This window comes from Algoriphagus aquimarinus (genome assembly GCF_900112005.1).
In the GTDB taxonomy this organism is placed as follows: domain Bacteria; phylum Bacteroidota; class Bacteroidia; order Cytophagales; family Cyclobacteriaceae; genus Algoriphagus; species Algoriphagus aquimarinus.
The window spans coordinates 57,672-103,923 of record NZ_FOKK01000018.1 but is presented as its reverse complement, the minus strand read 5'-3'; the positions used below and the strand labels follow the sequence as shown (position 1 = coordinate 103,923).

At 40.5% G+C, this 46,252-nt stretch carries 37 protein-coding genes and 1 pseudogene (1 of these 38 running past the window's edge); 20 read left to right on the top strand and 18 right to left on the bottom strand.

Going from position 1 to position 46,252, the window contains the following annotated elements:
* Both BM291_RS18455 and tnpA read left to right on the top strand, forming a co-directional pair.
* Positions 1 to 501 (top strand): annotated as a pseudogene (locus BM291_RS18455) (IS256 family transposase, variant Zn-binding type); the annotation flags it as partial.
* An 864-nt stretch (positions 502 to 1,365) separates the two neighbouring features.
* Positions 1,366 to 1,812 (top strand): IS200/IS605 family transposase, encoded by a 447-nt coding sequence (tnpA, locus tag BM291_RS18450; protein WP_092900195.1) that lies wholly within the window; start codon positions 1,366 to 1,368, stop codon positions 1,810 to 1,812.
* Between the two features lie 562 nt (positions 1,813 to 2,374).
* Here the strand turns inward: tnpA and BM291_RS18445 are convergent.
* The 5 genes from BM291_RS18445 to BM291_RS18425 form a co-directional block, all read right to left on the bottom strand.
* A complete protein-coding gene (locus BM291_RS18445; protein ID WP_092900193.1) occupies positions 2,375 to 3,553 on the bottom strand; it encodes a serine hydrolase domain-containing protein in 1,179 nt (392 codons plus the stop codon).
* A 529-nt stretch (positions 3,554 to 4,082) separates the two neighbouring features.
* Positions 4,083 to 5,228 (bottom strand): PDDEXK nuclease domain-containing protein, encoded by a 1,146-nt coding sequence (locus tag BM291_RS18440; protein ID WP_092900191.1) that lies wholly within the window; start codon positions 5,226 to 5,228, stop codon positions 4,083 to 4,085.
* A gap of 208 nt (positions 5,229 to 5,436) precedes the next feature.
* Positions 5,437 to 5,841: a hypothetical protein gene (locus tag BM291_RS18435; protein WP_139229139.1), complete on the bottom strand. Its 405-nt coding sequence runs from the start codon at positions 5,839 to 5,841 to the stop codon at positions 5,437 to 5,439.
* A 109-nt stretch (positions 5,842 to 5,950) separates the two neighbouring features.
* Complete coding sequence (gene porU2 / locus BM291_RS18430) at positions 5,951 to 10,972, bottom strand: putative type IX secretion system sortase PorU2 (RefSeq protein WP_092900187.1); 5,022 nt, start codon at positions 10,970 to 10,972, stop codon at positions 5,951 to 5,953.
* Positions 10,969 to 12,090, bottom strand: a complete 1,122-nt coding sequence (locus BM291_RS18425; protein ID WP_455423278.1) for a putative type IX sorting system protein PorV2 — start codon at positions 12,088 to 12,090, stop codon at positions 10,969 to 10,971. Before BM291_RS18425 ends, porU2 begins: the two co-directional genes overlap by 4 nt.
* A 535-nt stretch (positions 12,091 to 12,625) precedes the next feature.
* Between BM291_RS18425 and BM291_RS18420 the strand changes: the two genes are divergently transcribed.
* The 9 genes from BM291_RS18420 (at position 12,626) to BM291_RS18380 (ending at position 22,260) form a co-directional block, all read left to right on the top strand.
* The gene (locus BM291_RS18420; RefSeq protein WP_092900185.1) at positions 12,626 to 12,955 is read left to right on the top strand and encodes a PadR family transcriptional regulator; all 330 of its coding nucleotides are present in this window, start codon (positions 12,626 to 12,628) and stop codon (positions 12,953 to 12,955) included.
* Positions 12,956 to 13,078: 123 nt separating this feature from the next.
* Positions 13,079 to 15,073: a PspC domain-containing protein gene (locus BM291_RS18415; RefSeq protein ID WP_092900183.1), complete on the top strand. Its 1,995-nt coding sequence runs from the start codon at positions 13,079 to 13,081 to the stop codon at positions 15,071 to 15,073.
* Between the two features lie 62 nt (positions 15,074 to 15,135).
* Positions 15,136 to 16,536 carry an MBL fold metallo-hydrolase RNA specificity domain-containing protein gene (locus tag BM291_RS18410; RefSeq protein WP_092900181.1) on the top strand — a complete coding sequence of 467 codons (1,401 nt, stop codon included), beginning with the start codon at positions 15,136 to 15,138 and terminating at the stop codon, positions 16,534 to 16,536.
* 46 nt (positions 16,537 to 16,582) lie between these two features.
* On the top strand, positions 16,583 to 17,050 hold the full coding sequence (locus BM291_RS18405; protein ID WP_092900179.1) for a hypothetical protein: 468 nt from the start codon (positions 16,583 to 16,585) through the stop codon (positions 17,048 to 17,050).
* A gap of 912 nt (positions 17,051 to 17,962) precedes the next feature.
* On the top strand, positions 17,963 to 18,532 hold the full coding sequence (locus BM291_RS18400) for an RNA polymerase sigma factor (protein ID WP_092900177.1): 570 nt from the start codon (positions 17,963 to 17,965) through the stop codon (positions 18,530 to 18,532).
* The gene (locus tag BM291_RS18395) at positions 18,525 to 19,325 is read left to right on the top strand and encodes a hypothetical protein (protein WP_092900175.1); all 801 of its coding nucleotides are present in this window, start codon (positions 18,525 to 18,527) and stop codon (positions 19,323 to 19,325) included. The genes BM291_RS18400 and BM291_RS18395 overlap by 8 nt, the downstream gene beginning before the upstream one ends.
* 21 nt (positions 19,326 to 19,346) lie before the next feature.
* On the top strand, positions 19,347 to 20,378 hold the full coding sequence (locus BM291_RS18390) for an outer membrane beta-barrel protein (RefSeq protein WP_092900173.1): 1,032 nt from the start codon (positions 19,347 to 19,349) through the stop codon (positions 20,376 to 20,378).
* A 140-nt stretch (positions 20,379 to 20,518) separates the two neighbouring features.
* Positions 20,519 to 21,319: a hypothetical protein gene (locus tag BM291_RS18385; protein ID WP_092900171.1), complete on the top strand. Its 801-nt coding sequence runs from the start codon at positions 20,519 to 20,521 to the stop codon at positions 21,317 to 21,319.
* Positions 21,320 to 21,330: 11 nt separating this feature from the next.
* Positions 21,331 to 22,260, top strand: a complete 930-nt coding sequence (locus tag BM291_RS18380; protein ID WP_092900169.1) for a DUF4097 family beta strand repeat-containing protein — start codon at positions 21,331 to 21,333, stop codon at positions 22,258 to 22,260.
* Between the two features lie 130 nt (positions 22,261 to 22,390).
* Here BM291_RS18380 and BM291_RS18375 read toward each other — a convergent pair whose 3' ends face one another.
* Entirely contained in the window at positions 22,391 to 23,080 is a 690-nt protein-coding gene (locus tag BM291_RS18375) for a DUF5995 family protein (protein ID WP_092900167.1), read from the bottom strand.
* Between the two features lie 402 nt (positions 23,081 to 23,482).
* Between BM291_RS18375 and BM291_RS18370 the strand changes: the two genes are divergently transcribed.
* Positions 23,483 to 23,821 carry a hypothetical protein gene (locus BM291_RS18370; RefSeq protein WP_092900165.1) on the top strand — a complete coding sequence of 113 codons (339 nt, stop codon included), beginning with the start codon at positions 23,483 to 23,485 and terminating at the stop codon, positions 23,819 to 23,821.
* 8 nt (positions 23,822 to 23,829) lie between these two features.
* On the opposite strand, the gene BM291_RS18365 is transcribed toward BM291_RS18370, so the two are convergent.
* Positions 23,830 to 25,011: a hypothetical protein gene (locus BM291_RS18365; RefSeq protein WP_092900162.1), complete on the bottom strand. Its 1,182-nt coding sequence runs from the start codon at positions 25,009 to 25,011 to the stop codon at positions 23,830 to 23,832.
* A 199-nt stretch (positions 25,012 to 25,210) separates the two neighbouring features.
* Between BM291_RS18365 and BM291_RS18360 the strand changes: the two genes are divergently transcribed.
* Positions 25,211 to 25,438 (top strand): hypothetical protein, encoded by a 228-nt coding sequence (locus BM291_RS18360; protein ID WP_139229138.1) that lies wholly within the window; start codon positions 25,211 to 25,213, stop codon positions 25,436 to 25,438.
* Positions 25,439 to 25,492: 54 nt separating this feature from the next.
* Here BM291_RS18360 and BM291_RS21970 read toward each other — a convergent pair whose 3' ends face one another.
* The 9 genes from BM291_RS21970 to BM291_RS22080 form a co-directional block, all read right to left on the bottom strand.
* Positions 25,493 to 25,810 carry a hypothetical protein gene (locus tag BM291_RS21970; protein WP_139229137.1) on the bottom strand — a complete coding sequence of 106 codons (318 nt, stop codon included), beginning with the start codon at positions 25,808 to 25,810 and terminating at the stop codon, positions 25,493 to 25,495.
* Between the two features lie 63 nt (positions 25,811 to 25,873).
* Complete coding sequence (locus BM291_RS18350; RefSeq protein ID WP_092900156.1) at positions 25,874 to 27,070, bottom strand: coiled-coil domain-containing protein; 1,197 nt, start codon at positions 27,068 to 27,070, stop codon at positions 25,874 to 25,876.
* A gap of 263 nt (positions 27,071 to 27,333) precedes the next feature.
* Positions 27,334 to 28,923, bottom strand: a complete 1,590-nt coding sequence (locus BM291_RS18345; RefSeq protein ID WP_092900154.1) for a hypothetical protein — start codon at positions 28,921 to 28,923, stop codon at positions 27,334 to 27,336.
* 430 nt (positions 28,924 to 29,353) lie between these two features.
* Positions 29,354 to 30,838 carry a pyridoxal phosphate-dependent decarboxylase family protein gene (locus tag BM291_RS18340; RefSeq protein ID WP_092900152.1) on the bottom strand — a complete coding sequence of 495 codons (1,485 nt, stop codon included), beginning with the start codon at positions 30,836 to 30,838 and terminating at the stop codon, positions 29,354 to 29,356.
* Positions 30,839 to 30,892: 54 nt separating this feature from the next.
* On the bottom strand, positions 30,893 to 31,384 hold the full coding sequence (locus tag BM291_RS18335) for a YybH family protein (RefSeq protein ID WP_092900150.1): 492 nt from the start codon (positions 31,382 to 31,384) through the stop codon (positions 30,893 to 30,895).
* 165 nt (positions 31,385 to 31,549) lie between these two features.
* On the bottom strand, positions 31,550 to 32,338 hold the full coding sequence (locus tag BM291_RS18330) for a tetratricopeptide repeat protein (protein WP_092900203.1): 789 nt from the start codon (positions 32,336 to 32,338) through the stop codon (positions 31,550 to 31,552).
* A 181-nt stretch (positions 32,339 to 32,519) separates the two neighbouring features.
* On the bottom strand, positions 32,520 to 32,810 hold the full coding sequence (locus BM291_RS18325) for a hypothetical protein (RefSeq protein WP_092900148.1): 291 nt from the start codon (positions 32,808 to 32,810) through the stop codon (positions 32,520 to 32,522).
* 1 nt (position 32,811) lies between these two features.
* Entirely contained in the window at positions 32,812 to 33,318 is a 507-nt protein-coding gene (locus BM291_RS18320; RefSeq protein WP_175499744.1) for an RNA polymerase sigma factor, read from the bottom strand.
* 184 nt (positions 33,319 to 33,502) lie between these two features.
* Positions 33,503 to 34,147, bottom strand: coding sequence for an alpha/beta hydrolase (locus tag BM291_RS22080; protein ID WP_092900146.1), 645 nt, complete (start codon positions 34,145 to 34,147; stop codon positions 33,503 to 33,505).
* A 371-nt stretch (positions 34,148 to 34,518) separates the two neighbouring features.
* Here BM291_RS22080 and BM291_RS18310 point away from each other — a divergent pair, with 371 nt between their 5' ends.
* The 6 genes from BM291_RS18310 (at position 34,519) to BM291_RS18280 (ending at position 42,896) form a co-directional block, all read left to right on the top strand.
* The gene (locus BM291_RS18310) at positions 34,519 to 34,968 is read left to right on the top strand and encodes a KTSC domain-containing protein (protein WP_092900144.1); all 450 of its coding nucleotides are present in this window, start codon (positions 34,519 to 34,521) and stop codon (positions 34,966 to 34,968) included.
* Positions 34,969 to 35,611: 643 nt separating this feature from the next.
* The gene (gene rapA, locus BM291_RS18305) at positions 35,612 to 38,440 is read left to right on the top strand and encodes an RNA polymerase-associated protein RapA (RefSeq protein WP_092900142.1); all 2,829 of its coding nucleotides are present in this window, start codon (positions 35,612 to 35,614) and stop codon (positions 38,438 to 38,440) included.
* Positions 38,441 to 38,819: 379 nt separating this feature from the next.
* Positions 38,820 to 40,022, top strand: coding sequence for a sensor histidine kinase (locus BM291_RS18300; protein ID WP_175499743.1), 1,203 nt, complete (start codon positions 38,820 to 38,822; stop codon positions 40,020 to 40,022).
* Positions 40,023 to 40,159: 137 nt separating this feature from the next.
* A complete protein-coding gene (locus BM291_RS18295; RefSeq protein ID WP_092900138.1) occupies positions 40,160 to 40,618 on the top strand; it encodes a COG2426 family protein in 459 nt (152 codons plus the stop codon).
* 474 nt (positions 40,619 to 41,092) lie between these two features.
* The gene (locus tag BM291_RS18285) at positions 41,093 to 41,830 is read left to right on the top strand and encodes a phytanoyl-CoA dioxygenase family protein (protein ID WP_092900134.1); all 738 of its coding nucleotides are present in this window, start codon (positions 41,093 to 41,095) and stop codon (positions 41,828 to 41,830) included.
* Positions 41,831 to 41,876: 46 nt separating this feature from the next.
* A complete protein-coding gene (locus BM291_RS18280; RefSeq protein WP_092900132.1) occupies positions 41,877 to 42,896 on the top strand; it encodes a zinc-binding alcohol dehydrogenase family protein in 1,020 nt (339 codons plus the stop codon).
* Positions 42,897 to 42,996: 100 nt separating this feature from the next.
* Here BM291_RS18280 and BM291_RS18275 read toward each other — a convergent pair whose 3' ends face one another.
* Positions 42,997 to 44,064 carry a sensor histidine kinase gene (locus tag BM291_RS18275; RefSeq protein ID WP_175499742.1) on the bottom strand — a complete coding sequence of 356 codons (1,068 nt, stop codon included), beginning with the start codon at positions 44,062 to 44,064 and terminating at the stop codon, positions 42,997 to 42,999.
* Positions 44,065 to 44,623: 559 nt separating this feature from the next.
* Positions 44,624 to 45,571 (bottom strand): bifunctional Delta(1)-pyrroline-2-carboxylate/Delta(1)-piperideine-2-carboxylate reductase, encoded by a 948-nt coding sequence (gene lhpI, locus BM291_RS18270; protein WP_092900129.1) that lies wholly within the window; start codon positions 45,569 to 45,571, stop codon positions 44,624 to 44,626.
* Positions 45,572 to 45,930: 359 nt separating this feature from the next.
* Here lhpI and BM291_RS18265 point away from each other — a divergent pair, with 359 nt between their 5' ends.
* Positions 45,931 to 46,252 carry the start of a DUF2490 domain-containing protein gene (locus BM291_RS18265; protein WP_175499741.1) on the top strand. It continues 401 nt past the right edge of the window, so only the first 322 of its 723 coding nucleotides appear in the window; its start codon is at positions 45,931 to 45,933; its stop codon lies off the right edge, out of view.

Here is a 46,252-nt window from a genome sequence, read left to right as displayed (position 1 = left end):
GTTGTCTGTCCCAACATTACCCTGCAGCGATGCGTAATCCATGTCCAACGAATGTGTCGAATATGGCTCTCCAGTAAACCTAAGAGCCTTGCTGGCCAAGAATTGAGAAGAATTGTATCCAAACTCCATCTAATCAAAACCAAGGAGGAATTGAGCTATTGGTTACTAGGATTGGCTACCTGGGATAAAACATACCATGAGTACACCCATCAAAAAACAGTAAACCCTCTCACTGGAAAATATTGGTATACCCACAAATTATTGAGGAGATCTTTTTCTGTCCTTAGGACTGCTTTACCTCATCTGTTTGAATACCTGGACAATCCACGAATCCCAAAATCAACCAACGGCCTAGAGTCTTTTTTTGGTCATCTAAAGAATAATCTGGTCATCCACAGAGGCCTTTCTACAACCAACAGAAAAAACTTCCTAAAGTGGTACTTGTACTTCAAAAACGAAAAGCGGAAGAAGGTTTTCCTAGCCATAAAACAAGAAGAATGAAGCACTAAAAAAGGTCTCCCAATCTAGGAGACCCTTCATTCCACTTGGCAGTTTCTATTGCTGTTAAGTTGCTCCTCAGCAGAGCTTAAGTCCTCTTCAAAACGGCAAGGAATTATATGAAATATTTAAACCAAAAACACCAACTATTTTTGGCCACATTACCAGTCTGTGGGGAGAAGTCGCCTCAACGCCAAGACTACACTCAGCAGGGGGTAGATTCACTTTTGGTTCTCTTTATTCCCCTTCTGGGTGTAGAGCGTTAAATTTGACTAGGTGTAGTTTGTAACTACACCTTTTTATTTTTCTGGATTTTTAATTCTACTTGGTCAAAACAGTTCGACGGCTTCACCGTCGATGAATCTTCCTTCTGATTCTTCAATCCCCGCATTTCATACGGGGCTATTCATGGTTTGACCACTTCATGGTCGATATATGAAATAGATAATGCCAACATTGATCTATGATTCAATCGAATTATCCCAACGGGGTCGAACCAATTCTTTTGTTTTTCTTGATTTGTTATTCACCTTTTCCTAAAGAGTTCGACGGCTTCACCGTCGATGAATCTTCTTTTTGATTCTTCTATCCCCGCATTTCATACGTGGCGATTCATGGTTTGACCACTTCGTGGTCGATATATGAAATAAATAATGCCAACATTGATCAATGATTCAATCGAATGATCCCAACGGGATCGAACCATGAATAACCATGGGTGGAACCCGTGGAAAATGACAATCATTTTGACATCCCCACGACCCCAACGGGGTCAAACCTTTTAAAATTGGTACCTTCCAAATCCCCATCATTTTTTATTATTTTCATCTAACCGATATTGGCCATCATTTTTATTAATACCATTTTATGAGCACTCACACGCAGCTTATCTACCACATTGTTTATGGCACCTACAAAAGACAGCCAACCATGCTTCTTAAAAACAAACGCCGCCTGTACGCCTACATGAATGGCTTCCTTAAAAACAAAAACTGCCATCTCTATCGCATCAATGGCATGGAAGATCATCTTCATATTTTGACGCACATTCACCCGACAATTGCCCTAGCCAATCTGATCAAGGATATCAAATTAGCGAGTATTGATTTCATTAAAGAAGAAGGAATCTTCCCTGATTTTAATGGATGGCAAGATGGGTATGGCTCCTTTACCGTCTCCCATCGAGACAAAGACCAGCTAATTAATTACATCAAAAATCAAGAAGAGCATCATAAAAAGGAGAATTTCTATGATGAGTATAAAAGGCTCATCGAAGAGCATGGGATTGAATTTGATCTTAAATATTTACTGTAAGGTATGTTCGACGGCTTCACCATCGTGTAATTGTCGGCGATTTTTCTTGCCCCAGAAAACAAATGTCAACTCAGTTCATGCAATAAACTAAAGTTTTTGGGTTTGACTGGGTGATCCTCGATAATTATCGGGATGCAACTTCACCCTAACTATCAAGCTCAATTTCAAATTGACAAGGATATGAAGTTGTAGTTAAAAATTACTCTCAGCGCAACGCCTATTCTAAGCTCAGCTGGGGTGGAGATTGTATGATAAAGTTCAACCCCTTCAGGGTTGCCATTTCCAACCATTCATTTCCAACACCCCCGGTTGCACCGGGGGCTATTCATGGTTCGATCCTTTCAGGATCATGAAAATAAACTATGAGGTATCCCATTTAGAATTTTTAAAAGGACCGACCACGAAGTGGTCAAACCATGAGTACCTGCCTGTCCGGTAGGCAGGGCCATGGGTGGAACCCGTGAAAAACGACAATCCTTTTGACTTCCCCACGACCCCAACGGCGGTAATTCGTGATGTTTGAGTCCGTCGGTATAGTCAATGGCTTATTGGTATGCCAGGGTTATTTATGCTTAAGTGCTGGGATTATTCTGTCTTGCAAAGCTCTATAAGTTGACTTTTCTGGCTCATCATTTATATTCCAACCATTAAAGACAATAATTAAATTATGTTCTGGTGCTATCATTAAATACTGACCTCCATATCCGTTGGCGGAATAAATAGTGGTTTTGCCATTATCCGTATATTCAGGAATCCACCATTGATACCCGTATCCCGTAACACTTTGCCATTGAGGTTTTACGTTTTTGAGTAAAGAGCTTGTGGATGTTGTGACCCAACCTTCAGATACAATCTGCTTATCGTTCCAATTCCCTTTGTTCAAAAACAATGAACCAATTTTAGCCAAATCTTCTGCCTTAAGATATAAACCTCCTTCTGTATCAATTTCTCCATCAGGCGTTTCTTTCCAATAGTAATCTGTAATGCCGAGTGGCTCAAATAATTTTTCTTCTGCCCAATGGTCAATTCGTTTGCCCGTAATGGTTCTAATGATTTTACCTAAAAGAACTGTTCCTCCACCATTATACACGAATCTTGTTCCTGGTATGGTATCCATAGGCTTGCTTAAAATATATTCTATCCAGTTGTCGCTTGATTCCAGCATAAAACAGTCATTTGTAGTATCATTATGATCAGTCTCTTCATTCCATTGCAATCCACTTCTCATTGTCAATAAATCTTCAATAGATATGTTTTGCTTTCGTTTATCTAAAAAGTCATTATCATAACCAGTCAACAAAGACATTGCTTTGTTGTCAACATTATAATCTTCATTCAAATCCAACGCAATGCCTAAAAGGATTGAAGTAATACTTTTGGTTACAGATTGAAGGCTGTGCAATTCAGTTTGCTTGTAGTATGGATGCCATTCTATACTATTGAAATTGTATTGATGATTGGTTGTGTCATATTTTTGAACAATGGTTTCATAGTCCTGTTTATATTTATAGTCTGCCAATACCTCGTCATTTTGTATGACCATAAAGCGGTCAATTAATCCATAATCTCCGTTACTTATTTCTGAATTAATAGAATCAATCACAACGGAAAGAGCTATTTGGGGAGTTGCCTTTTGTGTGTCTTTAATAGACTCTTTATTTTTTGAGTCACATCCAATTAACGCAACTATAAACAAAATTGAAAATGATAGCTTTTTAATTCTATTAATTATTGTTTTCATAATTTTTGTTTTAATTGGGTATAACGGTTAGTATATGGCAAGTAGGGCAGTAGAAAGCGATAAACTTTCGGATTTGCACTGGGCCAAGAATTGTATAATTGAATCCTACAATTGAAAACTTCAGAAGCAAAAGTCTCTGCAAAGGTGAGACAATGTTGCCACTGCTTTGCACTCCAGCCCTTTCCATATTCATGAGTAAGCTGTTTAGAGAGTTTTGTAATTACTTCTTCACTATAGAGAATTACAAATTCGAACTGATAGAAAGGTGTAGTTACAAATTACGCCTAGTTACCTCGACGCATCGACTATGGTCAGTGGGGGCAAACTAGCGTTTGCTTTCCGCCACGCACATAGCAAAATCTTTTTGTTTTTCTTTTTTAGTCCAAAGCAAAATTCAAAAGATTTTGCGGACATCATAAAAATACACAATCCTTTCGATTAAGCCCGACGGGGTTTAGTAATCTACACCAGCGACCTCGATGTGTATACTACTCTCAGTAGATGATAGGATCTGATTTTGGTTATCTAATTATGGCTTGTCATCATCTAATACTTTTTTTAGTTGCTCACTATTAGGTAAAATCCCCTGATACCCTGATGGCAGTTCTCTTGAAGTTTTGAAGGTAGCGACTCCCATCGCCTTGTTTAAATCTCGAAAGGCAAACTCTACCACTTTGCTATTTTTAGACTTACACAGCACAATACCAATAGATGGGTTTTCGTGCTCCTGCTTTACATATTCATCTAAAGCAGATAAATAAAGATTCATTTTGCCGGCATACTCAGCTTTAAATTTCCCATGCTTCAGTTCAATAGCTACCAAGCACTGAAGTTTGCGATGGAAAAACAGCAAGTCAATAAAAAACTCTTCATCATCTATTTTGAGGCGATACTGATTACCCATAAATGCAAAATCATGACCTATGGAAAGGATAAACTTTTTGATGTTTTGAACAATTCTATTTTCCAGTACTCGCTCGTCATCCTCTTCTTCAAGTCTGATGAAATCCAGCAGGTACTCTCCCTTAAATGCATCTACGGCATGTTTTTGTAATGCAGGTGGCAATGCATTGTTGAAATTGTTTTGCAAGCCGCCACGATTATGATATAAGCCACTTGCTAGCTGATGTTCTAATATCGAAACAGTCCATTGATGACTGATTGTTTTTTGCATATAAAACAATCGCTCTTTGGCTTCTTTGCACTTATTCAGTAGCAACAGATGCTGTGTAAAGCTGATATTAAAGAAAGCGTTTTTTAGAAAAAGATCCAGACTTTCAAATTCTGCAGTCACTGACTGCAGAAATAGATTGTTGCGTTCCCCTTCTTTTTCTCCCGGCTGTATTGGCGTAGTGACGAAGTAACCAATTGGTTTGTTTTCAACATCTGCAGTCGACAACTGCAGAAATGAATATTCATCGGAAAAGACCCTCATATTCATAAGGTTGCGATAGGAAAAGCCGCGCAGGCCTTTTAGTTCTAGCTGCAGATCGCTTGCCAACTGTAACACTACTTTGCTTCCCCATTTGGAATCTCTTATTTTTTGTGAAAGCCGTGTACCTATTTGAAAGTATAGCAAAATGAGCTCGCGGTTTACAAAAGCTGCTGCCTTATACCTGCTTTGCAGAATTTGTGTTTTAATTTCACCCAAAAATATACTGTAGTCTTTTTCCATGGCGGTTAAGCTTTTTTAAATTGAACCAGAGAATTACAAATTCTAATTGATAAAAAGGTAGGATCGAGCGTTTAAAACAGCTTTAGTAAAGCTGTTTAGCGAGAGGCCAGAATGCAGGGATGGCAAACTACACCTAGTAGCCTCAACGTCTAGACTTCGCACAGCGGGGAGGGTGAACATAATGTTTTCTAAAGTCTTTTGGTATAGTCTAGGTAGGATTAACCATTTTTTCTTTAATTATTCCTACTATAATTAAAGGTAATGTTACTAAAACCCCAATTACCATAATTGGAATAAAATATGGGTAATCTTCATACCTAGTACTTTCGGTAACAAAGGTTAAAAATCCCATGAAGAAAAAAACCGTCAAAACTGTCCATATTATTTTGTATCCCCTTCTTCTAGAAATATAAAAAGCTATAACTGTCAAGGTTCCTGAAAATAGATTGATATAGTTAAGCGATTTAAATTCAGGCGTTACTAAAAGCTTATTGAAAGGGTATAGAAAAGCTCCCTGTCCCATAAGCATAGTTAACTGTATAACTGGTACAAATGAAGTAACCATCAAAATGACTAATGTAATCAAAGGAATTTTAGTGTCTTCTGTTTTCATTTTTTTCATTACTTTCTACTTGCTTAAAGTCAGTCAAGTATATGACATTTTTATACTTTCAATCTCACACCAGATTGCTTCAATCCTCCGTCGTTCGCTATGACGACAATCACCTCAACAAATACATCTTCCCATATCCCTTCTTAAATGCCTTATCTCCTGCAGTCGGCCTATGCTCCATGAATTGCCCGTTTTTGCGAATTAGCACGCGGTAGATATACACGCCATTGGCAAGCTGGTCGCCAAACTCATCTTTGCCGTCCCAAGCGTATTCGGTTAGGTTATTTCCGATTCGGATCGGACCCAATTCGTTCTGTAAAATCTCCCGGACGACTTTTCCTGTTACGGTCATGATCTGAATCTTGATTTCATCAGGCACTTCCATCCCCGTCACCGTAAATACAAAGCGTACACTCGTACTGAATGGATTCGGATAAGGATAAAAATTAGTGATCTGAGATTCATTGATCACCTCAAAAGTAATCTCATAAGGTTCGCTAGAATCCTCATTGACGACGCGAAGGGTGTAAATCCCATCTTCCAACGGCCCAGGAATGAGTGAAACTTTGAAGTCCTCATCTTCTGAAGCTGGTGTCCAAGTCAAGTTTGGATTGGAGAAACTTACCCGCTTGAAGTTACAGGATTCACAGTTTTGCTTGAGGTATAGATCCAGCCCAACCGTATCCTTTTTGTAAAGTAAGGTCTGGTCATTTTTCAGAAGAGCCGTGATCAACACATTTGGCGAGACTATATCCCCATCCATGATGTAGATTCCATCAAAGTTCACGTCTAGCAGTGCAGTAGAATTATCTCCCTCCACGATGAAGTAGGGGCCCATGTCCACCTGATTATTTCGGAAAGTCTGCTCTCGCTGTATTCTAGGATTGGCAAAAATCTCCAAGCGATTCTCACCTGATTTCCCGATGGAATTAAACTCTATCGTAAAGTCAAATGCCTCTCCGGCTTTCAGCGCAGGGAATTTCTTGGAGAAATTCTCCACTTTTTTGCTTGTCAGATTGGTCATTTTCCAATCCACCTGAATAGAATCCAAAAAGTTGTACTTGGAAATATTCTTGAATTGCAGTTCCAAAAGCCCCGTTTCTCCCTCACGAAGATTGACTTGATTTTTGGCAGATTTCAGGATCAAAACTCCCTCAGGCACTCCCGTGTAATTCACCTGCCACTTGTCCAACTGGGCAGGAGCCGTGGACTCAAGATCATTCATGCTGTAGCGCAGTTTCAAATAGGGATAAGTCTCTGTGCTGATAAATGAAAGGTCCATTTCCTTATCATAGGTGTTTCCGATCAGCAGATCCTCCTCGCCATTTTCCTTCACCCCGATGATATCAAAGTAGGTTTTCTCCTCCTCATTGATCCAGTTTCTGGAATTCACATTTTGGAAGAAACGCTCCCACGAGGAAGCTGGGCCCACTCGCGGTGTTAAGACAAGACCCGAGGTCAGGTAACCCGAAAGTTCAGTATCAAATGAAAGCGTCTGCTGAGACGCCGGCACTTCCAGATTCTTATTTCCTACGATCTCAATCGCTTCTCCCGGTGACATGCCTTTTCTTCCATAAAGAATATAGGGATCGCCAGTTTTCAATGCTCTAAGCGTAGCCTCGCTCGCTCCGAATTCCTTCAACTTCTCTATTGCGATATCAGGAAAAGCTTCGAAAGTCACATTTCCCACAGAGAAAATGACCACGTAATCACCTGCTTTTACATTGTTCACATAGTCCACCAGCATGGTTTGGCCTGGAGTAGTAATCCAAGCATTCTGTATGCTTTGAATCATCTGTGGCACTCGTCCGCAAGCACGAGCATCCAAAATATCAAAACCCGGAACAGGAATCGCCAAGTAGGGCATCAAGCTCTTTTGCTCAAAAGCCACCAATCCCAGCGAGCCATTTGGACAGAGTCGGCTGTTAGCATTGTTTACGTTATCGATGATTTGAGGAATCTGATCCAGGTAAAACTGGGTGTTCCTAAAAGACAAGGTATCTACGCCCGCGCCCACGGTAAAGACTTCGATTTTCTCCTGGATATCCAGGTATTTCCATTGCCTGTCCGAATCATTGATCTTCAAATTGCTCAATTGATCTTCATCCAGCTGATAGGTAGTTCGCTGCGTCCATCCTTCCGGTCCGGCAGGAATGTAGGAGAAACTGGAATTAGTCCAGGCATCTGTCTCACCAGGTTTGGCTTCCTGGAATTTTGATCTCCAATAGAACGTAGTGCTATCCGAAAAAGCAGTCAAAGGCAATGGCATCTCTGCCAATCCCCGTGTAGTGATACGAACCTCTTTACGGTAAGCAGAATTGAACGCCGCCGCTGTATCTACTTGGATGATAACCGTTCTATCTACAGTGCTTTTTCCCGGTACTTGCGCGATCAGTTTGGTGCTGCTTTCATTGACAATTCCATAATTGAGCGGATAGAGATTGAGCGTGCCACTCAGCGGAATAAACTTGGTGAAGCTGACCGTATTGTTCACAAAAGTCATCTCCTCTACGTCCTTATTTGAGTTTACCTCTATAGTAAAAGTGTTGTCTCCGGCTGAGTTTCTACCCGTATTCGGGATGTTGAAAAAGAGAGAATCAATTCTGGCGATGTAAGGAATTTTCACAGGGGAAAAAGACTCAGTTGTACCATCAGGAAGTTTTCTAGTTACTTTGAATTCTATGGAGTCGGTATTCACCCTTCCTATATTTCTCAGTACAAAACTCAGTTTCAAGCTATCCGAAAGTACCGAGACTGGAATCTCATCAAAACTTTCTACTGAAACTTCCTCCACATTGATAGCATAGTCAGCCTTGTCCGCTGGGAAAATCCGCACACCCGGATCACCGTAATTGATCATCTGCTCCATGTGGGAATAAGTAAGCGGTGTGGTGCCATACTCATTGACATAGGCCTCTTCCGCTTCTCGCTTCACTTCTCCAAGTGTTCGATATATGAGCGTGCTGTCTGCGAATGCCTTTTTGTAAAATATATCAGAATACCTACGGAGATAAACATCTACACCAATGGAGGAATTGGCAATCACTGAAATAGCACCTTTGTCTGGTGTAATCACCCAATCTTCGCCCTGCGTGTAGCTATTTCCATAAGCACTGCCATAGTCGCAGCCATTGAAAAGCATGATGGGATACTTTCCTTTGTTCTGATAATTCAAGGTAGGGTCGGACGCAAATCCAATCTCAATATCAATCACTGTAGGAGCTCCATGTCCAAAAAACGTGAGCATCGACCTTCCTTCGTTCAGGTCTCCCGTAATATCGATTACCTCTATGGTAGAGTTAGACCTCTTGCGATAGGTCGTTACTTTTCCTCCCAAATAAGGCCCTTCTGCAGTAGTCTTGAAGCCATTGAGGAAGTTGAAATAGCGATCCAACTCAAATTCAGATTCACCGCCAGAGAGGTGAATCAACTCTTTTTGCCATGGCTGGGAAATCCCAACCGCATCTTTTTCTATAGCCTTGCTGAGGTAATCTGCTAATTGCTTGGCATTTCTAGCTGGAATTCTTCCCACAGCTAGGGCAGGAGCAAAGGGCTTGGAAGGATCAAGACCGAGCGTATAAATATTGTCTGAAAACGGAAATCCTCCAGCAGGAATCAAATCCTGGAAGCTAAATGCTGCAGGATTATTTCTGTAGAAATAAGTCACTGCCCCAACACGACCAGTGGAATAAATTGCCAGTGACCTGCCTGCAAGCAGCATGTGGGTTGGTTTGTGAACAGGGTAATAAGCTTTCAAAAACTCATAAATCGCTACCGGAGAATATTCTCCAAAGGCAAACTGATTATAGAGATCCTCCACTTTTACCGTCAGCGTGTCAAATCCCCCACCAGCAGGCGAAGCTCTGTGATCTGCATAGGCTTTCAGTGGATTGTCAAATTGCGTAGTAGCCTGCTCCAGTAAGGTATGTCCCACCAAAATATAGTTGGCAGCTTGAGCTAAGTAGTTTCTGAATTTCACCGTCTCCAGCCTTGAAACTGAAACGATGTTATCCTGATTTTGTAACCAAACTCTACTGGAATCATTAGTCACGGCAGATCGGAAGGCAAGTGTTTGAGCATTGGAAGTAAGCTGTACTTTCTCTGGATTGCTAGGGTCTGAAATCTCCAAAGCAGCATAGGTGCCCGAAAGCTGAGAAAGTTGAATTCGTTGATTTCCAGCAGGTGAAATGAACAGTTTCGAGGTGAAATCCCCAGCGCTTACGTTATTCTGAAAGGTGATTTTAGTGTAGGCTACAGATACATTGTCAGTGGATTCTGATCCTGCTGCTTCGAAAGAAATTACTATGCTACCGTCAGCATTGAAATCAGACATCGCCAGAGTAACCGACTGCTGAGGATAATTGAATCCAGCGAAATTGACAGTAGTCAGTAGCCTCTGATTGGTCGTCGTTGGACCAGCGTATATTTTGGTAGCATGGGCGTTTTCTGATCTGCCCACCAACCCAAACTCCAGTTTAGCCTGTCCAGAATTCGCCATTGCGCCTAACTTATCTAGCGTAATGCGACGGGTAGTGCCCTTGGTGATCACAGCCGACATCCAACCTTGTCCTAGATCAAACTTCGATAATCTAAAGCCCAGCGAGTACCCAACACCCAGTGAATATTGCTCTCCCAGAGCTAGCAACTTTTCAGAAGCATAGCGACTTGCTAGCGGCAAAGCCACTTCAGGCGCAGTTCGGAGATTCATCCGCTTTCCACTCTGTCCATTGCTTATGGTCAGGAAAAAAGCCGTGGTGTCAGAAGAAGTGTTGAAATAAGGATTTGGAAGCTGCTCAAAATCGGAGTAAAGCAATTTGTCGAGCGTTCCGTCATTTCTCATTCCGAAGAAATCTATGTAATCGCCCGTATCAAACCTTCCGTCATTTTCGCCCTCGATGTGAATCGCAACCTCTTTTCCCCGGTGATAAAGCCTGATATTCTTTGGATCAAGCGTACTCAGATTGATGCCTGAGTTGCTTAGCGTAGTTGCTGATATGCGGTGAATCCCATCCGTAGCGGTTGGTATTTTGTAGTAGGTTTGGTCGTAATTGTACCAAACTGCCTGCTGGGCTAGTGATACGTTGGCAAGCATGAGGAGTGCCAGAAAAACGAAGAGTAGTCTGTGTATCATTTGTCTGTCCAGCTTTTAAATTTCCTGAAGTCAGGATCCAATTTTTCCAAACTTACCTTCACACTAAATACATGCGAATAGGGAGTTTCGGATACATTCCCAATGTCTGATAGTGCATAATCGATCTGAAAGCGCTCGCTAATAAATACGCCAATTCCCATACTCGGCTGCATATTCAAACTTTCTTTGCCCTGAAAATCCTTGATGTACTGGAAGTTTCCGATGCCCGCACGAAGGAAGGCTATATTCTGAAAACCTGCCTCCAACCCAAACCTAGGATCGATACTGAGCAGGGGAGTGCTGACGACTGTATTTCTTTGGCCATCAAAAGTCATGTCCAGATCCAGTGTAGTAAGTAAAGTGAACTGCTTTCCGATCGTCCAATTATAAGCAACACTAGATATTGCCCGTGGCAAAGTCAACTCTACTGAATTGACAGGGATTTCATTATCTGTCTGCGCATAGATCTCACGAACCAATTCCGCATTATGTGACCAGGCATTGAACGTGGTCGTGATATCACGAACCATCAAGCCGAGTGTCAATTTATCCTTTACGTAGATTCCGCCTACATCCAGCCCAAAACCCCAAGCTTGAGCAAACTTCCCTACATTTCTATGGATGACCTTGGCATTCATGCCCACTTTGAATTTATCTGAAAGATCTCTCGCATAGCTGAGCAGCAAAGCATAATCAGCCGCATTGAAGAACTGAATGTTGTTATAATTCAATGCTCCATTGGCATCGTAGAGGAATCTGGTGTCTGGAATATCATCCACGCCGAAGCGAATCAGAGAAACGGCCACCTGACTTTGGTCTTTGACAGGCGTAGTGAAGCTTAGGTAATCGTATTGTGCCACGCCAGCGAAATACTCCGAGTGCATCAAGCTGAATTCATATTTGTGCTGTACTCCCATCAGTGCCGCAGGATTCCAGTAAGCCGCCGTGACATCCCGAACTGCTGAGACCTGAGCTCCGCCCATGCCTAGCGCTCGTGCACCTACTCCTATACTTAGAAATTCGTTGGAATACTTGGGCGCCAAATCCTGCGAAAGCAGCTTAGCATGACCTGTCCAAAAGGACAGTAGTATTAGTAAGAAAAAAAAATGAGCCTTGATTCTATATTTCACAATCCAAAATAAACCATTTTATCAATCCTATTTTAATTCAAGCTTGTTTTAATAGTATGAATATACGTAATGATGCTGTTAGAATTAGATCTCTGTATAAGTAGAGCTTCGGAAGATTCGATTCTTTCTACTTGGTAGGAATGCCATATCTCTGGAAATAACTAAATCCTATCTTGCTTAGGCCTTTTGCAGGAAGAGAAATAGGCCTACGTATTTTATGCAAATCAAGCAATTTGCTGTCCGCTTGCGTACATAAATATGTTCACAATTTTGACTTTGTCAAGAAAGAGCAAACGACTGTTTTCTCTAAAATATTTTTTTTCTCATCCTTACGGAAAAGAGCAAACCTCGATTCAAGTTAATTAAGCTACTTTTTTCTCTTACAATCTTATACCTACTACCTGTTTATCGCAAGGAATTAGGTTATACAAGGTAGCTTGGAAAAGATTGGTATCATTTTTCTTTAGATAGGGTAGAAGGGAATAAGAATGTCCCGAACTATTGAAACACAAATCACCTAACAATGAATGTCGCCAACACACAGATTCAAATGCGCAAAGGACTCTTAGAGTTTTGCGTATTACATATCATTTCCAGAGGCGAGGTTTATACTTCAGATCTGATCGAAGAGCTAACCCAGGCTCAGATGATCGTGGTGGAAGGCACGCTGTACCCACTGCTTAATCGCCTGAAGTCTGCCTCATTGGTTGAGTATCGCTGGGTAGAATCTGAATCGGGACCTCCGAGGAAATACTACTCCATCAAGGAAGAAGGAAAAGCCTTTCTGGGCACACTTTCCAACACCTGGGATTCACTAGTCAATTCCACCCTTCTAATCACCTCAAAGAATTGATTATGATATCGAGCATAACACAGGCAATACACGGAGGGATGATTATCCGAAATGCGAGATTCCTCCCGATCCCGATAGCTATCGGGACTATCGGGATGACCACTGAAAGAAAATTATAAACAGATGAAAAAGACGATAAGTATAAACATCAGTGGTATTCTATTCCACATCGAAGAAGACGGTTACGATACGCTCCGCAAATACCTGGATGCGATCAATCGCCATTTTTCTTCCTATAAAGACAATCATGAGATCATATCTGATATTGAAAACAGAATTGCTGAGATTTTTCTAAGCAATCTGAAAAACAATAAGCAGGTAATCACTGCGGAGAACGTAGATAAGCTCATTGAGAAAATGGGTACTATCGCGGATTTTGCTTCTGTAGAGGAGGAGAAAACTGATGCAGAGCAGGACGAGGAAAATGCTGCTAACGATCAGGATTTCTATAAGTATGTTACGCCTCCAGATTCGGAAAGAAAAGGCTATAAGAAATTGGTGAGGTTGGAAAACAAAAAGATCTTGGGTGGGGTGTGCGCTGGAATTGCACATTACTTCTCGATGGATCCGCTTTGGCCTCGATTGATTGCCATTCTTTTACTATTCTCTGGTAATCTGCGGTTCAACTTTGGGTTCTTGGATATTCTGCCTTTTGACAATTTCAGGATGAACCTAAGCTTCGGCATATTCGCCGCCATAGCCTACATCGTTCTCTGGATCATCTTGCCAGTTTCTTATGAACTAGAGGAAGATAAAAACATCAAGAAACTCTTCAGAAACCCTGATGACAAAGTTATCGGTGGTGTGGCCAGCGGATTGGCAGCGTACTTTGGGGTAGAGGTGATTTACACAAGATTAGCCTTGGTGCTATTAATCCTAGCTGGTGGATCTGGTTTCCTTATTTACCTAATCCTATGGATCATTACTCCTGTGGCGAGCTCCATTACTGAGCGTATCCGCATGAAGGGCGGGGAAATCACTTTGGACAACATAGATTCTACGATTAAGGAAAATATCAACCCTGTCCCAAAAATGCCAGAGTCTAAAACAAGACAAATTCTCTTGACTCCATTTAGAGTAATCGGACAAGTAATAGAAGCAATAGGAAGTGCCTTAGGTCCTTTGGGGAGATTCATCTTAAATGTGATCCGAGTGATCTTCGGTTTGTTTGTCTTCTTTATAGGATTGGGGCTGACCATCGCGCCGATATTTAGTTTGGCTGTGTACATGGGCGTATTTACCAATGATGACTATAGAGTATTAATGGATAATTTCCCAGTGGAGCTATTCTCCAATCTTATCCCAATCTGGCTAGTAGTGGGCGCATCTTTCTTGCTGATTATCCCAGGGATTATCATCATTCTTCTCGGATTGAGTGTCTTGATGCAAAAGAACCTGATAGGAGCAAGATTTGGGTTTGTGGCACTTGGCTTATGGTTGCTGTGCGTAGGTATATGTGCCTTCCAGATTCCATTGATTGTAGCTCAGTTCAAGGAAGAAAACTGGCATAAAATAGAGCATACTCTTCCTTTGACCGATGGGATTATGATTCTAAGACTGAATCCAATCGGAGAGGAATCTACTTTCAACAATGTAAACCTGAAAATTGAAGGTACATCTGATAGTATAGTGACACTTCGGGAAGATTTCTTCTCAAGAGGAAAAACTAAGGCTGAAGCAATGAATAATGCCAAAATGATAGGGTACAACTATACCGTTTTGGATTCCATTATCACCTTTGACGAGGGATATGATGTTTCAAACCTGAGTACATTCCGTGATCAGAAGTTGAATCTGTTCCTAGAGATACCTTATGAAAAACCGTTTATCATGGAGCGCTCACTTCTTGAGATTCTGAGAAACACGATCTACAGAAATGGTTTTAGATCCAATGACCTTTCTCAAAATACGATTTGGACGTTTAACCAGCAAGGCTTGGTTTGTCTGACCTGTAAAGAGGAAGTGGAGGCAGACGAAGATGGGGATTCAGAAGGGGTTAATTTCGAAGTGGAAGAGCCGGATACGGGAGAATTCAACAGAGATCAACTCGACAGCATTAGTAGAGCAAAATATAACCAATCGAAAATTCCGGCAGAAAAAGCTGTAGTAATAGACTAAGTATAGAGGCATCCATTTGGGTGCCTCTTTTTTTGTATCTTTTGATCTAAACCCAAAAGAAAATGGATGTAAGCGTAAAATTTTTAGGAGCCGCAGGAACAGTGACCGGTTCTCGATATTTATTAGATCTAGGTGATTTTGAATTCTTAGTCGATTGCGGGCTCTTTCAGGGAAGAAAGGAATTGCGCCGTAGAAACTGGGATAAATTCCCCATGCCTCCTACTGATATGGAAGCGATTGTGCTCACACATGCGCACATGGATCACATAGGTTGCCTGCCCAAGTTGGTTAAAGATGGCTTTTCGGGACCTATCTATTGCACTGCTGTCACAGCCGAACTGGCGAAAATCCTGCTTTTAGATTCTGGTAAACTTCAGGAAGAGGAAGCAGAATATGCTAGAAAAAAAGGTTATTCCAGACACGAGAATCCAGAGCCGCTGTATACCGTGGAAGATGCAGAAGCTGTGTTTCCACTTTTTGTTCCTCAGGAATTTAAAAAGCCATTTTCCATTCATCCATCTGTGGAAGTCACTTATTACTATGCTGGCCATATTCTAGGTGCTGCTATTACCAAGATTGTGATCAAGGGAGATAAGCAAACCAAGAAGCTTGTTTTCTCAGGTGATTTAGGTCGATATCACGATCCTTTGCTTTTTCCACCCACGCTGATCCCCGGAGCTGACGTGGTTTGGATTGAGTCTACTTATGGAGATCGTATTTCCACTCCCGTGAAACCTGAGGAAGAACTTGCGAGAGCTATCAACGATGTGTTCTCGAGGGACGGATTGGTGATTATTCCAGCATTTGCGGTAGGGCGCACCCAGTTGGTGATGTATTATTTGTATCAATTGATGAAGAAGGGGAAGATACCCAATGTGCCGATTTACCTGGATTCACCTATGGCTATTAACGTGTCTAAGTTGTATCAGGAATTTCACCAAGATCACCAGCTGATTGCAGTGTTGGATAACACAGATCAACATCCATTTCAGCATTCCCAGCTTCATTATTATCGTAAGCAGGAGCAGTCTCGTACGCTCAATGATCTCAAAGGCAAGGCAATTATCATCTCTGCCAGCGGCATGGCAACGGGCGGCCGTGTTCTGCATCATTTGTTTCACCACCTGCCAGATGAAAGGAATGGAGTTGTTTTTGTAGGATATCAGGCAGAAGGAACAAGAGGTAGAAGGCTAGTCAACGGTGACACTGAAGTAAGAATTTACGGTCAGGAAGTACCGGTCAAGGCGAAAATATACAGTGTGGAAGGATTGTCTGCTCATGCTGATCAAAACGAATTGATGGAATGGGCTGAGGGGTTTAGTGATAAGCCAAAACTGGCCTTTATCATTCACGGAGAAGAAAAAAGTGCCTCCGTGCTAGCGCAAAAACTTAAAGATGAATTAGGATGGAATACTGTCATTCCAAATTATTTGGAATCATTTATGCTGTTTGAGGGTATTTGAAAGGCTAGCGTAATTACTCTGCCCAAACCCATTAAACCATCTACTTATGTATAAACTACTAAGACTTATTTTCGCCGCTGCATTTACTTCAATCCTATTTCAATGTGCTCCGTACCAACCGGAAGGGCAAGGCGTGGTCGGACAAGTCACTTGGCTCGAAGGGAATCAGATGCCTACAATAGTGGAGGATGGTGCAAAAAATAAGAAGACAACGATGGGTGAGCCTGTGAAAAGAACGGTGAGAGTCTATCCACTGGTGAAAATCTCTGACGTGACACTAGATGCTGGGCTTTTCAAATCTGTAGCTGCCAAACCAATTACTGAAGTGGAAACAGACGAAAACGGACAATATACCGTCAACCTAAGCCCTGGAAGATATTCTATTCTTACGGTGGAAGAAGGCGGTCTTTTCGCCAGTATTTTTGATGGAGATGGAAATATACAGCCTGTCACTGTGAAAGAAGGCGAATGGACTTTGCTGGATATCGTGGTGAATTATAGGGCGGCTTTCTAATTTGAGAAAATCGAGTACTAGTTGTAGGTCTCCGCATGACAATAAATTTGATCAGGCGGAGACTTTTTTTATGATAACACCTAACCATAGTGGTCACGGAGTAATTCACAGAGAGCATAAGTTATTTCTAGTTATTGGCCATAAAGGGCTGCAAGCCCAGAATAACTTAGCCCAGTCTGAAGGGCTGGGTTATTAAGATAGCGAATCATCTAAAAGCTCTGAAAGAGCGGGATAAAGGATAGTATCAATTACCATACTTGTTTTCTCTTAGTAGAAATCCAAGGTCTATGATTTTGAGATTCTAAAGTATTTCCTATGTATTTGAATAGTAATAATCAATCTCACAATATCAAGCCCGACAAGAAAGCCGATGAAAATCCTATATCCCAAATCTTCAAATTGAAGGAATTGATTCAATGTGGAAAGGAAACCAAAGGATAAGGTTAAATACAAAAGACGGAGTGGGAATTGTCCATAGGTTAACCAAATCCCGACCTTATCTTGTTTAACCAGAAAGTATGAAGAAAAAATGAGTGAAATATAAATCAACAAATTGAGGCCTAGAAAGAACGGGGAATAATGTAAGTCGCGTATTAGGGGGATAATAATATTATAGCTCTGAATCAACGTTAATGCGTCGAGTATACCGAAGAGTGTCAATAGTTTTTTCATGTTCTTCAGAAGGTCCACAGTCAGAAAGTGATATCTTTTCTTTTTAACCCTTAAATTCGATACAATAAAATTGAATTAAAAACGTGATCTTTTAATTCATTGTAAAGCACTTATTTTAAAGTGATTACGATTATGCCTTCCTTTAATCAGTTCATTAATTAAAAATTATTAACTTTTTTTCACGTACCCACGCAACCATTTTTTCAATACGGGCATCTACCTAATTGAAAGCTATATCAAATGTTCAGCAGAGTCAATTTTTCAACCGAATCAGGATTATTACAAGGATGTCTCCAAGGAGACAGATTGGCGCAGCGCCACCTGTATGATCAGTACTCGGGAAAATTCTTGGCCATCTGCATCCGATACTTAAAAGATCGGGAACATGCGGAAGATGTGATGATCGAAGGCTTTATGAAGATCTTCGAAAAACTGCCTCAGTTTCAGTCCAAGGGGAGTTTCGAAGGCTGGATGAAGCGGATCATCGTCACACAGGCTTTGATGACGTTGAGAAGCAACCGTCATCTCATGATGGAGATCAACATGGAAAATGAGACGGAATTTCAGGATCACAACTATGAGCTCAATCACATGGAAACTGAAGATTTGATGAGAATGGTGGAAAGCCTCCCGGTAGGATATCGGACAGTTTTCAACCTCTTCGCAATCGAAGGTTTCTCACACCAGGAAATTGGAGATCTCTTGGGAATCAGCGAAAGCACTTCGAAGTCCCAGCTCAATCGGGCAAGGAATACTTTGAAAGAAAAAATTGCCAGTCAAACACCAAAAGAAAGGAGAATCAATGGCTAAGGAAAAAAATAATCTCGATCAGTTTTTCAAAGAAAAACTCGAAAACCATACAGAAAGACCAAGCGCACTAGCCTGGGAAAGATTGGAGTCTCAGCTTCCTCAAAAATCCAAATCCTACAAAGGAATTTGGTGGGCAGCAGCTGCTTCATTGACTATCCTGTTCACGGTTGGTTACCTAGTATTGCGAGAAAGAGACGTGTCTGTAGAGAAGCCAATGCTTGCTGACAATACAACTGAAGAGGCTATAGAGAAACCAATTCAAACTGAAATTAGCATACCTCAAGAAACGGAGAAAGAGCAAATCGAAATAGAAAATCAGCAGGCAGCTGAGGAATTGAAAACTAAACCAACTACTACTCCAGCTAAAACTAAGCCTGTTGATTCTTCTTCTAAAGTCCAAAAATCACAAGCTGCTTCTCCTCAAAGTCTGATTGCTATGACAGAGAAGAAAGAGGAGCCAAAACAGGAAAAAGTACAGAAGGAAGAAGCCCCAATAATTGAAGTGGAAACGCCAGGGATCTCACAGATGCAACTTCCTCCTTTGGAAATAGAAAAAGCGGTAGCGCAAGTAAGTGAGCCAGTAGAAGCAGAGCCAGCTTACCGGGTGAAAATCTACTCTAGCGGATTGAAAGACGAGCAAAAGGATAAAAATTTAATAGCCGAAATCGGCAAAACAGTGAATGAAGTGGAGGGATTATTAGGCAAAGTAGATCAGGGATTTGCAGACCTGCAGGATGCAAAAAACAACTTGTTCGCCTCGATCACCACCCGTAAACCTAAAGCAGAGAAATAAACTTTACCAACTAGTTTTAAAATGAAAAAATACCTTCTATTATTTTGTTTGATGGCAATCGTGCAAATAGGATTTGCCGGAGCTATGCCATCCCTAGACCACAGCGTATCAAGTGATAGCATTGTGGTAGAATTCGGAAAATCCGGAAGAATCGTAATCATCGTGGATAGCAAAGAAGACTTTGAAAAGCTAAAATTGATGAATATCAATCAGATCATCAGAGAACTTGATCTGGAAGAAAATGAGCAAAGTGGAGAAACCACCATAGTGGAGATCAAGAAGAAAGATGGTTCGTCCAAGCAAGTGGTGAAAGTAACCGAAGATGGAGCGGAAACTGAAGTTTACATAGGAGGAATGCGCCTTCTAGTGGATGAAACTGGAGAAAATACCAAAGTACGTTTTGAGCCTGGAGTGAAAAAGACAAGAGATCCTTCATTTAGAACCTACTTCAATCTTGACTTGGGAGTAAGCAATTTCCTTGAGGACGGCACTTTCCCTACCTCGGATAAACCATATGCGGTGAAAGGCTGGGGAAGCTGGAACGTAGGGCTTAATTGGATGGCTTCACAGCGTATTTCCAAAGGCTTCTATTGGGACTTTGGTTTGGGCTTTCAGTTTTACAATTTCAAGTTTGAGAACAGAGATTTCCAGGCAATCAGAGGTGACGATATGATTGATTTTGTCCAAAGAACAGATGTGGATGGATTCAAGAGCAAAATCTCAGCTTCCTACATTACTGCAATGACTATGTTGGAATTGGACTTTGGGAAAATGAATGACAACGGCAGTAGAGGGGTGAGACTAGCTGCGGGACCTTACATCGGTTACCGACTAGGCGGACAATCCAAGTTTGTATATGAGGAATTAGGTGGATCAGGACGTCATAAAGACAAGCAAGAAACAGGGCTTTATCTTGAGAATTTCAGATACGGCGTACGTGGAGAGCTTGGAATAGGAAGAGTGAAGTTCTTTTCTACTTATGACATGAACGAATTGTTTCAGGATGGCAAAGGTCCAGCACTTAACCCGATCACATTCGGAGTAGTGTTTTAAGGGATTTCATCATCATTATTTGAGTCACATTGAGCGTCCTCGATAGCTATCGGGATCGAAATGAGCTTCGACTCCCTGCCCAGCGTCAGGCGGACGCTCAGTCTGACATAAAACCGAATTTTTAGTCAAAACTTTCAACAATGAAAACTAAACTACTGCCACTAATATTCCTTATCCTGAGCTTAAGCCAAGCTTTTGCTCAGGACAAAGCAGACACGGTGATTTACACCAAATCCAAAATCATCTCAGTCTTTGGAAACGATTGGACTTACAAGTCAAAAGGAGATGGGAAATGGGTTCTCTCGGTTGAGGAAAATGAGGAAGTAAAAATCAAAGACCTTCCTGTAAGAAATCGATTTACTGTAGGGCTTGATTCTGAGCTAGGAATCAACCAAGTGACTCCAGCCGACAGAATGCCTGTAGTAAAGCCTTGGGGATCTTGGTTTTATGCGATCAATATGACTGGTAAAACTAAAATCTCAAAAAACTTCCACCTGTATTCTAGCCTCGGTGTAAACTGGTACAATTTCAAATTGGAAGATAGAAATCTGATTGCGGCTAAAACTCCTAATGGCGTAGAGTGGGAGGAATTTGCTGGGCCTGGCACAGGTACCAAATCCAAGATTTCCGCATCCTATCTCAACTTTACACTGGTTCCGACCATTCTTACGACTAATCAAAAACTTCGTCTTGGACTTGGTGGATATGCAGGTGTAAGAATAGGAGGAAGAGGCAAATTCGTTTACGAAGACGAGAATGGAGACAAGCAAAAGCAGTTTGAAAAGTCTAACATGTATGCAGAAAATTTTCGCTACGGAGCTCGTGCTGAAATCGGAGTAAGCGACGTTACTTTGTTCTTTAATTACGATTTAAACAACCTTTTTCAAGAAAATTTAGGGCCTGAAGTTCAGGCGTTAAGCTTCGGGGTATTACTCAGATAAACACTAGAATTATGAAAAAACTATTCAAATTATCAAGCATGGTTTTAGCCATGATGCTGATCACAGTTGTCAGCTTTGCACAAAAAGTGTTGGTAGATGCCAATAAAAACTACTCCAATATCAAAGCGATAGAGGTTAGTGGTGGCTGGCTGGATGTGTCCTTCACGGGAGGATCTAATTCGGATGTGAATGTGGAAGCTTTCTTGGAATCAACTAATGAAAAGCAAGACATCATTTTTGTGACTGTAGGCGATGTGTTGAAAATCTCCTATGAACAAAGCTCCAGTTCTTCCTCTTGGGGAAATAACAGAAGCAAAGGCTATATCAAAATCACAGGACCAATGAATATTGACCTGGACATGAAAAATTCCTCTGGTACGCTTTCAGTTGATAAAGTAGTAGGAGATCATACTAACTTGAGAGTGTCTTCAGGTAAAATCACAGCCACCAATATCTCAGGTGATTTGACTATCAAAGCGAGTTCAGGCTCTCTGTATGTAGACAAAGTATCTGGAGATGTGGAAGCCGGAGTGACTTCTGGAAATGCCGATATAAGCAATGTAGGGGGAAGCGTAGATTATCAATCTACCAGCGGATCCTTAACAGCAGATCGTGTGAAAGGCCAATTGAGTGTAGCACTTACTTCAGGAAATGCAAAATTGAGTAACATCGGTTCTTTGGGATCGTTGAAGTTTACCTCAGGAAATATCCGAGCTACCAACGCAGGCTTGAGCGGAAAAACTCAGTTCAATGGCACCTCTGGCAATTTCAAAATCCAGACACCATCCAATTTAAAAGACTACAATTTCTCACTTAAGGCTTCCTCCGGAAATCTTAGAGTGGGAGGGATCAACACTGGTAAAAACCTAGAGATCGACAATGATGCCTCTAAGTGGGTGAAGGGATCGATTTCATCAGGAAATATCACGATCGAGAATTAATTAGCTATAATTTTTCAAAAAGGCCAATCCATAAGGGTTGGCTTTTTTTATGAAATTTTTTAACAAAAGGATATCGAGGCTAAAGCTGTGTTGCCGTAATGGCTCATGGGACAATCTGCTGATTATCCAATTAAAAATCTAAAGACAAGAGTCTATTTCGTTTGAGGACACTTTCTTCGATGGAAAGTCGTAAAATTTCCCTCTGATTTTCTTCTCCGATACTGATCATAGCACAGGCTTGATCCCAAACTTCTTTTCTCCAACTCGTTATCAATTTGGAAAGTAGGTATTCGTCCATCCTTCCGAAGGCCTTATCGATCCAACCCATAAGTGGGTCAGCAGGACTGAGCAGTTCGTCTTGTACGCGATCTATCGTGGAGCTAATGATTAGATTGACTTGACAATGGTCTTGATATCGGTGATGTTGATCTTGGGGACTCAACTGATTCCATTCTTCGTTAAGCATGTCATACAACGTTAATACCAAATCATAATTGATATGGGCATTGACGCCCATCAACAGATATTGTACATGACGGAGGTCTTTTTCAGCAGTGTATTGGTGCACTTCCTTCCAGACTTTTGATACAGGCTTGCCACAATCATAGCATGCTAAGGCATCAAAGTAATACTCAGCAAAACTGTGAAGTAGGGTGCTGATCCACTTCGGATCATGGAAAGCCCCTTGATCAAGCGATAGCAACATATTGCCAGTCATCAATCTGTAGCAGCTTAAGAATACCTGACGAGAGTCATTTTGGGTTTTCCAACCTTCTATGAGCTCATCCATACGATGAAGTACTTCGTGGTTATCGGACATGAAAAAGTGGGTTTTCTGAAAGGATTGTACTCTAAAATAGGGAATTATTGTGTAAACATAATTTTTGGAAAGGATGAAAATCTATAAATACACATGGTTTGTAATATAGATTTTGTTTGGTCTTCTTATGCTTTTAAAGCACCCAGCTCTGATGACGTTCTTTGAGTTATGTGAAACAACAAGTTTTTAAAAACTGATATTGCCCATTTAGGGGCGAAACAACCACTTTTGTTAGTTTTTTAACCAATCTGACATGAGTCGGTGAAATCTTAAAATATGTCCCTAATCTATTTTAAGAGTGATTTTGATCATGGAGAGACTTTTTACTCAAGCTTGGTCTTTGACTTGTTTTAAAAATGGGGCAGGTAAATCCTGTATGTTTTAAACCAAACTCTAGAAATCATGAGCACATCCAAATCAATGACTACCTATTCTCAAGTATTGAACCTATTGCCGGCAAAAGGCTATGGCAAAGAATTGAATATACAGCGAGCAGGTGCAAGTTTTGATGACTCTGAAACTATCTACAAGCCGGAGCAACTCAAAATCGTCAAAGTTTACCGATTCGAAGGCGAATCCGACCCCTCTGACATGGCTGTTATCTACCTAATTCATAGCGATTCTGACGAAAAAGGGTTTTTGCTAAATGCCTATGGTACCTATTCCGATGAAGATAACCCTTATTATGATGAGTTTATCAAGGGAGTGCCAGTAGATGAAATAGAAGGTTTTGAGATATGAGTTGTTTCCTAGACCTTTTCTAGGACATCAGTTTCGCCTAATTTTATTATAAATTCAAATACCGTCATACTAGGTGAATCAGGGACAAACTCAATATTTAGAGTGGGTAAATTTAGGCTTTCGCCAGAATTAAGACTCTCGATAACTTCTACTAAGAAGGAGCTTTGGCGTGTGAATATCTCATGTCCTCGTGAAAAAACCAGGACCTTATTCTCTTGTTGGTTGATGACATTTAATCTAAAAGGTGCTTTCAACTTATAGGTTCCTGCCAAATCAATGGTAAATGGTGTAATTCTGGACTTTTTGTCAAAACCACCATTACTTCCTAGTCTCAGTTTTAACCTAGTTACAGCTGCTTCGCTTTCCTTTTGGAAATCAAGAGCGCTTAGCAACTCCGATTCGTCAACATGCTCTAACAAGGAGTTGTTTTCAATATTCACTTTGAGCATCTCTTTGATTAGCCTTTCCTTGATGGTATTTTTTGCTCCTCGACGATAATCAAGGACTAAGCTGACTGAAAACTCTTCAGTGTTAGCCACATGATACATGTCATCGGGAAATGAAATAGCATCTCCAGGCTCTAAAATATATGGAGTAGCAGCGTGTAGTATCTCTTCTACATTATGATAAGATTCTGCGTGATTTGTAAGCTTGTTATAGACATCAGTTTCCCAGATATAGAATATTTTGGTAGCAGGCCCAAGGTGAAATAAAATACCGTCCTCACCGGGACTATCGCGATGCACTCCAAATGGAGTGTAACCGTAGTCTCCCATAAAAAAAAGCGTAGACAAGCCAGCCCAAGGCGTTCCCCTTTTTTCGAGTAAGGGAGCTACATGAATTGCCATTTCCTCCACTATTTCGTTTTCATAAACTTCTAAAAAATTCATGATCAAGCCAAAGGCTTCTCCTTGGAAGAAACGTTTATACCAAGTGGTCAATGCTTCATTATCATGAGGAGGATCGTTTACAAACCTTTCATTTTGTGAATTGTCTTGACGTCTGTCTTTAAAGATTTTAAGCCCATTGAAGGGTTTGTTTGCCTTGGCAAAGTTTCCATTGGCTTTAGAAATAAGCGCTAAAAGTGTTTCGCATTCTTTGATACTGAGTAAGCTTTTCACCATTCCGGGACTTGTTAGCCCACAAGTTTTCACTAATAGCTCATCCCACTTATCGTTTTTCTGATTCATTTTTTTCGTTTTTCGAATTGCGCATTTACGTCTTAAAGTTGACGCCGATAGCTTAAAAGTTCAATTGCGGATTATAATTAAGCAATTACTGAAGTTCTAAAGTAGTTTGAAATTGATCGCCCTGAAAGCAAGGTTAGATTTGTAGTTTGAATGGAATGATTGTTGGCTTTCAATTCAGTAAATCAAAACTAACATGACCATGATTACACTTAGCAATCAACCAACCGGAAATCTGCCACTAAGCTATTTTGGTAAGAAGCACGAAGATGTGGACAAAGGAACTACTCGAAAAACCCCAGGAAATTCAGAAGGTGCTCAGCCTCCTAAGCAAGAAGATTACAGAAAGATCGAAAGGGAAAATGACAGGAAGAACGATCCTCAGGAAGAAACAGTAGACAACGAAGAAAGAGACAAGAACCGAGCTTAGTTACAATCAGCGGGAATTTCCAATAGAGTGCTTTGCGGGTAGAATTTTAAATAATTAATCCAGCTCACCTTTTACACTTTCCGAATTTGAGGTGCTTTCCTCGATGATACTTTCCAGCTTTTCTGCTCGCTTGTGATCACCAGCCCATTGGTATAATTGTGAAGCCTTTTCGCCTGCTTTTTCTACAAAGCCAGTAGTATCCTTTTTGGCTAGCCAGCCAATGAATTTCCGCATGAATTGGAAATACGGGGCCATCAGTAAGGAGGCAAGAGCTATTAGCAACCAACCTACGGGGATAAAAGGTACTAGCAGAGCAACAAGTCCTGCAATCAAAATAAGGGATGCTATAGCTGGTATTATGAATTTTCTCACTTAGTAAAGGTACAAAGTGAGAGTGGAAAGGAGCATAGATTCTTGGAAGATTATCATATCCACCTACTGTCGCTCAATGTACATCACAGCAGAGTCCTCTACATATTTGGCAGGGTTGAAACTCGAGTAGAATTTGTTCCGCAGGTTATTCAGCGGTGTATTCATTGCGAGGATCTTAGAAGTGAATTCTAATGGGAATTTGCCTGGATCGGCGTAGGTTTTCAAAAGGGAATCGTATTGATCTATATTCGCCAGCATACGGGTGGTCAGCTGACCAAATCTCAAACGCAAAGATTGAACTTTGTACATATAGGTTTCCACCTGACCTAGCCATTTGCCTTTGGTTTCAGGCGACCTATCTAGAGTAGCTATTTTATCGGAAATTGATTTTCTGCACTCATTCTTGAACATCTCCCGCTCGGAGTCCAAGGTGGCTCTTAAATACCTGCTTTCGTAGCGCTGCTTGTTGATTGCAAAGTAGACCATCTGCTCATCCAGCAGTTGGGTGTTTTCCTTCTGCAGTTGTTCTAATTCCTGATTGATCAACTTCCATTCGTGATCGATGATTGACTTCTGTTGCTCAAACTGACTGGATATTGTCAGAATTTTAAGCATTTCAGGTGTTTTGTCGTAGAGGTCTTTTTCCTTTTTTCCAAGTGTACCCATCAGACTAGTGACGCCAGAGATGGCTGTATTTACCATAGTGCCATAGAGCGGAACCACGGAAGATGCGGTGGAAATTAGCGTTAGGGAGTTTTGAAGTAAGCCGGTCATCGCATCAGTTTTACCGTCTTTTTCATACCATTTGTCAAATTCAGTTTTCCAGGTGGAAAAAGACTTGTACTGCTGGATTTTACCTATGCTGCCTAGCTGATCAAAGAAAGACTGGGAGGTAAGAAATAATTCGAGGGGTTGAATGTCCCGCTGTATGCTAAGTAACTCAGTGAAAGCCAGCTGTCCGTTAAGATTGATCTTGGTTTTTGGGGCTTCTTCTAAGATTTTCAGTCTGTTGTCCAGCGCAAATTGGAGCTTTTCCAAGTCCTCCATTTTTTCTTTATCGGATGCGGTTTTGTTGTCTGTTGCAGCGAGTTTTTCTGTAAGTCGGTTAACTATCTCCTCGTTATTTTTCAGTTTTTCATTCAGTTCCTTGAGCTGGTTATCCCGGTCAGTTTTGATTTGCTCAGTGATTTCTGTTTGGGCTTGCGCAAAAGCAGCGGAGATCAGAAAAATGAAAAGTAAAAGAGATTTTTTTGAGTTCATTTTATGAATTGAAACGATATGGAGGGTCAATTATTAAGAGTCAATTCTCCTTAGCTAATTTTAGGCCAATTTTCTGGATATTAGACTAGTTATGGAGCTGGTTGAAAGTACTCTTACTAGAAAGTATAGCGCAAATCACTCTAAGAGATCTCAGTCAGCTATTCCATACTTATGGGTTTATGATTTGAAGGTGCCAGTGTTTCGTTTGAGAATTGACCAAAAGCAGCTTTCTGAATATCTAGATATTTTAAGTCCTCCGCATACTAAATGCTTGCTATTACTTTTTCTCCAGCTTTTAACTTTACTGTTATGAAGCTGTAGATTTCCCCATTCAGTAATGCTCTGGACGCTTTAGTCTTCTGATTGTTCACGGATATGGCTTCATGATTTCCATAAAATCTAATCTTACAAATTAATGGAGCATCCCCCGATGAGTTGGTGATCTCTGTCTTTTTACTTGCCTGGTGCACAGTTATAGTATGCTCTCCAATCTTTAAATCAGTCAATTCAAGAAAGCCAATTTCCTGTGGCAAGCGTGGAATCGTGCTGATGGTATGATTGGCAGCATCAGGTTCTATACCCATTAGCCCTTCTACTACCTGACTCACTAGCGTAAATGGAACTTCGGGATAGTCTCCGTTTTTACCTTGCTGGGTTACTACGTGCGGCAGGTCTTTTTGATCAATGATATACTTCATCCACTTCCAGGCTTCATCTGTTTTTCCATATGGGAAATAGGTATCTGGAAGGTAAGTGTAAGCCTCAATATTTGCAGGTGAACCCTTCTTGGAATTGGCTGTTCCCACTCCATCTCCAAGTTGCTCTGAGATAAAAGCCAAATACTTGTCATTTCTATCGCCTGGTTCGGTAATAAATTTCATCGGGATAAACCAGCTGGTTTCCTTATTGAAAAAAGGATACTTCTCTTGAGAGGAAGTGATAGCACAAGAGTATAGATCTGTGCCGTCAATTACTGACCAGTTTGTATTGAAATAGTTTTTGAGCGTAGCTGCTTTTTTCAATTGCTCTTTCGCTTCGAGAGTTAAATTTTTCTCTGACAAAAATGAAGCATAGGCTAAATATGCCTGATATTGAGCTCCAATCGCATCTCCAGCTTCTACTGGATGAATATCTGCTTCATTGTAAGTAGCTGATCCTTCGAAAATATTCCCTTGGCCTTCTGGAATTCCATTTCCATCTGAATCATGTAGCGCAACAAATTCTGTGACTACCTTTTCATACATGTTCCAGAGCTTTTCATTCTCTATATATCTTCTATCACCAGTCCACAAATAACTTTTCCAGGCTTTTTCTACCAATTCAAACATAGCTGGAATCTCTCTTACAAAAGATTCACCAGGTTTATTGATGAAATTGGCAGGATAACCTTGGTAGGTTTCGGTGCCAGGAGGGTTTGGTGCATCTAGGGTGAATACACTTCCATCAAAATTCAACGCCCACCAGGAATACCATTTTTTGTCTTTTGTAGTGTATTCAGCAAACTTCTCCATCATGGCAAAGTTTTCCTCGTCCATTCCCAGTAAATGAGCGCCATCAATCTGATGCGCAAAATCTCGAATGTAATAAGCAGAGCGGTGCGCGTATCCAGCCCAATAGGAAGGGAGATAAGGCACATTTGCTTTATAACCTAGCCCTTCGCCTCTTTCATGGCGATTGAGTTCACCCGTTTTGCCCGTCATTTTCCAGGTATTGGCTTTTTGGACTGCCCAGTGAAAGGTTTCTTCTAGCTCTTTATTGTCTGATTTTAGGGATATGGTCTGACTGTTAGAGCGAAAAGCGAGTGAGCAAAATAGAAATACAACGAAGAAGGAAGGGTGAAAGAATTTGTTCATTTTGGGCGGTTTGGTTGAAAAATGAAAAATACAAAAAAAGGATTTTCTTGTCCTGAAATAGATGGACAATCTTCAGGGATGGATTGCCTTGGTTTAATTTCTTTGCTAATTAGCTTTTATATGGATTTGATTAGTCTTCCTACAGACGGTTATGTGATGACTAATGTCGTAGTACCGTTTTTTTTTTGACATCTCTAAGTATAGAATCTAGTGGTTAAGCGACTGCATTATTGACTACCAAAACACAACAAGCGCTCAATGAGTATTTGCGTTTAGTGGTTTATGAATTTATTGCTAACATTAATTGATTCGGCGGTTTGCTGAGCGATAAGAAATAGATCTGAGTGTATGCGTCTATGTCTTTTAATAGTTCTAGGGAAGGTGTCTCTTTGATTTAGAATGCGAACTTGACATTCGTAAATCATATTCATCAGGAGAGTTGTTGGGATAGTTTTAAGTGCACTTTTCTCCCTTCTCTAATGATTATCTCCATGATTTCTTTGACGTCCTTTTCGGAAGTTCTGAAATTCACAAAACAAGCCCGTAAACAGTATTTCTCAAAAACGATGGCATTGGATAAGAATACCTCGCCTCCAGCCTGAAGTTCATTCAGTAGTTTTTCATTCAGCTGATTTAAATATTCCTTGTTTTTGGGATTCTCTAGAGGAATGTATCTGAAGGTAGTAATACTTAAATTTTGAGAAACGGCTTCCAACTCAGGATGCTTTTTAGCTAGATCAAATAACATTTCGGAGAGCTGTATATCTTCACCTATTAGCTTTTCGTAACCGCTTCTTCCGACCTGTTGTAGTGTTAACCACACCTTTAAAGCTCTAAAGCCGCGGGAGTTTTGAAGTCCATATTCATAAAAGTTTTGAGCTACTCCGTCTCCGCTGTTACTGAAGTTGTAGTATTCAGGATGTGAGCTGAACGTATCAATTAAATGCTGGGGATTTTTCACCAAGGCGCACCCTGCTTCAAGAGGACTGTAAAGCCACTTATGTGGATCTAGTGCAATGGAGTCTGCGTCCTCCATGCCATGAAATAATTTGCGGAGTTTTGGGATAATCGCAGCAGGCACACCGTACGCGCCATCAATATGGAACCACAAGTCAAACTTCTTGCAAATAGTTGATATTTCACTCAAATTATCAACAACCCCGGTGCTTACATCACCAGCAGTACCCACTACCATTAAGGGGATACAGTCATTTTCTAAATCACTTTTTATTGTTGTTTCTAATGCCTGAAGGTCCATTTTGTTGGAAGGATCAGTTTGTATCCATCGAATGGATTTCGTGCCCAAACCAAATAAAATAACTGCCTTTTCTATCCAGGTATGCGTTGTTTTGGAGCAGTACACAGTTAGTCTTTTTGAAGTGCTTTGGATACCGTCTTCTTTACAGCTCTTCGGTGCTTTGGCAGTTCTGGCGGCTAGGAATGCGGTGAAATTTGCCATGTTCCCGCCACTGACCAATATGCCACCATACTCTGATGGGACTCCTATAAATTCACATAGCCATCTGACGGTTTGCTTTTCTATCTCAGTTGCAATAGGGCTTAACACATGGGCTCCAACATTAGGATTGACCGAGGCTGCCAGTAAATCGGCTAAAGCACCAATGGGTGAGGCAGAAGAAGTGATGTAGCCTAAAAATTTTGGATGCCCGTTAAGCAAAGAATGGTTGAATAATAGATCGGTCGAAGTTGAAATTAACTCAGATGCGGGTTTTCCATTTTCAGGCAAGGGTTGGTTCCCCAGTATTTCTTGTAACTGACTCGGACTTTCGTTTGGAGTAACAGGTTTCTGAGCTATAGAACCAATAAAATCAGAAATGTCATCAATTAGCTGATGCCCGATTTTCCGAAATTCTTCCTTTTCAATTTCAATGGACGATTTCCTACTTTCTTTCATACTAATCCTTTAAACTATTGCAACTTCTGCCAATGTGCAGGGGAGAAAGCTGATCTAATTATTATGTAAGGTTTCAAACACTATTTTCCAAGAATCGTCAGCTTGCCTTTTCCAAGCTACGATATAGGTCCCTACGTTCTTAACCGTATCGTTTGTTTTCTTATCAATGAAAATTTCATTAAAGCTATTGTATGATATTGCCATGTCTTCAGATTCAATAATTGTAGGTTCACCTCGTTCAACAAGTTTAACCGTGAATTTCTCATAAATCCCATCCCACTGTGCCTTTAATGAGTCTCTTGAATTCACCTTGACAGGTGAGTTGGGGTAAATAGCGGTAAATTCATTGTCGTAGAAATCGATCCAATCGTAACCGAATTTTTCATATACGGAATAGAGGCTATCAACTTGTGTTTTGATTTGATCTTTCAGCTCTGCCGAAGATGTTTTTTTAGGTTCTTCTGACTGATCTCCTTGTTGGCATCCAAAAGCCAATGAAAAGAGAAAAACTAGAAGGAGTAGATCTTGAAAGTTTAGATTTTTCATGATTGATTATTTAGGAGCCTGTGAAGGAGTCGTAATCTACAGCGAGACACTTACTTCTAGGATTAACACAGTGCCATTTTTCTAACTACTCATCAAGCTTTAAATCGCGCCGATTTAGCCACCAGGAAAACAATGTAAATTCCAAACTAGGATGAAGCGGTAATTCTATAGCTTCTCAATGATTTTGTTAATTAAATCCGTGGTGGATTCGTAATCCTCATTGGTGTTTTTAGCTATTTCTATTGCATCTTTTGCTGCTTTTAGCGCTTTGGTGTACTCGCCAGTTTTAAAGAGCAAAGCCGCGTAGGTGTCAGTATTACTATATTCTTGATCAAGTTCGATGGAGCGATCAATCCATTTTAAAGCTTCAGCTAATCTACCTGGATCATTTTCTGAGTTATAAAAACTCCAGGCTAGGGAATTTAAATCTTGTGAACTATCCCAAATGAAATTCACATCTCTTATACGTCCTGCTTCTAATAATTTGTATGGATAAAGAGAATAGCTAACTGTGGCATCAGATATGTCCCCATTGTCTAAAATAAGTATCAAAGGTGCTGATGTGACATTAAATACCTTGTCGAATCCTTTTTCATCCTCTCCGATATTTGCATGAAAATTCAACATGTTGTCCCAGTTCTTCTGATGCCCTTCATTGAGCGCATCTTCTAAATAATTTTCAGCGTCAATATTAATAGTAATTACATTTAACATGGATAAATCACAATCATTGTAGCGATTTATTAATCTAATACATGGGTAACACCATTCGGCACTCCAGGTGATAACCAAGGTCGGCAGACTCTTATCAAGATCATATGTTTCGTAAATCTTGCTAAATGGAATTGTTTTATTGTTGTCTATATCAGTAATGTTGACGTCTATTTGACTGAAGGATTTACTTGAAAAAGCGATAGAAAAAATAAGTACAAGAACTGATGTTGTGATTTTCATTTTTTGGTTTTTTTTATTCGTTGTCAACGTTTTTTTTATCCGCAATTGCGGGTAATTAATGTCTGATTGAATTCTCATTTACCAACTTGCGTTCCTTCAAGATAAGAATGTTTTTAATTTTATGAATTATCAAACAATACAAATTAGTCTCGTAATGTATAGTCGATAGTATAAGAGTGTATTATTTTAATTTCATTTTTTGGAGTATCTTTTTTATAAATTCAGTGATCATCTTTAGGTCACTAGCGATAGATTTTTTCTCAAATGGGCTTACTTTTTCTTTGTATTGGTTCCACGAGGATTTGATTTGTGTGATATCTGATTTAATCGAGTTTGTTTCAAATTCACTCATTTTGCTCTTTAATTCACTAATCAGAGTGGAGAATTGAAAATTGATTTCATCTCCTTTAGCAGAGTTATTCCACAATTCTTTTATTTCATCCCAACTTTCAGCTTGTTCTTGATTCTTCATGTTAATTCAGTTTATATGTAATACAATTCAATAGTTTTTTTCTTATTCTTTTCATTTTGACGGCAATGTGATTTTCAGTCAATCCTGTGATTTCAGCTATCTTTTTATAGGATAAATCTTCGAGATATAGGACCATCAATGATTGCTCATTCTCCTCCAACTTGGAGATACAAGCATGTAAAGCATTGTACCTTTCAGTTTGATTCGAGTTAGGGATTTCATCAGACAAATTGAATTCAATGGATTCCAACCTTACTGTATTAAGATTCCCCTTGCTCAATTGATTTTTGGATCGCATACAGACATTTAAGGCGATTTTATAGATCCAAGTATTAATGTTCGACTTCTCTTCGAAATCTGGTAGTGACTTCCAGATTTGATATACTACTTCCTGAAAAAGGTCCTGAGCTTCAATTGGTGGAACTGCATATATTCTACAAATCCTGTAAATGCTATATTTATTGTCCTCTACTGTTGTTGTAAAAATCTCTTCGTCTTGTCTTTGCATTATATTTTTGTGTGCCTCTAATAATGTTAGTGTCAAGTGTTATGAAAATATGACAAGCAAATCCATTTATTTTCTAGGTTATTCTTAATAAGGATAATTCAAACCTAGGAAAATGCCTTTGTAAACTCATTAGGACAGGTTTATGCTATTGGAATTGCATTTTAATGCATTATTACACCAGTTTTTACTCCAAGGTGTAATTCCCATTTGCCCATTTAATTGCTGGTTCCATCCACTCTGCTAATGGCTTGAACAAGAATCCGTGACCCATTCCTGTATTCAATTCGACCTCATGAAAGTGTTTGATCTCGCAGCTAGAAGTTTGTTTTCTCTCCAATGCAGAAACTCCGAAAGGATCAGTTTTTTCGTAAATGCTTAGAATATTTCCGCAAAAGTTGATTTCAGGAATATTCTGGATGTCGCTATCGCTAAAACTAGCAATGAACACAAAATTCAAATCTGAGTTATTAGCCAAAGTAGATACGTATTGAGGGATATAACCTCCTTTGGAAGTGCCGATTATCGTAATTCTTCCAGCTTCGGTTCCGCTGGCAAGTAAGCTGTCGATTTGGTTTACTACTCCTAAAGCGTACTCTCTCGCGTTTACGTTTCCTTTCCTTTGCTCAGAAATGACTTTGAATCCCTGTTTTTGAAACTCACCAATAATTTCGGAGTATTCTGTTCTCCCAAATTCAGGATGTAGCTCTTCCATTCCATGTTCTTCTAAAAAGCGGTTGTGAAGGAAAAAAATAACTCGCTCATCTCTTTCTTTTTCGCAGGCAAAAAAGAGTGAGCAAAAGAGAAAACCAATTAGTAAGCGTATGTTCATTTTAGGAATATAGATCAAAACAAAGAAGGGGACAAGGCTTGGTTGTATTCTGTCAGTACTATGATTTTCACCTTGCTTTAAAGCTGAGCTTAGGGATTGAAATTGTTAGGTGCGGGTGATTATCCCTCTAATTTGTTGATTCTAGTTCTCTAGCCCAGACTTCCAAAACTACAAAATGCCTCAGCGAAGTGATAGTTTGATTTGGCCTTCGAAAGACTCCACGCTAGGTTGTTATGGCCTGTGAATTCCTTTCCTAAGCTATTCATTACCACTAATGAATGGGGATCGGGGGATTCTTCACATCAAAGTTTAGAGCCTATAGTAATTCGCGTCAAATTAAGCCGTACTTTTGCGCCCGCAAAGAAAATAACATGAAGCGTATAAACGAATACAAGAAACTCTTTGGAGTTGAAAAGGAAATCGATTTGACCACCTTGAAAAAGACTTACCGCAATCTTGTGAAGGAGTGGCATCCTGACAAATTTCTAAGTGGAGATCCTAAGCAAGTAGAAGCTGAAGTACAAAGCCGTAGAATTATCGATGGGTATCATTTTTTGGTAAGTATAGCTCCAGAAACCCATGAGGCTAATTTGGCGAACTACACAGAAACGATTAACGTAGCTGGCATCGCAGACTATCACCACAAAGGGATGTTGCTAGAGATCACCTTTGTAGATGGTAATACTTACGAATACTTTGGAGTTACTCCACAGGTCTATCAAAAAATGATCAATAGTGACAAGATTAACCGTTTTGCAAAGCGTACGATCTACCCAAATTATATCTATAGAAAATCTAAAAAGAGCTCGGAAGAGGTTTAAAGCCAAAGTTTACGTGCTTATTCCTAATCGTGGTCTGTGTTTTCACAGACCACGATTTTTTTTAGTCCGGGCTGCGAGACATAAGTTGGGGAGGGCGTGCTCTCTTTTTTTTGCCATTTCCCAGCATGGTTTGCTTGCGTAATTCATCCAACTGTCAAGAGTAATTTCACCCAATCACAAGAGACTGATTGAGATAGTCAGATGTTTCTCTTCTGGCTGCTTTACGGAATTGCACCGATCTCTCTGCTCTCATACTACTCCTATCCTCGCCAAACTCAAAGCTTGACTCTTTTCTGCTATCTTTGTTTTCATCCTAAAAATGACAAACACAAATCTGCTGTTTTTCATATAAAAGGTCCTTGCAAGTAAGAAATCACATCTAGTTTGTATAGGATAGCCCAACAAATCGATCGTCTTTTTTGCTCAAAAAAAACAATATAGTGGTTGGGGATTAGTTTTCTTTTTATTTGCTTTTCTACCAGTAAGTGGGCAAAAGCATCAAAAGATTTGGTAGACTCTTTCGTTGACGTGACTTCGGTCTCCCGTCATCTGTCTTCCAGCCAGTTATTCAAAGTGATTTTGATGGCTGGCATCAGTACGGATAATCATATTTCATTAATCAACTAAAAAAGAACCTTAATACATGGGAGAATTTTCTCTTAATCAACGATATACCAGTTCCGGAGAACCTGAGCTCGGAGTGGGCATAGTGACAGAAGTCAGCAAAGGAAAAGTTCGGATAACCTTTCCGGTATCAGAAGAAGTGCGATTGTATTCCATAGAAAGTGCTCCTTTGCTTAGAACTATTTTCAAACCTGGGCATACGATCGTAGATCAGCAGGGACAAGCGATGTTGATTGAAGATGTTCGGCTCGAAGATGGGCTGTATGTGTATTTTGGTAACGACAGAGAGTTGGGTGAGGATGAGCTTGGGGATGTTTCTACCTCCCATACGGTAGATGATAGGCTTTTTGCGGGAGATGTAGATACGCCTGAACTATTTGCCCTGCGCAGAGAAACGCTGGATCATAATTATCAAAGAAGGATATCTCCGGTTCATGGATTTGTGGGGGGGAAGATAGATTTGATTCCGCACCAATTGTATATAGCTCATGAGGTGAGTTCACGGTTTGCGCCTCGTGTATTACTATCCGATCAAGTTGGATTGGGTAAAACCATTGAAGCCTGTTTGATTTTACATCGCTTGCTGGTGACTGGGCGAATTTCAAGAGTACTTATTCTTGTACCCGAATCCTTGATTCACCAGTGGTTTGTAGAGGTTTTAAGGAGATTCAACCTGTGGTTTAATATTTTCGATGAGGAGCGTTGCCGATCTCTGGAAAAAGGTGCGCCCGAAGGAAATCCTTTCCTCGACGATCAATTGGTGATTTGCAGCATAGAGTTTCTGGCAGGTTCACAGAAGCGAACCCGACAAGCCATTTCCGCCAACTGGGACATGTTGGTGGTGGATGAGGCTCACCACCTGGAATGGTCAGTGGACGAGGTAAGTCCCGAGTATAGCATAGTGGAATTGTTGAGTCAGGTAGCGAATGGCTTGCTACTGCTTACCGCTACACCAGAGCAATTGGGGGTAGAAAGTCATTTTGCGCGATTGCGATTACTGGATCCAAATAGGTATAACAATTACGATGATTTTATCAATGAATCTGATGGTACCAAAGACATTGCGGCTATAGTAGAAAAACTGTCCACTGGAAAAGCCCTAAAAGCGGGGGAAACCAGGCTGTTGGAAGATATTTTTTCAAAAGAAAGAATCGCTTTACTAGCTAATTCCGATGAACTGACCAGGCACAATCTCATTGAAGATTTGCTTGATCAGCATGGTCCGGGCAGAGTATTGTTTCGAAATACCCGATTGGCCATGAGTGGGTTTCCTAAGCGTATTGCCCAGCTGATTCCCCTTCAAGAAGAGGAGGGTCAATCCCTTTGGATCGAACGGTTGAGCAAGGAATTTTCTTATGATATGGAACATTCTTCCGAGCCAAAACCTGCGCAGGAATTTTGGTTTGATGAGGATCCTCGGGTCACCTGGCTTGTTGGGAAAATGCAGGAATTGCAGGATGCAAAGATATTGTTGATATGCAGCACTAAAGAAAAGGTGCTGGCATTGGAAGCTGCATTAAGTGATTTCCCAGAGCTTACAGCAAGTGTGTTTCACGAAGACCTAACACTTGTACAGCGAGACCGGAATGCCGCTTGGTTTGCTGAGTCTGAAGGTGCTCAGCTACTTATCTGTTCGGAGATAGGGAGTGAGGGAAGGAATTTCCAATTCGCACATCATCTCGTCCTATTTGATATGCCTTTTCATCCTGAATTGCTGGAGCAGCGAATAGGCCGTCTTGACCGCATCGGTCAGAAGGAAGATATTACTATTCATATTCCGTATTTGCTTGGCAGCCCACAAGAACTCCTAATAAGGTGGTTTCATGAAGGTTTGGATGCTTTCAATACCAATCTTGAGGGAGGGAATATTATCTCCAAATTATTCAGTAAGCGCTTACTAACTATTTCAAAAATAGCCTCGGCTGAAGCCGCGAAGTCTGAACTCGAAGTTTTGATTTCTGAAACTGCAGCATATCAAAAAGAACTGAAGAAGAATCTTGCGGAAGGACGTGATAAATTGCTGGAAATGAATTCTTTTCGGCCGAAAGTAGCTGAGAAGCTGATCGAACAAATTCAGGAGGAAGACAATGATCCTACATTGGAAACTTATCTGACTAAGGTGTTTAGGTATTTTGATATAGAGATGGAAGACTTGGCTGCCCGAACATATCTTCTTCATCCAGCTTCCTATAGTGCTGAAGTGTTTCCTTCCATTCCGAAGGAGGGAGTTCAGGTGACATTCGATAGAAAGCGGGCACTCAGTAGAGAAGATGTCAGCTTTCTTACTTGGGATCATCCCATGGCAAACGGCGCCATTGATAAAATGCTGAGTTCGACCCTAGGAACTGCCAGCTGTGGATTGATAAGGGGTACGGGAAAACCTGGGTTATTACTTGAATTGATTTTTGTTCTCGAAACTGCCGGCAAGCAAAGTATCGATATAGATCGCTTCCTTGCGGATACACCGCTGAGAATTGTGGTGGATCATACGGGAAAGGAAGTCACAGAAAACTTTACAGTTGCCATGCTCAACAAAAGCGTAGTTCCTGGTAGCATAGATCCCTTGCTAGATAATGAGGTGTTTGTTGATACTTTATTGCCAAATATGATTTCATCTGCCACAGATATCGCAGAGAAGCTAGGAGAAAAAGAAATAGAAGCAGGTTTGGAGAGAATGAAACGTACCTTGGATCATGAAATCAATCGCCTGACGGCCTTACAAAAAAAGAATAGAGACATAAGAGAAAGCGAGATTCAGACAGCACTGGAGGAGCGAAGTGCCTTATCTGCCCTGATTAAAAAAGCAAGGTTGCGACTGGATGCCGTGCAACTCATTAGGATGGAGTAGGCTTGAAAATATGTGATTGCTGTCATGGATATTCCATGACAGCAATTCTACTAAGGATCAACTATTTTTAGATGAGGTTTTACATTTTTAAAAACACGTTTAAAAATCAGATTATTGAGTGAATTTTTCAATCTTTATCCTACTCAAGTGAATAGAGGAAAATAATATGGCATTAGATTACCCTTCAATATTGTTTTTTTTAGCACTCAATAATTTATTCATTATTGCTTTATTCATCTATCAATATTTTTACCATCACAAGCGATGGTATTTGCTTTTGGTGGCATTGGGGATAGCGTTTCAGGTAATCGCTATCGTTCTGTTTAATTTTAGAGCTCATTTCCCTCCTTTATTTTCAACCCGGATAAGCAGTTTCCTTATGATTTCCAGTTTTGCACTGACTTCATTTGGCCTTCTTTCCTTTGATGGTAAAATCCGAAAAAAGCTCATGTGGGTTTTTATTGTGGCAGTTTTTCTGACTTTTTTCTGGGGTTTAATTATCGAAGAAAACAACACAATTCTCAATGTAGTACGGATAGCCTCCTCTTCATTTTTCTTTGGTGTTGGGTCTTTTTACCTTTTCACCCATAAGAGTAAGTACAAGTCTGCTTTACTAATAAGTGGAGTGCTTTTGATCTATTCATTGTTCCAGCTTGTCAGGGCGTCTTATATTTACCAATTAGATCAATCTTATATTTATGCAACTAATTCATCCATTGGTAATTGGTTTCTGATAATTTCACTTTTTGTCATTAGTGGCTCATGCATAGGTTTCATTATGCTTTTAAAAGAGATTGACCAAAAAACCATACTTGAAAAAAATATAATAATACAACAGAGTAAGCTTAAACTTGAAGAATTCCACCAAACCCAAAACAAGCTATTTTCCATTATCGCGCACGATTTAAGAAATCCTTTTAACAATATTATAGGCCTTTCTGAGCTCCTCAAAGAAAGTGATATGGATGGAGTAGAATCTGTAGAATATATTGACCTGATAAACTCTACTGCGAAAAACACCCTTAATTTGCTTGATAATTTATTGAACTGGGCTAAATCACAAACAGGAGATTTGAGTTTTATCTCAGAAAAAGTCATTCTGTCCAAAGTTCTTAATGAGATTCTCTGGCTTAAAGAATCGCTGGCAAAGGCTAAAAATATTTCTTTGAATTATGCCCCTACGGATGAGATCGAGTTATATACAGACAGAAATATTTTAGGCACTATTCTGCGAAATCTCATTTCGAATGCAATAAAATTCACAAATCAAGGAGGTAGCATTACCGTCTTGGCGACGACAAACGAGCATGAAGTGGAGATATCTATTTGCGACAATGGAGTTGGTATGAGCGAGGAGACCATTCGTAAGATTTTTGACCCATCCACCACCATGACATCTCTAGGAACTGATAACGAAGGTGGTTCGGGCTTAGGTCTAGTCCTTTGCAGAGAGTTTGTGAAAAGACTTGACGGTCATCTTTGGGTTGAAAGTGTAGAGGGACAAGGCAGTAACTTCAAGTTTACGCTGCCTTTAGCAAGTAAAGTTCTTCCTTCTTCCAGCTTCGTAAGCAAAGTTGTGTAGGTGTCAGCCCTAATTACAGTCAATCAATCAAAATGAAATCCTTTTGCGCTGAAAAGCGTTTCTTGCTATAATATGAAGTTGTGCCCTGCTGTGGCGCTTACGAATTCATTACTTTTGCAGCATCTAATCACCACAAAATGTTTCTCGACATACTTATCGCCATGCTATGGAGCATTTCCCCTTTCGGAGAGGCGAAACTCGGAATCCCATACGCGTTATTAAATGATATAAATATTTATTTGGCCTTTGTACTTTGCTTTGGTGCCAATGTGCTGGTATTCCCTGTCATGACATTTTTTCTAGATGTAGTAAATCGTTATTTCCTGAAATGGTATCATTACAAGAAAGCAGCAATTTTTGTGGGGCGCAGAGCTAAGGCTGGAGCAGGCAAAAACGTGCAAAAATATGGTTTTTGGGGCCTAATGTTTTTTGTACTTCTTCCGGTTCCCGGCACTGGAGTATATGCAGGTACCATTGCAGGCTATCTTTTTGGTATGGATAGGAAAAAGGCCTTTTTGGCAAACACCATAGGGATTTTTATCTCATGCGTAATTGTTTGGGTGACCACTGTAGTAGCCATAGGAGGTTTTAAATAATCTGTAAAAATTTATTTTTCGTATGACGAGCTCAAGTCTCCTATTATCTGCACTCTAAAAAGTGAAATAGTAGTACAGTCAAAAGAAGTGAAAGTTGAGCAGCTTATCGATTGCTTCATTTTTAATATTATGTATATCCGCTTTTCTACCAGTAAAGAGGGAAAAGCAATCTAGAATTTGTTCAAATTTATAATTGAGGTCACTTCGGTCATCGGTCTTCCGACCAGATAAGCAAAGAATCTAAGGCAACTGGCATCATTTCGGATAATCACATTTAATATTTTTATCTTTGAATTATAGGTGTAGCGACTGAAAATACTTTGATTTTCCGCTTTTCTGGCTGTAAAAGGTACAAGCATCAAAAGTTTTGGTAAACTCACTTCTTGGGATCACATTGGACATCCGGCACCAGACAGGATAAGCAAGGAATTAAAGGATCTGGCATCATTACGGTTAATCATAAATTACCTCCATATGCTCACGAAAGAAGAAATCGAATTTTTAGATACCTATGGCTATCTCAATTTAGGGCAATTATTGACTGCCGAGCAGGTCAAGCAAGTCAATGACAGAATTGATGAATTGATGCAGGCTGAGGGTGAAAATGCAGGGGCGGAATTGGCAGAGTCGAAATACATACGTCACCCGAAAGAGGAGGGAGCAGACCGCTTGGCTAATTTGGTCAACAAGGGGCCTGTTTTCGATGTTTTCTACACCCATCCGAGAGTGCTAGCTGGAATTGAAGCTGTTTTGGGACAGGAATACAAATTGTCCTCACTCAATTATAGAGCTGCAAAACCCAATCAGGGACTTCAAAAACTTCATGTGGACTGGAAAAATACCGTCGTGAATGGGGACTATAAAGTTTGCAACAGTATATGGCTTTTTGACGATTTTACAGCTCAAAATGGGTCTACCCGAATCGTACCCAAATCGCATAAATTAAGCAGTTTGCCCGATGAAGTGATGGCAGATCCTCTCGAGAAACACCCGGATGAGATCCGAATTATCGCTCCTGCTGGTTCTGTCTTTATTTTCAACTCACACGTCTGGCATGGAGGTACCACCAATCAAACAGACAAGGTGAGAAGGAGTATTCATAGCTATTTCTGTAGCAGAGAGCAACCTCAGCAGATCGACCAAAAGAAGTACATCACTGATGAAACTTCACAGCGGATTGGTGAAAAAGGGAGGCATATTTTGGATGTTTAAGTACCGCCACCGTGTAAATTGATTTTTAAAGTTTCAAAAAGTAAAAATGAAAACCCTTGTTTTAGATAACCCAACAGTCTTCACGTTTCAAGAGAAAGAGGAGCCTACAAGCCTTCAAGCCGATGAGGCCCTAGTGAAAATAAAGAAGATTGGCATTTGTGGCACAGACTATCACGCTTTTAGAGGCAAGCAGCCATTCTTCAGCTATCCTCGGGTATTGGGACATGAATTGGGAGCGGAAGTGGTGGGATTAGGTAGCGATACCGATGCTATCCATGTCGGCGATAGAGTGACTATTGAGCCCTATTTGAACTGTGGGACATGTCAATCCTGTCTCAATGATAAGGGTAATTGTTGTGAAAATCTGCAGGTGTTGGGAGTGCATGTGGATGGAGGTATGACGGAGTATTTGAAAGTCCCTATTCGCAAATTACATCCTTCAAAAATCTTAAGCTTCGAGCAATTGGCTTTGGTCGAGCCTTTAAGTATAGGAGCACACGCTGTTCAGCGGGCAGAAGTCAACCCAAAGGACTTGGTTCTAGTAATTGGTGCTGGACCGATAGGTTTATCTGTGATGCAGTTTGCCAAATTGCGAGGTGCTACGGTGGTGGTTTTGGATATAAACAAAGAGCGGTTGAATTTTGCAAAAGAGCAGATGCAGGTTGATTTTATTCTTGAAGCCAAGGAAGGTTTCACTCCCGATGCGCTGAGAAGCTGCCTTGATGGATTTTTACCAACCGTCGTTTTTGATGCCACAGGTAATCCCAATTCCATGAAAAATGCCTTCAACTATGTTGCCTTTGGCGGGAAGTTGGTTTTTGTGGGCTTATTTATTGGCGAAGCTAGTTTTGATGACCCACTTTTTCACCGTCGGGAAACCACCTTGTTGGCAAGTAGAAATAGCCTGCCACAGGACTTTTCTTCTATTATACAATTGATGGAAAGCGGTAAAATTGACATAAAACCATGGGTAACACATAGCGCTGATTTTGAGGCTTTACCTCATGTTTTTAAGGAGTGGTTAGATCCTAAAAGTAAAGTTATCAAAGCTGTAGTTACCCTGTAAAGGGAGGTAGAATTTCAATAACAAAGTCTTGCTAAGCCAGCTGAATTAGGAGCGGTTACTTTCGGAGATAGTTTGGGGTTTTGCGGAGGCTAGGATGAAATTATGGCCTTTTTAGGGGTATGCTGAAGAAAAAGTTGGAGCCTTGGTTTTTAGAACTTTTGACACCGATCTGCCCATGATGAAGGGTGATTATTTGCTTAGAAATAGCTAGGCCTAATCCTGTACTCTCTTCTCCTTCGGTAGGTCGGGAACTTGTTTTTTGAAAATAATTGAAAAGATTTTGTTGCTCTTCCTCCGAAATTCCAATACCATTATCAATTACCTCTGTAAGCAGTTGGTTTTTGTCAGACAACGAGACTCTGATCAAGATTTCAGTATTTCTATTCGAGTATTTGATCGCATTCGATAATAAATTGCCTATAACTTCACTGAAATAATGTTCGTCAAAATCGACAATTATTTCATCTGTTGAAGTGTCTAGTTTAATCCCAATCTCTTTGTTTTTAGCTAGTATTTGGTTGATGTGAACTTGATTAGCTATAAATGAAATGTAGTCCTGTGACTTGTAGGTTAAGACTAATTTGCCAGCTTCTATTTTTGAAACATCCAGCAGGTTCCTAACTACTGTAATGCTATTGCTACTGGTAGTTTTGATTATGTTTAGGATCTCGGTGATTTCAGGATTCAACTCCTCTTTATAGTCCTCGATTAAAATTTCAGAAAAGGCATTGATGATGCCAAGTGGACCTTTGATATCGTGCGCGGCTATTCCTATAAATTTGTTTTTTTCATTATTAATTGATTTCAAATGGCTATTTAAAGATTTAAGTTTCTTCTCATTTTCTTTGAGGTAATATAATAGTAAGCCTATGGAAATGAAGAATATAAGTCGAATTCCTGCATTCCAAATGGGAAAGAAAAGTAAGGTGTATTCTCGTGTCAGGTACTCGGCAATAAACCATTCTATTGATGCTAAAGTAGAAGTGAAGATAATAGCCGATACACTGGTCTTTGGGGATATGGAGAGGGAAGCTATTGGCAATAGGTAAAAAAATGAAAAGGCAAATTCATCTCCAGTTAGAAAGTCAATGTATCCAATGAGAAGAATAGTTATTGTCGCTACAGGTAAACTGATGTATTTATTTTTAATTCTTTCAATTAAATTCATTTCCATAAATTTTTAAAAGCCCATCGTAAAACGGGTGCTGTTTGTTAGGCGAGATTAAATAAGAATACAACAATGACTCCAATCGATAAGGACTATCAGGTAGGAGAAGGGTAATAGCTCAATGCACTTCGATTTATCGCTGGCGAATATCTTCAGATAACTTCCAATTGCAATGCATTTCAGGATGTTTTTTTAATGAAGGACTAGTAAATATCGTCCGTCCCGCTGGGACTTTGCCGGATCTTATCTGTATTAAATTTTCCAGAGGTTGAAACCTCTGGCAAGGACATGAATCGTCCCGCTGAGGGGCGAGCGTTAATGATTTGTCCAGTAGGACAAATCTAGTGAGAAGCCAGAAAGTAGGGTGGGTGTAATCTGATAGTTTGTAGAATCAATGCCGTAGGCATGACCGATCCTATAGCCAGCCATGGTTGGTGAGCGTAGTCGAACCATCAATGGCTGGAAAAATGAAGATTGAATGATTTAAAAAATGCCGTAGGCATGGCCGATATCAAACACACACCATCCAATAAGAAGAGCGATCGAGAAGAGAGAGGATTTAACTGAGAGCGGAATTATAACTCTTATAAACCAGCAGCGCTGCAGCAAGGTCTTCTATTGCTAAGCCGGCGGATTTGAATAGGGTTACCTCATCGTCCGAGGTTCTTCCAGGGTGAATGCCTTTGATCAGTTCCACAATGTCAGCTTTCACGTCTTCTTCTGTGATGACTCCGTCAGCGATAGGAAGTGCAAGTTCTCCTGTCTCATGAAGTGCTCCAGCTCTGGAATCTACGAAGATTGTGCTCTTACGGATAGCATCATTATCGGTTTCCCGGGTATCTGGTTTGTGAGAACCTATCATATCTAAGTGCGCGCCAGGCTTTACCCAATCTCCTTTAATTACAGGGGTTTTAGAAAGAGTGGCGCATGCGATTAGATCAGCTTGTCGGGTTACTGCTTCTAAATCTGTGACAGCTTCTGCTTGGATTCCATGCTTCTTCAAACTCGCTACGAAGGCCTCCAGTTTGACTGAATTCCGCATCCAGACACTGACTTTTTTGAAGTTCCTCACTGCCAAATGCGCCTGAACCAAGTGGGCCGCCACAGATCCACCTCCTACTACCAATAAATTTTCTGCGTCCTCCCTGCATAGGTAAGAAGCGGCAAGTGCGGAGGTGCAGGCAGTTCGCCGGGCTGTGAGCTCAGTAGCATTCATCATGGCCAGCGGTTCACCTGTTTTGGAATTGCTGAGGATATACTGCGCAAAAATAGAAGGCATGTTTCGACTGGCATTTGCTGGTGCGACAGTCACCTGCTTCATGCCCATGTATTCGCTGTTCCAGACCGGCATAAGGATCAGCGTATTATCATCTCCTTCTGCTGTCTTGTAAAAATGATGATGCCGCACTGGCATGGTGTAGTCAGACTGAAAAATCTCACGAAGCGCTTCAATCAGTTCTGTGTAACCTAGATATCCACTGATTTTCTCATCTGGAATAATTTGCATAATGGGTTGTCGGGTTAGTCAAAGCCCAAAGGTCGGGAAAATAGTAGGTCAGCCAAACTATACCTAGTCCCACGAGCTATCTTATTGGAGGAATAAATATGCTTCGTCCCTCTGAGGGGCGAGCGTTAATAATTTGTCCAGTGGACAAATCTAGTGTGGGCCGGGTAGTAGTGCGGGTAAACTAAACCCAATCCGAATAATGATTTGACTAAGACGAAAGGGGGGCTGAAACTTCAGGTGCTAAAAATATCAACTGAATATCAGGTGTTTATATGGTGTCTATATTTAATTTCAATAATCCCTATAAAAAAGATAGGGTATATAGGGAAATGAATATATTTGCTGAAATTATAACGCTCATGAAGAAGTTTGCACTGAGTTTTACGCTCTTGTTTATCCTGCTGGTCTTTCAATCTTTCGCTCAACGAACGATCGAAAAGCAAAATCTGCTGTGGACCCGGTACCTACTTAAGGTCAGGATTTCAGATCAGTACCTATTTCGTCATGAGGTCGAAGAGCGTACCTATTGGTTTCCCTGGAGACAGCATCAGGTTGTGCTGCGGAGTTTGCTGGAGCGCAAACTGGGACAGGGCTGGAGTGTAGGAGGGGGATTCACCTATTTTCAGCATTCCTTGCCCAATAGTCCGGTGGGAGAAGTGATCCAGAAAAAGCTTGAATTGC

Excerpts from the sequence above, each read along its gene's own strand:
- tnpA (WP_092900195.1), top strand. The coding sequence starts at position 1,366 with ATGAGCACTCACACGCAGCTTATCTACCACATTGTTTATGGCACCTAC.
- BM291_RS18445 (WP_092900193.1), bottom strand. The coding sequence starts at position 3,553 with ATGAAAACAATAATTAATAGAATTAAAAAGCTATCATTTTCAATTTTG.
- BM291_RS18440 (WP_092900191.1), bottom strand. The coding sequence starts at position 5,228 with ATGGAAAAAGACTACAGTATATTTTTGGGTGAAATTAAAACACAAATT.
- BM291_RS18435 (WP_139229139.1), bottom strand. The coding sequence starts at position 5,841 with ATGAAAACAGAAGACACTAAAATTCCTTTGATTACATTAGTCATTTTG.
- porU2 (WP_092900187.1), bottom strand. The coding sequence starts at position 10,972 with ATGATACACAGACTACTCTTCGTTTTTCTGGCACTCCTCATGCTTGCC.
- BM291_RS18420 (WP_092900185.1), top strand. The coding sequence starts at position 12,626 with ATGAATGTCGCCAACACACAGATTCAAATGCGCAAAGGACTCTTAGAG.
- BM291_RS18415 (WP_092900183.1), top strand. The coding sequence starts at position 13,079 with ATGAAAAAGACGATAAGTATAAACATCAGTGGTATTCTATTCCACATC.
- BM291_RS18410 (WP_092900181.1), top strand. The coding sequence starts at position 15,136 with ATGGATGTAAGCGTAAAATTTTTAGGAGCCGCAGGAACAGTGACCGGT.
- BM291_RS18405 (WP_092900179.1), top strand. The coding sequence starts at position 16,583 with ATGTATAAACTACTAAGACTTATTTTCGCCGCTGCATTTACTTCAATC.
- BM291_RS18400 (WP_092900177.1), top strand. The coding sequence starts at position 17,963 with ATGTTCAGCAGAGTCAATTTTTCAACCGAATCAGGATTATTACAAGGA.
- BM291_RS18395 (WP_092900175.1), top strand. The coding sequence starts at position 18,525 with ATGGCTAAGGAAAAAAATAATCTCGATCAGTTTTTCAAAGAAAAACTC.
- BM291_RS18390 (WP_092900173.1), top strand. The coding sequence starts at position 19,347 with ATGAAAAAATACCTTCTATTATTTTGTTTGATGGCAATCGTGCAAATA.
- BM291_RS18385 (WP_092900171.1), top strand. The coding sequence starts at position 20,519 with ATGAAAACTAAACTACTGCCACTAATATTCCTTATCCTGAGCTTAAGC.
- BM291_RS18380 (WP_092900169.1), top strand. The coding sequence starts at position 21,331 with ATGAAAAAACTATTCAAATTATCAAGCATGGTTTTAGCCATGATGCTG.
- BM291_RS18375 (WP_092900167.1), bottom strand. The coding sequence starts at position 23,080 with ATGTCCGATAACCACGAAGTACTTCATCGTATGGATGAGCTCATAGAA.
- BM291_RS18370 (WP_092900165.1), top strand. The coding sequence starts at position 23,483 with ATGAGCACATCCAAATCAATGACTACCTATTCTCAAGTATTGAACCTA.
- BM291_RS18365 (WP_092900162.1), bottom strand. The coding sequence starts at position 25,011 with ATGAATCAGAAAAACGATAAGTGGGATGAGCTATTAGTGAAAACTTGT.
- BM291_RS18360 (WP_139229138.1), top strand. The coding sequence starts at position 25,211 with ATGATTACACTTAGCAATCAACCAACCGGAAATCTGCCACTAAGCTAT.
- BM291_RS18350 (WP_092900156.1), bottom strand. The coding sequence starts at position 27,070 with ATGAACTCAAAAAAATCTCTTTTACTTTTCATTTTTCTGATCTCCGCT.
- BM291_RS18345 (WP_092900154.1), bottom strand. The coding sequence starts at position 28,923 with ATGAACAAATTCTTTCACCCTTCCTTCTTCGTTGTATTTCTATTTTGC.
- BM291_RS18340 (WP_092900152.1), bottom strand. The coding sequence starts at position 30,838 with ATGAAAGAAAGTAGGAAATCGTCCATTGAAATTGAAAAGGAAGAATTT.
- BM291_RS18335 (WP_092900150.1), bottom strand. The coding sequence starts at position 31,384 with ATGAAAAATCTAAACTTTCAAGATCTACTCCTTCTAGTTTTTCTCTTT.
- BM291_RS18330 (WP_092900203.1), bottom strand. The coding sequence starts at position 32,338 with ATGAAAATCACAACATCAGTTCTTGTACTTATTTTTTCTATCGCTTTT.
- BM291_RS18325 (WP_092900148.1), bottom strand. The coding sequence starts at position 32,810 with ATGAAGAATCAAGAACAAGCTGAAAGTTGGGATGAAATAAAAGAATTG.
- BM291_RS18320 (WP_175499744.1), bottom strand. The coding sequence starts at position 33,318 with ATGCAAAGACAAGACGAAGAGATTTTTACAACAACAGTAGAGGACAAT.
- BM291_RS22080 (WP_092900146.1), bottom strand. The coding sequence starts at position 34,147 with ATGAACATACGCTTACTAATTGGTTTTCTCTTTTGCTCACTCTTTTTT.
- BM291_RS18310 (WP_092900144.1), top strand. The coding sequence starts at position 34,519 with ATGAAGCGTATAAACGAATACAAGAAACTCTTTGGAGTTGAAAAGGAA.
- rapA (WP_092900142.1), top strand. The coding sequence starts at position 35,612 with ATGGGAGAATTTTCTCTTAATCAACGATATACCAGTTCCGGAGAACCT.
- BM291_RS18300 (WP_175499743.1), top strand. The coding sequence starts at position 38,820 with ATGATTTCCAGTTTTGCACTGACTTCATTTGGCCTTCTTTCCTTTGAT.
- BM291_RS18295 (WP_092900138.1), top strand. The coding sequence starts at position 40,160 with ATGTTTCTCGACATACTTATCGCCATGCTATGGAGCATTTCCCCTTTC.
- BM291_RS18285 (WP_092900134.1), top strand. The coding sequence starts at position 41,093 with ATGCTCACGAAAGAAGAAATCGAATTTTTAGATACCTATGGCTATCTC.
- BM291_RS18280 (WP_092900132.1), top strand. The coding sequence starts at position 41,877 with ATGAAAACCCTTGTTTTAGATAACCCAACAGTCTTCACGTTTCAAGAG.
- BM291_RS18275 (WP_175499742.1), bottom strand. The coding sequence starts at position 44,064 with ATGAATTTAATTGAAAGAATTAAAAATAAATACATCAGTTTACCTGTA.
- lhpI (WP_092900129.1), bottom strand. The coding sequence starts at position 45,571 with ATGCAAATTATTCCAGATGAGAAAATCAGTGGATATCTAGGTTACACA.